Origin of the sequence: Ancylobacter lacus (assembly GCF_018390635.1) — a bacterium.
Lineage (GTDB): Bacteria > Pseudomonadota > Alphaproteobacteria > Rhizobiales > Xanthobacteraceae > Ancylobacter > Ancylobacter lacus.
The window spans coordinates 1-46,102 of the sequence record NZ_JAHBGE010000029.1 but is presented as its reverse complement, the minus strand read 5'-3'; the positions used below and the strand labels follow the sequence as shown (position 1 = coordinate 46,102).

General features: G+C 67.1%; 44 protein-coding genes, 1 tRNA gene and 1 pseudogene. 23 read left to right on the top strand and 23 right to left on the bottom strand.

All coding sequences use genetic code 11. The features are described 5' to 3' along the window. Positions 1–77: 77 nt before the first annotated feature. Together KHC27_RS05945 and KHC27_RS05940 are read right to left on the bottom strand one after the other, a co-directional pair. A pseudogene (locus KHC27_RS05945) lies at positions 78–332 on the bottom strand (transposase); the annotation flags it as partial. Positions 333–464: 132 nt separating this feature from the next. Beyond that, positions 465–938 (bottom strand): Lrp/AsnC family transcriptional regulator, encoded by a 474-nt coding sequence (locus tag KHC27_RS05940; RefSeq protein WP_213336209.1) that lies wholly within the window; start codon positions 936–938, stop codon positions 465–467. A 170-nt stretch (positions 939–1,108) separates the two neighbouring features. On the opposite strand from KHC27_RS05940, the gene KHC27_RS05935 reads away from it, so the two are divergent. From KHC27_RS05935 to KHC27_RS05905, 7 genes are all read left to right on the top strand, one after another. Then, positions 1,109–2,512 (top strand): aminotransferase, encoded by a 1,404-nt coding sequence (locus tag KHC27_RS05935; RefSeq protein WP_213336203.1) that lies wholly within the window; start codon positions 1,109–1,111, stop codon positions 2,510–2,512. A 64-nt stretch (positions 2,513–2,576) separates the two neighbouring features. Then, a complete protein-coding gene (locus KHC27_RS05930) occupies positions 2,577–3,392 on the top strand; it encodes a transporter substrate-binding domain-containing protein (protein ID WP_213336201.1) in 816 nt (271 codons plus the stop codon). An 88-nt stretch (positions 3,393–3,480) separates the two neighbouring features. Next, positions 3,481–4,191, top strand: a complete 711-nt coding sequence (locus KHC27_RS05925; protein ID WP_213336199.1) for an ABC transporter permease — start codon at positions 3,481–3,483, stop codon at positions 4,189–4,191. After that, positions 4,191–4,493 (top strand): ABC transporter permease subunit, encoded by a 303-nt coding sequence (locus KHC27_RS05920; protein ID WP_213336197.1) that lies wholly within the window; start codon positions 4,191–4,193, stop codon positions 4,491–4,493. Before KHC27_RS05925 ends, KHC27_RS05920 begins: the two co-directional genes overlap by 1 nt. A gap of 67 nt (positions 4,494–4,560) precedes the next feature. Next, a complete protein-coding gene (locus tag KHC27_RS05915; protein WP_213336195.1) occupies positions 4,561–4,914 on the top strand; it encodes a cupin domain-containing protein in 354 nt (117 codons plus the stop codon). A 16-nt stretch (positions 4,915–4,930) separates the two neighbouring features. Continuing rightward, positions 4,931–5,860: a 2-hydroxyacid dehydrogenase gene (locus KHC27_RS05910; protein WP_213336193.1), complete on the top strand. Its 930-nt coding sequence runs from the start codon at positions 4,931–4,933 to the stop codon at positions 5,858–5,860. Between the two features lie 33 nt (positions 5,861–5,893). Then, complete coding sequence (locus KHC27_RS05905) at positions 5,894–7,210, top strand: NAD(P)/FAD-dependent oxidoreductase (RefSeq protein WP_213336191.1); 1,317 nt, start codon at positions 5,894–5,896, stop codon at positions 7,208–7,210. Positions 7,211–7,486: 276 nt separating this feature from the next. Here KHC27_RS05905 and KHC27_RS05900 read toward each other — a convergent pair. Both KHC27_RS05900 and KHC27_RS05895 read right to left on the bottom strand, forming a co-directional pair. Continuing rightward, positions 7,487–7,576, bottom strand: a tRNA-Ser gene (locus tag KHC27_RS05900). Between the two features lie 381 nt (positions 7,577–7,957). Next, positions 7,958–8,281 carry a CsbD family protein gene (locus KHC27_RS05895; RefSeq protein WP_213336189.1) on the bottom strand — a complete coding sequence of 108 codons (324 nt, stop codon included), beginning with the start codon at positions 8,279–8,281 and terminating at the stop codon, positions 7,958–7,960. Between the two features lie 268 nt (positions 8,282–8,549). Here KHC27_RS05895 and rplU point away from each other — a divergent pair, with 268 nt between their 5' ends. From rplU to KHC27_RS05830, 13 genes are all read left to right on the top strand, one after another. After that, positions 8,550–8,858, top strand: coding sequence for a 50S ribosomal protein L21 (rplU, locus tag KHC27_RS05890; protein ID WP_213336187.1), 309 nt, complete (start codon positions 8,550–8,552; stop codon positions 8,856–8,858). A 29-nt stretch (positions 8,859–8,887) separates the two neighbouring features. After that, on the top strand, positions 8,888–9,157 hold the full coding sequence (gene rpmA / locus KHC27_RS05885) for a 50S ribosomal protein L27 (RefSeq protein WP_213336185.1): 270 nt from the start codon (positions 8,888–8,890) through the stop codon (positions 9,155–9,157). 148 nt (positions 9,158–9,305) lie between these two features. Then, the gene (locus KHC27_RS05880) at positions 9,306–9,956 is read left to right on the top strand and encodes a GNAT family N-acetyltransferase (protein ID WP_213336183.1); all 651 of its coding nucleotides are present in this window, start codon (positions 9,306–9,308) and stop codon (positions 9,954–9,956) included. A 63-nt stretch (positions 9,957–10,019) separates the two neighbouring features. Further along, positions 10,020–11,054 carry a GTPase ObgE gene (obgE, locus tag KHC27_RS05875; RefSeq protein WP_213336181.1) on the top strand — a complete coding sequence of 345 codons (1,035 nt, stop codon included), beginning with the start codon at positions 10,020–10,022 and terminating at the stop codon, positions 11,052–11,054. A 239-nt stretch (positions 11,055–11,293) separates the two neighbouring features. Next, entirely contained in the window at positions 11,294–12,466 is a 1,173-nt protein-coding gene (proB, locus tag KHC27_RS05870) for a glutamate 5-kinase (RefSeq protein ID WP_213336179.1), read from the top strand. Positions 12,467–12,590: 124 nt separating this feature from the next. Then, entirely contained in the window at positions 12,591–13,043 is a 453-nt protein-coding gene (locus KHC27_RS05865) for a hypothetical protein (RefSeq protein ID WP_213336177.1), read from the top strand. Further along, positions 13,040–13,882 carry a hypothetical protein gene (locus KHC27_RS05860; RefSeq protein WP_213336175.1) on the top strand — a complete coding sequence of 281 codons (843 nt, stop codon included), beginning with the start codon at positions 13,040–13,042 and terminating at the stop codon, positions 13,880–13,882. The genes KHC27_RS05865 and KHC27_RS05860 overlap by 4 nt, the downstream gene beginning before the upstream one ends. A gap of 295 nt (positions 13,883–14,177) precedes the next feature. Continuing rightward, positions 14,178–15,269: a serine hydrolase domain-containing protein gene (locus KHC27_RS05855; RefSeq protein WP_213336173.1), complete on the top strand. Its 1,092-nt coding sequence runs from the start codon at positions 14,178–14,180 to the stop codon at positions 15,267–15,269. A 275-nt stretch (positions 15,270–15,544) separates the two neighbouring features. Continuing rightward, complete coding sequence (locus KHC27_RS05850) at positions 15,545–16,714, top strand: extracellular solute-binding protein (protein ID WP_343210839.1); 1,170 nt, start codon at positions 15,545–15,547, stop codon at positions 16,712–16,714. A gap of 128 nt (positions 16,715–16,842) precedes the next feature. After that, complete coding sequence (locus tag KHC27_RS05845) at positions 16,843–17,919, top strand: ABC transporter ATP-binding protein (protein ID WP_213336169.1); 1,077 nt, start codon at positions 16,843–16,845, stop codon at positions 17,917–17,919. Continuing rightward, on the top strand, positions 17,916–18,926 hold the full coding sequence (locus KHC27_RS05840) for an ABC transporter permease (RefSeq protein WP_213336167.1): 1,011 nt from the start codon (positions 17,916–17,918) through the stop codon (positions 18,924–18,926). Before KHC27_RS05845 ends, KHC27_RS05840 begins: the two co-directional genes overlap by 4 nt. Next, positions 18,923–19,804: an ABC transporter permease gene (locus KHC27_RS05835; protein WP_213336165.1), complete on the top strand. Its 882-nt coding sequence runs from the start codon at positions 18,923–18,925 to the stop codon at positions 19,802–19,804. The genes KHC27_RS05840 and KHC27_RS05835 overlap by 4 nt, the downstream gene beginning before the upstream one ends. Positions 19,805–19,978: 174 nt before the next feature. Further along, positions 19,979–20,308, top strand: a complete 330-nt coding sequence (locus KHC27_RS05830; RefSeq protein ID WP_213336164.1) for a hypothetical protein — start codon at positions 19,979–19,981, stop codon at positions 20,306–20,308. A 42-nt stretch (positions 20,309–20,350) separates the two neighbouring features. Here KHC27_RS05830 and KHC27_RS05825 read toward each other — a convergent pair whose 3' ends face one another. The 3 genes from KHC27_RS05825 to dctA form a co-directional block, all read right to left on the bottom strand. Further along, the gene (locus KHC27_RS05825) at positions 20,351–23,497 is read right to left on the bottom strand and encodes an efflux RND transporter permease subunit (RefSeq protein WP_213336162.1); all 3,147 of its coding nucleotides are present in this window, start codon (positions 23,495–23,497) and stop codon (positions 20,351–20,353) included. 25 nt (positions 23,498–23,522) lie between these two features. After that, positions 23,523–24,764, bottom strand: coding sequence for an efflux RND transporter periplasmic adaptor subunit (locus tag KHC27_RS05820; protein ID WP_213336160.1), 1,242 nt, complete (start codon positions 24,762–24,764; stop codon positions 23,523–23,525). A 132-nt stretch (positions 24,765–24,896) separates the two neighbouring features. Beyond that, positions 24,897–26,180 carry a C4-dicarboxylate transporter DctA gene (dctA, locus tag KHC27_RS05815; protein WP_213336158.1) on the bottom strand — a complete coding sequence of 428 codons (1,284 nt, stop codon included), beginning with the start codon at positions 26,178–26,180 and terminating at the stop codon, positions 24,897–24,899. Between the two features lie 224 nt (positions 26,181–26,404). On the opposite strand from dctA, the gene KHC27_RS05810 reads away from it, so the two are divergent. After that, complete coding sequence (locus KHC27_RS05810; protein ID WP_213336156.1) at positions 26,405–27,688, top strand: NAD(P)/FAD-dependent oxidoreductase; 1,284 nt, start codon at positions 26,405–26,407, stop codon at positions 27,686–27,688. A 31-nt stretch (positions 27,689–27,719) separates the two neighbouring features. Here the strand turns inward: KHC27_RS05810 and KHC27_RS05805 are convergent, their stop codons facing one another. Genes KHC27_RS05805 through KHC27_RS05795 form a run of 3 tightly spaced genes read right to left on the bottom strand, consistent with a single transcriptional unit; the run spans position 27,720 to position 29,834 of the window. Beyond that, entirely contained in the window at positions 27,720–28,316 is a 597-nt protein-coding gene (locus KHC27_RS05805) for a dimethylsulfonioproprionate lyase family protein (protein WP_213336154.1), read from the bottom strand. 31 nt (positions 28,317–28,347) lie between these two features. After that, positions 28,348–29,025, bottom strand: a complete 678-nt coding sequence (locus tag KHC27_RS05800) for a TetR/AcrR family transcriptional regulator (RefSeq protein WP_213336152.1) — start codon at positions 29,023–29,025, stop codon at positions 28,348–28,350. Continuing rightward, a complete protein-coding gene (locus KHC27_RS05795) occupies positions 29,022–29,834 on the bottom strand; it encodes a pyrroline-5-carboxylate reductase family protein (RefSeq protein WP_246519683.1) in 813 nt (270 codons plus the stop codon). Before KHC27_RS05795 ends, KHC27_RS05800 begins: the two co-directional genes overlap by 4 nt. A gap of 134 nt (positions 29,835–29,968) precedes the next feature. On the opposite strand from KHC27_RS05795, the gene KHC27_RS05790 reads away from it, so the two are divergent. Further along, positions 29,969–32,008, top strand: a complete 2,040-nt coding sequence (locus tag KHC27_RS05790) for an NADH:flavin oxidoreductase (RefSeq protein ID WP_213336150.1) — start codon at positions 29,969–29,971, stop codon at positions 32,006–32,008. Positions 32,009–32,060: 52 nt separating this feature from the next. Here KHC27_RS05790 and KHC27_RS21995 read toward each other — a convergent pair whose 3' ends face one another. The 12 genes from KHC27_RS21995 to trbB form a co-directional block, all read right to left on the bottom strand. After that, complete coding sequence (locus tag KHC27_RS21995) at positions 32,061–33,356, bottom strand: GGDEF domain-containing protein (RefSeq protein ID WP_213336148.1); 1,296 nt, start codon at positions 33,354–33,356, stop codon at positions 32,061–32,063. A 486-nt stretch (positions 33,357–33,842) separates the two neighbouring features. Then, a complete protein-coding gene (locus KHC27_RS05780; protein WP_213336146.1) occupies positions 33,843–34,070 on the bottom strand; it encodes a DUF2274 domain-containing protein in 228 nt (75 codons plus the stop codon). Then, positions 34,067–35,302: a TraB/TrbI/VirB10 family type IV secretion system protein gene (locus KHC27_RS05775; protein ID WP_213336144.1), complete on the bottom strand. Its 1,236-nt coding sequence runs from the start codon at positions 35,300–35,302 to the stop codon at positions 34,067–34,069. Before KHC27_RS05775 ends, KHC27_RS05780 begins: the two co-directional genes overlap by 4 nt. Next, positions 35,299–36,378 (bottom strand): P-type conjugative transfer protein TrbG, encoded by a 1,080-nt coding sequence (gene trbG, locus KHC27_RS05770; RefSeq protein ID WP_213336142.1) that lies wholly within the window; start codon positions 36,376–36,378, stop codon positions 35,299–35,301. The genes KHC27_RS05775 and trbG overlap by 4 nt, the downstream gene beginning before the upstream one ends. Next, positions 36,375–37,058: a conjugal transfer protein TrbF gene (gene trbF, locus KHC27_RS05765; RefSeq protein ID WP_213336140.1), complete on the bottom strand. Its 684-nt coding sequence runs from the start codon at positions 37,056–37,058 to the stop codon at positions 36,375–36,377. Before trbF ends, trbG begins: the two co-directional genes overlap by 4 nt. Continuing rightward, complete coding sequence (trbL, locus tag KHC27_RS05760) at positions 37,058–38,362, bottom strand: P-type conjugative transfer protein TrbL (RefSeq protein ID WP_213336138.1); 1,305 nt, start codon at positions 38,360–38,362, stop codon at positions 37,058–37,060. The genes trbF and trbL overlap by 1 nt, the downstream gene beginning before the upstream one ends. 2 nt (positions 38,363–38,364) lie before the next feature. Beyond that, the gene (gene trbK-alt / locus KHC27_RS05755; protein WP_213336136.1) at positions 38,365–38,724 is read right to left on the bottom strand and encodes a putative entry exclusion protein TrbK-alt; all 360 of its coding nucleotides are present in this window, start codon (positions 38,722–38,724) and stop codon (positions 38,365–38,367) included. A gap of 17 nt (positions 38,725–38,741) precedes the next feature. Further along, positions 38,742–39,509 (bottom strand): P-type conjugative transfer protein TrbJ, encoded by a 768-nt coding sequence (trbJ, locus tag KHC27_RS05750; protein ID WP_213336134.1) that lies wholly within the window; start codon positions 39,507–39,509, stop codon positions 38,742–38,744. Then, positions 39,506–41,944 carry a conjugal transfer protein TrbE gene (trbE, locus tag KHC27_RS05745; RefSeq protein ID WP_213336132.1) on the bottom strand — a complete coding sequence of 813 codons (2,439 nt, stop codon included), beginning with the start codon at positions 41,942–41,944 and terminating at the stop codon, positions 39,506–39,508. The genes trbJ and trbE overlap by 4 nt, the downstream gene beginning before the upstream one ends. Before the next feature lie 13 nt (positions 41,945–41,957). Next, positions 41,958–42,200 carry a VirB3 family type IV secretion system protein gene (locus tag KHC27_RS05740; RefSeq protein WP_425514859.1) on the bottom strand — a complete coding sequence of 81 codons (243 nt, stop codon included), beginning with the start codon at positions 42,198–42,200 and terminating at the stop codon, positions 41,958–41,960. Positions 42,201–42,238: 38 nt separating this feature from the next. Then, positions 42,239–42,571: a TrbC/VirB2 family type IV secretion system protein gene (locus tag KHC27_RS05735; RefSeq protein WP_213336127.1), complete on the bottom strand. Its 333-nt coding sequence runs from the start codon at positions 42,569–42,571 to the stop codon at positions 42,239–42,241. Beyond that, complete coding sequence (gene trbB, locus KHC27_RS05730; protein WP_246519682.1) at positions 42,568–43,584, bottom strand: P-type conjugative transfer ATPase TrbB; 1,017 nt, start codon at positions 43,582–43,584, stop codon at positions 42,568–42,570. Before trbB ends, KHC27_RS05735 begins: the two co-directional genes overlap by 4 nt. 256 nt (positions 43,585–43,840) lie before the next feature. Between trbB and KHC27_RS05725 the strand changes: the two genes are divergently transcribed. Then, positions 43,841–45,574 carry a phospholipase D-like domain-containing protein gene (locus tag KHC27_RS05725; protein WP_213336125.1) on the top strand — a complete coding sequence of 578 codons (1,734 nt, stop codon included), beginning with the start codon at positions 43,841–43,843 and terminating at the stop codon, positions 45,572–45,574. A gap of 48 nt (positions 45,575–45,622) precedes the next feature. Here KHC27_RS05725 and KHC27_RS05720 read toward each other — a convergent pair whose 3' ends face one another. Further along, entirely contained in the window at positions 45,623–46,027 is a 405-nt protein-coding gene (locus KHC27_RS05720) for a CopG family transcriptional regulator (RefSeq protein ID WP_246519681.1), read from the bottom strand. Positions 46,028–46,102: the final 75 nt, after the last annotated feature.

The window sequence follows — 46,102 nt, the reverse complement described above, 5'->3', positions numbered from 1 at the left end:
GCACCTCCGAAGCAGTGCCTCAACCTAGCATAATCAGGGGTTTTCACACAGCCTCCGCCCGGCAGCGGGCGTCACCACTTCTTTCCCAGCAGGTTCTTCAGCGCCACGTTGTCCAGCATGGCGTCGGCCAGCATGCGCTTGAGCTTGGCGTTCTCATCCTCCAGCGCCCGCAGCCGCTTGGCCTCGGACACCTCCATGCCGCCGAACCTCGCCTTCCACTTGTAGATGCTGGCATCGCTCACACTGTGCCTCCGGCACAGTTCCGCCACCGGCACCCCGGCCTGATGCTCCTTCAGGATGCCGATGATCTGCTCTTCCGAAAACGGCTGCACTTCATGCTCTGGTCCTCTCGTCGGGCCAAAGCGAACTTCACACTGGATTAGGCCGGTGGGGCAACGTCACGGAGAAGCATACATCGGCGCGAGGAACAACCTATTGCCTGAGCAGTATGTGCCTCACTTACATTAAAGCTCGTCAAAATCGATGGGAACCGCGAAACCGGCCTTGACGCGGTCCATGATCACCATGGTTTTGAACCCTTTGATATCGGGGTTCTCGTAGAAGAACTTGCGCGTGAAGGCTTCGTAATCCTCCATGCTGCGGGCGGTGACGATCAGGATGAAGTCCGTTTCTCCCGTCACATAATAGCCGTTCATGACCTCCGGTGTCTGGCGGATCGACTGCTTGAAGCGGTCGACGATGTCGGCTCGCTCGCGCTCCAGCGAGACGGAGACGAACATCGCGATGGGGCGACCCACGGCGCGCGGGCGGACGATGGCGACATCGGCCTCGATCACGCCTTCCGCGCGCAGCCGCTTCAGCCGACGCTGCACCGCCGTCGCGGAGAGGCCGACGATGGCGCCGAGTTCCTCCGAGCCCATGCGGTTGTTGGTCTGGACGAGGGCGAGCAGCTTGGCATCGAACCGATCGAGCTTCATCCGAACCTGCATGATGAATTTCTGCGCATAGGCAGAAAATGAGCATGATTTCGTCGTCCAGGCCACCCTAAATGCCGGCATCCACATGCGCGCCGCCGCTAGGCTGACGGTATCGGGAGCATGTGGCGGGCCATCCGCCGCCTGTCCGAGCCCACGCAGGAACAGAGCGCATGGACCATTTCGACGCCGTCGCCGAGCTTGACCGCCAGTCGGTCCTCCACCCCTTCACCTATCTGAAAGGGCACGCCAGCGGCGAAGGGCCGGCTCCGGTCATCATCGAAGGAGCCAAGGGCGTGCGCATCCGCGACGCGCAGGGGCGGGAGTTCATCGACGGCTTTGCCGGTCTCTACTGCGTGAACATCGGCTATGGCCGCACGGAAGTCGCCGAGGCCATCGCCCGCCAAGCCTACAAGCTGGCCTATTACCACTCCTATGCCGGCCACACGACTGAACAACTCGCGCGCCTGTCGGATCGACTGGTGCGCATGGCGCCGGGCCGCATGTCAAAGGTCTTTTACGGACTGTCCGGCTCCGACGCCAACGAGACCCAGGCGAAGCTGGTCTGGTACTACAATAATCTGCGCGGCAAGCCGGCGAAGAAGAAGATCATCGCCCGCGAGCGCGGCTATCATGGCTGTTCGGTCATCGCCGGCTCGATGACGGGGATGAGCTTCTATCACGATCACATGGACCTTCCGGTCTCCGGCATCCTGCGCACGGGGGTTCCGCATCACTACTGGGGCGCGGTTCCGGGGGAGACCGAGCTCGAGTTCTCCCGGCGCCGTGCCGACGAACTTGAGGCGCTGATCCTCGCCGAGGGCCCTGACACCGTCGGCGCGTTCATTGCCGAACCCGTGCTCGGCACCGGCGGCATCATTCCGCCGCCAGCCGGCTACTGGGCGGCGATCCAGGCGGTGCTCGGCAAATACGACGTGCTGCTGATCGCCGATGAGGTGATCTGCGGATTCGGCCGCGTCGGCGCGCCGTTTGGCTCGCATCTCTACGGGATCGAACCCGATCTGATCTCCGTCGCCAAGGGGCTCACCTCCGCCTATGTGCCGCTGTCGGCCTGCCTCGTCGGCGAGAAGGTGTACGCGGTGATGGAGGAAGCGACCGACAGGGTTGGCTCTTTCTCCCACGGCTACACCTATTCCGGGCATCCGATCGGCGCGGCGGCGGCGAATGCGGCGCTCGACATCGTCGAGCGCGAGGATCTCGCCGGCAAGGCCGCGACGCGCGGCGCCTATCTTCTGCAGCGCCTCAGGCAGGAGTTCGAGCAGAGCCCCATTATCGGCGAGATTCGCGGGGTGGGCATGCTTGCCGCCATCGAATTCGTCGCCGACCGCGCGCACAAGACCCGCTTCGATCCGGCGCTCAAGGTCGGTCCGCGCATCTCGCAGGCCGCGCGCGAGCGGGGGCTGATCGCGCGCGCCATGCCGCACGGCGACATTCTCGGCTTCGCCCCGCCGCTGGTGATGAGCGAGGGAGAGATCGACGAGATGGTCGACATTACCCGCGCCGCCCTGCGCCAGGTCACCGATGAACTGGCGGCCGCAGGACATGCGCTGGCCTGATGCCAGGTCGCGCCAATCCGAAATAATGGGCAAAGCCCACTTTCCAGCAACTCAGGGGACCACGATGACACTGCGCCGAACCGTTTCGATCTTCGCCTGCGCGTTCTCTCTCGGCCTGTTCGCCACCGCCGCCGCCGCCAAGGACGGAGTCCTGCGCATCGGCACGGAAGGCGACGCACCGCAGTTCAGCATGGCGGACGCCTCGGGCAACGTGACCGGCTTCGACGCCGACATCGCCAATGGCATTTGCGCCGAGCTGAAGGTGAAATGCGAATTCGTCGTGCAGACCTTCTCGACCCTCGTGCCGTCCATGGACAGCGACCGGTTCGACGTCATCATCTCCGGTCTCGGCATCACCGACGAGCGCCGCAAGAAGATCGACTACTCGATCCCCTACGCCTCCACGCCGCTCTATTTCGTCGTCGGCAAATCCTCGCCGGTTGCCGGGCTCAAGGACCTGCCGTCCGTACTCAAGGCGCTGTCGGGCAAGAGCGTCGGCGTGGTCAACGGCACCACCTATGCCAAGTTCGTCGCCAAGAACGTGCCCAATGTCGACCTCAAGACCTACGACTCGACCACCGCCCAGCTCGCCGATCTCGGCGCCGGACGGCTCGACGCCGCGTTCGGCGATTCCCCGACCTGGGCCGAGTTTCTGGCGACGCCGGAAGGCGCCGGCTTCACCCGCGTCGACGTGCGGGTGAAGCCGGGCGACGATCACGCGAGCCTCGGCTACGGCATGGGCATCGGCCTGAAGAAGGGCAATGACGAGCTGAAGGCCAAGCTCGATAAGGCCCTGTGCAACATGCTGACCGACGGCAAGGTGAAGGCGTCCAGCCTGCAATGGTTCAAGGAGGACTATTCGCTCACCTGCAGCCAGTGACGCGCGGCCGGAGACGGAACGGCGTCGACCTCCTCCAGTGGCGGTGCCGCCGCGGTGATACCATCGGGGCGGCGCGGACGGACACGGAATGACGAGCGACCTCTGGACCATGCTTTTCCTGCAAGGCTGGGCGTCCGCGCTGCTGCGCGGAGGGATGACGACTGTGCTGGTCGGCGTGCTGGGAATGGCGTTCGGGCTGGTCGTCGCCTCGCCGCTGGCGGTGGCGCGATGGAGGGGGGTGCGGCTGCTCTCGCCGCTGATCGATGTCTACTCGATCCTGGTTCGGTCCATCCCGGGGCTGCTGGTCATCTACCTCCTGTTCTTCGGCTCGGTGCAGAGCTTCGAGCGTGTCGCCGGCGCCTTCGGGTTCCAGCCGGCCCGGGACGTCTATCCCTTCTTCATCGGGCTCGTCTCCATCGCCACGATCTCCTGCGCCTATTCCATCGAGGTGCTGCGCGGCGCACTGGAGACGATACCGAAGGGACTGTTCGAAGCCGCACAGGCTCTGGCGGTGCCCAGGCATGTCACCTTCTTCAAGATCATCGTCCCGCTCGCCCTGCGCGCGGCGGCCGGCGGACTGAACAACGTCTGGCAGATGACGATCAAGGATACATCGCTGGTGTCGGTGGTCGGGCTTCAGGAAGTGATGCGCGTCGCCGCCATCGCCTCCGGCATCACCCGCAGCCCGCTGGTGTTCTACGTGCTCGCCGCGCTGATGTACTTCGCGATCACCGGCGTCAGCCAATGGCTGTTCGCCCGGCTGGAGCGGCACCTCGAACGTGGCTTCGGAGTGCGGTGATGGATTTCGAACTGCTCAACGAAGCAATCCCCCTGCTCATGAAAGGCGCGCAGCTCACCGTACTCATCAGCGTGGTCGGCGTTCTCGTCGGCCTTCCGGCCGGCATCGCGCTCGCGCTGCTGCGCGCCTCGGCGAACCGCCGGCTGCGCTCCCTCGTCAGGCTGGCGGATGGCTACGCCGCGCTGTTCCGGGGCACGCCGATGCTGGTGCAGGTCTTCGTGCTCTATTACGGGCTACCTCGTCATCAACTTCACCGTTCTAGGGCTCGTGAGGCTCGTCGAAATGCGCCTGCGCATTCCTGATCACGCCACGGTGCGCCGGCGCTGAGCCTCTCCTCTCCCGCATGCTTCTTCGAACAGGAACAACGACATGTCGCTCCTCACCTTTTTCAACCTTGCCGATCTGCCCACGCCCCGTGAGGGCCGGCCGCTTCCCGAGCGCCTTATCGAAGGCGACCCGCGCTTTCGGAGCTGGGACATCGCGGCGACGCCCGACGGCGCCGTGCAGGCCGGCGTCTGGGAGGCGACGCCGGGCGCCTATCGCTCGATCAAGGGAAAGACCTGGGAATTCTGCACCATCCTCTCCGGCGTTTCCGAACTCGTCGAGGATGGAAAGCCGCCGCGCCGCATCGTTGCCGGCGACAGCTTTGTGATGCATCCCGGCTTCGAGGGCACGTGGCGGGTGATCGAGACCACCACCAAACTCTGGGTCTCGCGGGACTGAACCGGGAAGCCGTTGCATGGCCCTGCTCTATCTCTCCGATCCCGCGCGAGGCGCGACATGGGCGCGGCATTTTGCCGAGCATGCGCGCGATATCCCCTTCCACATGAATCCGCACGCCTGCGACCCGCGCGAGGTTCGCTATCTCGTCACCTGGGAAGCGCCGGCGGATCTGGCGGAACGCTATCCGGCTCTCGACGTCCTGTTCTCGATCGGCGCGGGAATTGACCAGTTCGATCTTTCGACGCTGCCGCCGGAGCTCGCCGTGGTGCGGATGATCGAACCGGGCATCGCCAGCGGCATGGTCGAGTATGTGACGATGGCGGTACTCGCCCTGCACCGTCACCTGCCTCGCTACATCGACCAGCAGCGCCGGTCGCTCTGGCAGCCGGAGGCGATGCTGACCGATGCCGCCGCGCGGCGCGTGGGGGTGCTGGGGCTCGGCGTGCTCGGCCAGGCGGCCCTGAAGGCCCTCGTCCCCTTCGGCTTCCCTCTGGCCGGCTGGAGCCGCTCGGCGCGGCCGCTCGACGGCGTCGCGACCTTCGCGGGGCACGGCGAACTCGATGCCTTCCTGTCGCGGACGGACATACTGGTCTGCCTGCTGCCGCTCACCGAGGAGACCAGGGGCCTGCTCGATGCGTCACTTTTCGCCCGACTGCCGAGCGGCGCCATGCTGGTGAATGTCGGGCGCGGCGGGCATCTCGTCGCCGACGACCTCCTCGCCGCGCTCGCGAGCGGACAGATCTCGGCGGCGGTACTGGATGTCGCCGATCCCGAACCGCTGCCGCCAGAACATCCGTTCTGGCACCATCCCAGCATCCTGCTGACGCCGCACATCGCCAGCATGACCCGACCGGACACCGCCGCCGCCGTCGTTCTCGACAACATCCGCCGGCGTCGGGCGGGCCGGCCCCTCGTCGGTCTCGTCGACCGGGCCAACGGCTACTGAACCCACGCATCCCCGATCTGGCAGGACACAGACATGCCGGCTTCCAACCGCTCAACCATCCGCCCCGCAGCCTATTGGTGGGAGGAGGCGCCGCTGCCGCGCGTGGAACCGACGCCGCTGCCCGCCCGCGTCGACGTCGCCATCATCGGGGGAGGCTATGCAGGCCTGGGAGCCGCGCTGACGCTCGCGCGTGCGGGACGCAGCGTGGCCGTGTTCGAACGCCAATTGATCGGCGAAGGCGCCTCGACGCGCAATGGCGGCATGACCAGCGCGTCGCTCCGTCCCAGCCTCGCGCAACTGCGCCGCAGCTTCGGACACGCGCGGGCCGTCGCCATGTTGAAGGAGGGCAAGGACGCCCGCGAGGAATTGTACCGCTTCCTCGCCGAAGAGAGGATCGACTGCGACTTCCAGCTTTCGGGACTGTTCGACGGCGCCGTCAATCCCGGCGACTATGACGACCTCGCCCGCGAGGCGGATGAGCGTCGCGCGTTGCTCGGCATCGACACCTTCGCCGTGCCGCGCGGCGAGCAACACGCCTATATCGGCACCGAATTCTATCATGGCGGCAGCGTGCGCCGCGACATTGGCGGCCTGCATCCGGGCAAGTTCCTCGCCGGGCTTCTCCAACGCACACGCGACGCGGGTGCCGGCGTTCACGAGAAGACGACGGTGGAAGGCGTGCGGCACGAAGTCGACGGTTTCGAACTTTCGACCTCCGCCGGCCAGCTGCGCAGCCGCGACCTGCTGGTCTGCACCAACGGCTACACCGACGGGGCCAATCCCTGGTTGCGACGCCGTCTGGTGCCGGTCCGCAGTCGTATCATCGCGACCGCGCCGCTGACGCTCGGACAGATGGCGAGCGCGATGCCGGCGCGCATGATGTATGTCGATACTCGCAAGCTGAGCTATTATTATCGCCCCTCGCCGGATGGGACGCGCATTCTCTTCGGCGGCCGGGACGGCACGACGGCGGGCGACCCGCAAGCCCCGACGGACCACTTACGCGCCGAGTTCGCGCGCATTTTTCCCGGGCTTGCCAACGTCGCGCTGACGCACAGCTGGTTCGGCCATGTGGCGATGAACCGCCACATGATTCCGCGTCTTTTCGTTCACGACGGCATCCACTACGCCACCGGCTTCTGCGGCTCGGGCGTCGTGTGGGCCCGCTGGCTAGCGCGCAAGGCCGCGCTGCGGCTTCTCGGCGACACGAGCGAGCCGCCCTCCGCCTTCGAGTTCGCGCCACCGCCGGCCATTCCGCTCTACCGGGGCAAGCCGTGGTTCATCCCGCTCGTCTATGCGCTCTATGAAGCGCAGGACAGGAAGGCCATGCGAAGAGGAATGAGCTTCTGACGATGCTCCCGACCCCCAAACGCCCAAAAGGGTGCCGAGCGCCTATCCCTGCGGCTCGGTCGATCGCGCCAGAGCCCATTGCTGCGTGGGTCCGGGATCGGACGGGTTGCGAACGTCCGTTCGTGGCGCGAGGTGGCCATTAGCACGGGGTGCAGATGGCCACGTCAGGTCGAGGAAGTCGGCATCGTCGGATCGAAAGGAAACCTGCTCCGAACGCTGGCCGCCGTCTCAGGAGGGGAAACGGCTACGCTCGACGTGCCCACTCAGGGACTGAAATGGCGGAGGGGGTGGGATTCGAACCCACGGTACGCTTGCACGCACAACGGTTTTCGAGACCGTCCCGATCGACCACTCCGGCACCCCTCCGCGGGCGAGGGCGTGGCTTGAGCACGCCTTGGAGTGGGCCGCTCAATAGCCGAGCCCGGCGCCGCGCACAAGGGCAGATTGCTGCCGGTACGCCATCTTCCCGAGGACGCCCACAGGCTGGATCGACGGCGACGCCACCACCCCAGGGGCGGCCCGAACCACGGGGTCGCGACAGAAGGGAGCCTCATCCGCCACACCGTGGCGACCTGCGCCCGGGAGCGCCCCGTCGTCGCAGCGGCCCGCACCGCGACGCGCCCTCCGCCGGCGGAAGGCCACCACAGATACCGGCCCCCCAGACAGATACGGGCGCCCCCTTGCGCAAGGGGGCGCCCGTCTCCTCCTGAGCGCGCCGCCGGGCGGCGCCTCGCTACCGGATGTTCGTCAGCGGCGCGGCTGGCTCAGCAGCCACGCGATCGCGGCCCCGGCCACGCCCGCGGCGACAACGAGCGCCACCGGGTGATCGTGCACGCCGCGCTGCAGCGAATGCAGGCTGCGGCCATAGAGGCGGCGGCCGGCTTCATAGGCGTCGTCGGCAAGATCGGCGGCGTGGTCGCGCGCCTGGCCGACCGCACGGGTGCCATAGCCCACGGCCTCGTCATAGAGGCCTTCGGCGCGCAGCGCGGTGTCCTGGCCGGCATAGCCGGCAATCTCCTTCAGCCGGCCGGCGGCCTGGCGCGCGGTGCCGGTGATGCGGTTCCTGTCCATGTCTCTCGCTCCTGTGCGTTGAGCCGTTCGCTGGCTAGAACGCGGAAGGCGGAAAATGGTTCGACCGGATGCGGTAAAGGGATCACGCGCCAACCGCGACCGCCCGAAGCGGCCGGCTTTTCGTTGACAGCCTTGCCATGCGGGCTGTATGGACCCCTCGTGCGCGGAAGGCCCGCGCACATCCCGCAACCGACCGAAAGAAGCCGGTCCTGCACCAGCGGTGTTCGCACCCTGGCGGAGAGTCCGGGCTCGAACGAAAGGACATAACATGTTCGCGGTCATCAAGTCCGGTGGCAAGCAGTACCGCGTTGCCGCCGACCAGGTCGTCACCCTCGGCAAGATCGACGCCGAGGCCGGCGAGAGCGTTACCTTCCCGGTGCTCATGCTCGGCGGCGAGTCGCCGAAGGTCGGAGCCCCGCTGGTCGAGGGCGCCGCCGTCACCGCCGAGATCGTCGACCACACCCGTGGCGGCAAGATCATTGCCTTCAAGAAGCGCCGCCGCCAGAATTCGCGTCGCAAGATCGGCCATCGCCAGGACTTCACCGTGGTCCGCATCACCTCGATCACCGGCGCCTGAGACAGCCCGCGAAGAAATAGGAGAGCAGAATGGCTCATAAGAAAGCAGGCGGTTCCTCCCGCAACGGTCGCGACTCCGCTGGCCGCCGCCTCGGCGTGAAGAAGTTCGGCGGCGAGACCGTCATTGCCGGCAACATCATCCTGCGTCAGCGCGGGACGCGCTGGCATGCCGGTACGAATGTGGGCATGGGCAAGGACCATACCCTGTTTGCCACGGCCGAGGGCCGCGTCGAGTTCCGCACCAAAGCCAACGAGCGAACCTACGTTTCCGTAATTCCGGCCGCCGAGGCCGCTGAGTAAGACGGTGAGATCCAAGGGTCCCACCGGTCTCGTCAAACCGGTGGAGCCCTGGTCCTGATTCCAGGTGTTCCGGAAGACCCCCGGGGAGGCGAGACGATCGCCTCCCCGTCGTCGTTCCAAGGCACATCCCAGGCACCAGGAGCCCGCCATGACCATCGTTGAAGCGACCCCCGGGTCGATCCTCGCCGAGAGCTGTACCCCCGTCCTCGAGACCTCCCGGCTCGTGCTGCGCGCGCCGCGGATCGAGGACATGGCCTGGATTGCCGAGCTTGCGGACAACCGCAAGGTCGCCGAGATGACGGCGAACATCCCCCATCCCTATGGCATGGCGGATGCGGCGGCCTTCATCGCCAATCTGCCGAAGGGCCGCGACTGCGTGACCTTCGCGATCTTCCTGAAGACCGACGGCTCCAACCCGATCGGCCCGCCCATCCCGGTCGGCATGTGCGGCTTCGTCCGGCGCGGCGACGAGGCCCCGGAGATCGGCTACTGGCTGGGCGAGTCCTACTGGGACCGGGGCATCGCCACCGAAGCGGTGCGGGCGCTGATCGACTATGCTTTCGGCGAGCTGGGGCTGGAGGCGCTGGTCGCGGCGGCGCGGGTCGTCAATCCCGCCTCCCGGCGGGTGATCGAGAAGTGCGGCTTCCAGTGGACCGGCGCCGGGCTGTGCCGCGTCCGCTCGATCGGCGCGTCCGTCCCGGTCGACCGGTTCCGGCTCGACCGGCGGATCTGGGCCTCGATCCGGGCCTGGAGCGCCAGCGCCCGGCCGGTTCGCCACGAATTCGACCGCCGCCACTGAGGGCGCGGTCGCCTGTATCATGACGAGGCCTCCCGCCCGCGGCGGGAGGCGGGGACAGAACCGATGAAATTTCTCGACCAGGCCAAGATCTATGTGCGCGCCGGCGACGGTGGTGCGGGGTGCCTGTCGTTCCGGCGGGAGAAGTTCATCGAGTTCGGCGGCCCCGACGGCGGCGATGGCGGGCGGGGCGGCGACGTCTGGGTGGAATGCGTCGACGGCCTGAACACGCTGATCGACTACCGCTTCCAGCAGCACTTCAAGGCCAAGAAGGGCGGCTTCGGCATGGGCAAGAACCGCGCCGGCGCCAAGGGTGACGACGTGGTGCTGAAGGTGCCGGCCGGCACCGAGGTGCTGGACGAGGACGGCGAGACCGTGCTGTTCGACCTCACCCATGTCGGCCAGAAGGTGCGCCTGCTGAAGGGCGGCAATGGCGGCTTCGGCAACGCGCATTTCCAGACCTCCACCAACCAGGCGCCGCGCCGGGCCAATCCCGGCCAGGAGGCCGAGGAAAAGTGGATCTGGCTGCGGCTCAAGCTGATCGCCGATGCCGGCCTTGTCGGCCTGCCCAATGCCGGCAAGTCGACCTTCCTGGCCGCCACCACAGCGGCGAAGCCGAAGATTGCGGACTATCCCTTCACCACCCTGCATCCCGGCCTCGGCGTGGTGCGGGTGGACGGGCGCGAATTCGTGCTGGCGGACATTCCCGGGCTGATCGAGGGCGCCCATGAGGGCGTCGGCCTCGGCGACCGCTTCCTCGCCCATGTCGAGCGCTGCCGCGTGCTGCTGCACCTCGTGGAGGGCACCAGCGAGCATGCCGGCAAGGCCTACAAGATGGTGCGCAAGGAGCTGGAGGCCTATGGCGGCGGGCTCGCGGAGAAGCCCGAGATCGTCGCGCTCTCCAAGGCCGACGCGCTCGACCCCGACACGCTGAAGGAGCAGGTGGCGCGGCTGAAGCGGGCGGCCAAGCGCACGCCGGTGGTGCTGTCCTCGCAGTCCGGCGAGGGTGTCGAGAAGGCGCTGCGGCAGGTGCTGGCGGTCATCGACGAGGGCAAGGCGGTGGAGCAGGAGCGCGAGGTGCGCGAGCCCTGGCGTCCGTGACCGGGGCCGTGACGGTGCGGTAACGGCGCCCACCCTGCCGCGCCCGCGCCGCCGAGATGGCGCCCGCGCCTTGCTTCAGGGTATTCCCGGTGAACCGCTGGTCACCGGGAATACCCAAAACGCTGAGTTTACGCAGTTCCTGCCGCAAAACCGCTCCGCACTTTTGCGGGAATTGCTCTATAAGCCGCCGGCTCCCGGTGTTCGCCGGGGCGCTCCCGCAGTCCAGCCCCGCACGACCGATGAACAGCGCGCTCCCCTCCTCCGCCCCCGCCTCTTCCGCCACGGCGTCCCCCGTGCCGGCCCTCTCCTCCTTCCGCCGGGTGGTGGTGAAGGTCGGCTCGGCGCTGCTGGTCGATTCCACCCGCGGACGGCTGCGCCACGCCTGGCTGGCGGCGCTGGCCGAGGACATCGGCGCGCTGCACCGCGAGGGCAAGGAGGTGCTGGTCGTCTCCTCCGGGGCCATCGCGCTCGGGCGCAACGTGCTGGGGCTGCCGCGCCGGCCGCTGAAGCTGGAGGAGAGCCAGGCCGCCGCCGGGGTGGGCCAGATCGCGCTGGCGCGGGCGTGGTCGGAGGCGCTGGCGCATGAGGGCGTCACCGCCGGGCAGATCCTCGTCACGCTGGGCGACACCGAGGAGCGGCGGCGCTACCTCAACGCCCGCTCCACCATCGCCAAGCTGCTGGAGCTGAAGGCGGTGCCGGTCATCAACGAGAACGACACGGTGGCGACGGCGGAAATCCGCTATGGCGACAATGACCGCCTCGCCGCCCGCGTTGCCGGCATGGCGAGCGCCGACCTCTTGGTGCTGCTGTCCGACATTGACGGGCTCTACACCGCCCCGCCCAACGAGGACCCCAACGCCGCCTTCCTGCCGGTGGTGCCGCGCATCACCGCCGAGATCGAGGCCATGGCCGGCGGCGCCGGCACGGAGCTGTCGCGCGGCGGCATGAAGACCAAGATCGAGGCCGGCAAGATCGCCACCACCGCCGGCGCCCACATGGTCATCGCCTCCGGCAAGGTGAAGAACCCGCTGCGGGCGATCGAGCAGGGCGCGCGCTGCACCTGGTTCCTCGCCCCGGCCAATCCGGTGGCCTCGCGCAAGCGCTGGATCGCCGGCGCGCTGGAGCCGCGCGGGGTGCTGCACCTCGACGCCGGCGCGGTGGCGGCGCTGCGGCGCGGCAATTCGCTGCTGCCGGCGGGGGTGACGCGGGTGGACGGCAGCTTCCAGCGCGGCGACGCCGTGCTGCTGCGCGGCCCCGACGGCGCCGAGATCGGCCGCGGGCTGGTGGCCTATGACCACGACTACGCCGAACGCCTGCGCGGGAGATCGTCGGATGAGATCGCGACGATCACCGGGTTCGAGGGTCGCGCGGCGATGGTGCACCGGGATGATCTGGTGCTGGGTGGGGGGTGAGGGAGATGGTGGCTTGAGTAATTGGAGACAAGTGCTTAGCCTTAAAAGTAACGCAAAATGTCGGCGTCACAAATCAATGACGCGGATTGATTTGAACGTAAGCTTTATCGCGGGGTGATCAGCTATGGACTTTGATGAAGAGTGGTTGAAGGATTTTATTTCAAAACGCGCGAAGGAAACTTGGGATCAGACGCAGAGCCCATACCACATTAGCGCTATAGCGAAGGAAGTTCACAAGGAGGGTGTCGATTATAGAAAACTAATATCTCCACTTAAACTTAGACAATGGTTAATTAAATCGGACCTTCCGGACGCAAAAATAATCACCGACCCAACTCATATTGCAAGAGTAGGGATCATACCAAAAAATGAAGATTATAATTTTGAAGCAAAGGAAAAACATCCAGAGAATTCAAGTTCGAAGAAGGCGAATGATAAAAATCAAACAGATAATAAAAATCGAAAATCAGAAGAGGTTATATTAGATCTACTTCGCGCCCTAAGCAAACTAGACGATAGCGATCTGAATAACATCAGCATACCTATCAATGCTTTGGTGAAGATAATACGGTCATGAGTCACTTGATATTAGTTATAGTTACGCTAGACGTGCAACTTCAGAAAGAAATTGAACAGCGTCGCGCAGAGTTGATTCCCGACTCATTCAGGAAAAATGGCCACACGTCACTTAAAGGAGAGCGACCTATAATAAAATGCTTTAAACCCGACGACCAAGTCCTGCACGCAGAATCACTAATGAGTTTTGTTAACGACGCAATATCCGACACAACAATCGGAATTATTGTAATTCTTGATAATAAAATACGTATAATAAACCAAAATTTATTCTCTATATTCTTTATATTCCAATATGAAGCGACATACCCGATAAAATCTCCAAAGAATTTTATGGGAGAAATTCTATCTAGAAGTCTTAAAATTTATCGGGTGTTTTCTAATTATTTTGACGATCTGAAATACAAAAAGATATTCACCCTTCCGTTGCGTAATTTCGAAGCTGAAGAGATATTTAAAATAAAATTAAGTTTCGTTAAAACAAATGACAATTTAATAAAAAATATCGAAACCCAACTGCACAAATTTCGGAGTCGACAAAGTCCAAAAAGATATAGTGATTCGCAAGATGTCTACATAGTCGATGACGATGGAAAGTACTTTAGACTTGGGCATGAACGACACGCAATGGCGGAAACGAAAATTCCGCCCCACAACATTTATTGCGTTCTTGCCAATCGGTTTAGATTTGGTCGCCTATTCGACGGCGCCTTACATTACAATGTAAGCTGGGGAAGCAAAAATACCGCCATGAACGGAAGCTATAAGAACTGCCACAATGAAGACACCCCTTGCGGGGGGCGTTCTCACCTTAATATGTTCGCTAACGATTTCTTCTGAGGTAGCTCACCGAGAAGTACGCATTGTAACTTCCCAGTGGCTTAGCCTAGTCGCATCCTTACACCGAAAGCGGTCTGAACAGATCAAGGGCGTACCCTGTCTTTCCGTTCATCCGGTACAATCGCGCGGGCTGCCGGAGGCGTTAGCTCTCGGGCAACATGAAGAGCGTCAGTAGGCTTCCTAGACATTGCTGCAGATAGGCTCTTTCGTCAAGGAGGCATCCGGCTTGATGGGCGTGCGCGGTCATCCCCCATCGTGACCACCCCTCCCCCGCATCGGCCCTATCTTCCCCCGGATGCACCGTCGTTCGCTGATTGCCGCTCCGCTGCTGCTTCTCGCCTCCCGCGCGCTCGGGCAGGGTGAGGGCGCCGCTCCCGCCGCCCCGGGCGCTGCCGCCGCCTCGCCCTCCCGCGCCGCAGTCCCTTCGCCCGCCGCGACGGCCTCCCCACCCCCTGACCGGGCAGCCGCGCTCACGCCCATCCTCGACCGCGCCGCGGCGCTGGAGCCCCTGCGCACCGTGCTCGTCTCCCGCAACGGCGCGCCTCTCGTCGCGCGCGGCTATTCCGGCGGGCGGGTCGACCGGCCGGCCAATATCAAGAGCGCGTCGAAGAGCATCGTCTCCGCCCTCGTCGGTATCGCCATAGACAAGGGCGTGCTGCAGGGCACCGGGCAGAAAATCGCCCCGCTGCTGCGCGCCGACCTGCCAGAGAATCCCGACCCGCGCCTCGATGACATCACCATCGGCCACCTGCTCTCCATGCAGGCGGGGCTGGAGCGCACCTCCGGGCCCTTTTACGGGCGGTGGATCGCCAGCCCGAACTGGGTGCGCGCGGCGCTCAATCGGCCCTTCGCCGACACGCCGGGCGGGGCGATGCTCTATTCCACCGGATCGACGCACCTGCTCTCGGCCATCCTCACCCGCGCCACCGGCCGCCCGACCCTCGCTCTGGCGCGGGACTGGCTGGGCGCTGTCGAGGGCTTTTCCATCGCGAACTGGGAGCGCGACCCGCAGGGCATCCATTTCGGCGGCAACCAGATGGCGATGCGCCCGACCTCGCTGCTCGCCTTCGCCGAGCTGTACCGCCGCGGCGGGCGCAACGCGGCGGGGGCGCGGATCGTCCCCGAAGCGTGGATCGCCGAGAGCTGGCGGGCGCGCACCGCCTCGCGCTTCACTGGCGACGTCTATGGCTATGGCTGGTTCACCCGCGAGATGGCGGGCAGCCCGGCGCATTATGGCTGGGGCTATGGCGGGCAGATGCTCTATGTCGCCCCGGCGCAGGGCGTCTCGATGGTGATGACCTCGACGGTGGACGCGCCCTCCGGCCGCACCGGCCACCGCGACGACCTGCACGCGCTGGCCGCCGACCTCCTCGCCGCGCTCGGTTGAGGCGCGAAACCGGGCCGAGGCGAAACCCCCAGCGTTTCGCTTGCGCGTCCCGTTCGCCTGTTTTGTGTGCAATCTTGGAGGTAAATTGCATATGAATCCGGCAACCGCTACCTTCCCGCACCACCCCCGCGCGGCACCGCCTTCGCCTTGGGCGAGCCATGTCCGCACCTCACAACCGGCTGCGGGCGCGGGCTCCGCCGGCGCGCCCGCTGGCACGCTTCGTGCTGATGCACGGCCGGAACATTCCGCCGGGGCGGACATCAGGGAGCCGTGACGTGTCGAAGAAGCCCACCTCCAATTCCTCCACCGAGACGCTGCTCGCGGCGCGCAGCTTCACCCGCCGCGTGCTCTTCAAGGGCGCGCTGGCCGCCGGCACCATGGCCGCCACCGGCCCGTGGATCGTGAAGGACGCCTTCTCCTCCTCCGGCGAGCTGAGCCTGCTGAACTGGGACGACGAGCTGCCCAACCCGGTGATCCCGAACTTCGAGAAGAAGACCGGCATCAAGGTGAAGACCACCCCGTTCTCGCAGAACGAGGAACAGATCAACAAGCTGCAGGCCACCGCCGGCGAGGGCTTCGACCTGTGCGAGCCCACCCGCGACCGCGCCCCGCAGTTCAAGGAGCTGGACGTCCTGCAGCCCTTCGACACCTCGAAGCTGCACCTCGACAACCTGCTGCCCTCGATGCTGGAAGCCTCCACCAGCGTGTGGACCTGGGACGGCAAGCTCTACCACGTGCCGCACTGCTGGGGCTCGGAGGCCATTTCCTGGCGCACCGACCTCACCACGCTGGAATACAAGGACCTCAGCTACGGCACGCTGTGGCTGCCGGAATACAAGGGCAAGATGCAGGGCCGTCCGCACTCGCTGCTGCTCGGCATCGGCCTGTGGATGGACCACACCGGCAAGCTGCCCTCCAACCGCATGCTCGACGCCTTCAAGGACGAGGAGTCGATGAAGAAGATCTACGACGTCATCCTCGCCTATGCCATCGCCAACAAGGCGCAGGTCAAGCAGTTCTGGGATTCCGCCGACAACACCAAGTCCGGCTTCATGGAGAATGGCTGCGTCATCGGCCAGACCTGGGACGGCCCGCCGCTCTCGCTGAAGAAGCAGGGCAAGCCCGTCACCTACATGGCCCCGCAGGAAGGCGCCATCACCTGGGTCGACGGCTGGGCCATGACCAAGGGCGCCAAGAACATCGCGCAGGCCTATGAGTGGCTGAACTACATCCACTCGCCGGAGGCTTCCGCCCTCGTCGCCGACGGCTCGGGCTACAACCCGGTGGTCAAGGGCGCCGAGGCCTTCCTCTCCGAGACCGCGAAGAAGAACTTCGCCGAGGCCTATCCGGGCGACGCGCTCTCCAAGCTGTGGAGCCGCCCGCCGGAGCCGTCGTGGTTCGCCGAGCTGCGCACCCAGTACGCCGAGAAGTTCAAGGCGGCCTGAGCGGGGTCCCCACCCCGGCCGGCGCGGGCGTGCCGGCCGCTCCACGGTGCCGGCACCTGCCGGCCGTTCCGCCCCGCCGCGACGCGGCGGGGCTCGTCTTTCCTTCCTGCTGATACCCCGGAGACCCCATGGCGGCGGCCGTTGAGCTCGATGGCGTGAACGTGACCTTCGGCGATTTCGTCGCGGTCCGGGACGCCAACCTCGTGATCGAGCCCGGAGAGTTCTTCAGCTTCCTCGGGCCCTCCGGCTGCGGCAAGACCACCCTGCTGCGCACCATCTCCGGCTTCATCGAGCCCACACGCGGCAGCGTGCGGATCGGCGGCAAGGACATGAAGGGCATCGGCCCCAACCGGCGGCCGACCGCGCTGATCTTCCAGAACCTGGCCCTGTTCCCGATGATGAGCGTCGCCGAGAACATCGGCTATGGCCTCAGGGTGCGCGGCGTGCCGCGCCACGAGCGCGACGAGAAGGTGAAGAACCTGCTCATCCAGGTGGCGCTGGCCGAGCACGGCCACAAGCAGGTGAGCGAACTGTCCGGCGGCCAGAAGCAGCGCGTCGCCATCGCCCGGGCGCTGGCGGTGGAACCCTCGGTGCTGCTGCTCGACGAGCCGCTCTCCGCGCTCGACCTGAAGCTGCGCCAGCACATGCGGGCGGAGCTGCGGGCCATCCAGAAGCGGGTCGGCATCACTTTCATCTACATCACCCACGACCAGGGCGAGGCCCTGACTATGTCCGACCGGATCGCGGTGATGAATGCCGGGGTCATCGAGCAGGTCGGCAACGGCCGCGCGGTCTATGCCGAGCCGCGCACCCCCTTCGTCGCCTCCTTCGTCGGCGAGAACAACGGCATACGCGGCCGCATCACCTCCGTGGCCAATGGCGAGGCGGTGCTGGACACGCCGATCGGCACGCTGCGCGGGCGCAATCCGGTGGGCCTCGCCGCCGGGCAGGACGCGCTGCTCTTCGTCCGCCCGGAGGCGCTGCGGATCGGCGCCGGCGCGGGCGCGCTGTTCGAGGGCGAGGCGCTCGACGTCGCCTATGAAGGCAGCGTCACCCACATCTCCATGCGGGTGCGCACGGGGCAGAAGCTCACCGTCACGCTGGGCGGCGGCGCGGCCGACGCGCTGCCGCAGCCGGGCGACACGCTGCAGGTCGGCTTCGAGCCGCGGGACGGGCTGGTGCTGGCGAAGGCGGCAGACGCATGAGCGGCGGGCTTCCCCTCATCATCGGGCTGCCGCTGGTCGCGGCGGTGCTGCTCGTCGTGCTCGGGGCGCTGGAACGCCGGCACAGCCCGGCCGCCGGCCCCGGCTTCTTCCAGCGCAACGGCGTCGCCGTCGGGCTTTATCTCGCGCTGGCGGTAGGGTTCTGGGCGTTCTTCATCATCGTGCTGCCGCAGCTCGCCATGGTGGACATGTCGTTCCGCCCGAAGCTGCCGCCCTCGCAGATGGGCGGGCCGAAGGACGTCTTCACGCTGGAGAACTACCGCTATTTCCTGTTCGGCTCGACCACCTCGACCGCGAGCTGGAACATCCTGCACATCAAGGCCTTCTTCCTGACCATCGGGGTCAGCATCCTCGTCACGCTGCTGAACTTCGCCATTTCCTACCCGCTGGCCTTCCACATGGCGCAGTCCGCGCCGGTGGCCCGGCTGCGGGTGCTGCTGCTGCTGCTCATCATTCCCTACTGGGTGAACGAGATCCTGCGGGCCTTCGCCTTCCGGGTCCTGCTGTCCTCGGGCGGGGTGGTGAACAAGCTGCTGCTGGGCAGCGGCCTGACCTCGGAGCCGATCGACTTCCTCGCCGCCGATGTCGGGCTCTATATGGGCCTCAGCTACGCCTATCTGCTGATGATGATCTTCCCGCTCTACAACGCGATCGAAAGCCTCGACAAGAACCAGATCGAGGCGGCGCGGGACCTCGGCGCGCCCTGGTGGCACATCCACGCCTTCGTGGTGATGCCGCACGCCAAGCCCGGCATCGCCTCGGGCTGCACGCTGGTGTTCATGCTGTGCGCCGGCGCGCTGGCGGCGCCGCTGGTGTTGGGCGGGCCGCGCACGCTGTGGTTCACCCCCATCGTGTATGACCGGTTCTATCAGGCGTTCAACTGGCCGCAGGGCGCCGCCTATGCGCTGATCCTGCTGCTCACCTGCATCGTCTTCGTGCTGGCGGTGCTCCGGCTGTTCCGCCTCAGCCTCGGGGAGATCACCCGATGAAGGCGGGGTGGGTGCAGCGGCTGGCCCTCGCGGTCTATCTCGCGCTGTTCTTCGTCTATCTGCTGGGCCCGCTGGCGGTGATGGGCGTCTCCGCCTTCAACACGCCGTCATACCCGCAGGTCTGGCCGTTCGAGGGCTTCACGCTGGAATGGTTCGGCAAGCTGCTGGCCGACCAGGACATGATGTACGGCCTGCAGATGAGCCTGTGGATCGGCGTGCTGGTGGTGCTGATCTCGGTGCCGATCGGGCTGGCCGGCGCCATCGTGATGACGCAGATTCCGGCGCGGGCGCGGGCGACCTATTATCTCGTCGTGGTCTCCCCGGTGCTGACGCCCGGCGTCATCATCGGCATCTCGACCGTGGTGTTCTGGCGCGAATTCACCACCATGAGCGGGCTGCGCTTCATGTATGACGGCGTGGTGATGACGGTGCTGGGCCAGTCCAGCTTCATCTCCGCCTATTGCATGCTCATCATCCTCGCCCGGCTGCAGCGCTTCGACCGGGCGCAGCAGGAGGCCGCGCTGGATCTCGGCGCCTCCTATCCCCAGGTGTTCCGCCACATCCTGCTGCCCTTCCTGAAGCCGGCGCTGTTCTCGGCGGGGGTGCTGGCCTTCCTCTCCTCCTTCGAGAACTACAACACCACCACCTTCTCCATCCTGGCCGACAAGACATTGACCACCGTCCTCGCCGGGCGGGTGCGGCAGGGCACCACCCCGGCGATCAGCGCGCTGGCGGTGATCATCGTGGCGGTCACGGTGCTGGGTGCGATCGTCTACGAGGTGCTGAAGCGGCGCGACGACGCCCGCCAGCGCGCCCGGCAGCGCGCCGCCTCCCAGGCGGAGGAGGCCGAACTCGGCGGTGAGCCCGCCGCCGCCTGAGCCGCAGACCACATTGCCTCCATAATGGAACAGGCTGCCCCGCCACGGGTTCAAGCCGAGGTTCCGCCGGTCGGGAAAGAGAGCTAGGGTTGCCCTAGGGGTGGCCGGCAACTTCCGGCCGGCTTCCCCGGACCACCGGAGGCGACGATGCGCCGTTTCATGACGTCCAGACCCGTGACGCACAGGCTCCCCGCTCGTAGCCGGTCCCTGCCCCGGCTCGCGACCTTCCTGCTCGGCCATGCTGCGATCGGCTTCGCCCTGGGCATCGGCTTCGTCGCGGCGCTTCTCGTGCTGGATGTGGCGCGGCTCGGCACGCTGGTCCGCGAGACCTCGCTCGGCTATGTCGGCGGGGGAGCGCTCACCTTCGCGCTCGGCCTCACCTTCGCCAGCGCGCAGATGGGTTTCGCGGTGATGCTGCTCGGCCAGGAGGAAGCGACCTCCGGCGGCGGGCTTCGGCGGGGAGTGGGGCGTCTCGCCCTCGCCCGCATCCGCACCCGCCGCTGACCACCGCCCGGCGGGGGCGCGGGCTTCGCCCCGAACCGGCCGTCAGCGCGCGTCGGCCGCCGGCGCGTGGTGGGCGCGGGGCTGCGGGCGCAGCCGTTCCAGGACGGTGAAGAAGGCCGGCACGAACAGCACCGCCAGCCCGGTGGAGGCCAGCATGCCGCTGACCACCGCGACGCCGAGCGACACCCGCGCGCCGGCCCCGGCGCCGCTCGCGAACACCAGCGGCAGCATGCCGAAGATGAAGGCGAAGGACGTCATCAGGATCGGGCGGAAGCGCAGCCGCGCCGCCTCCACCGCGGCTTCCGCCGGGCTCATGCCCTCCGCCCGCTTCTCCCGGGCATATTCCACGATGAGGATGGCGTTCTTGGCCGCCAGCGCGATCAGCAGCACGATGCCGATCTGGGTGTAGAGGTCGTTGGAGAGGCCGGAGAACTCCAGCGCCGCGACCGTGCCGAGCAGCGTCAGCGGCACCGCGAGAATGACCGCGAGCGGCTGCACCCAGCTCTCATACTGGCCGGACAGTACGAAATAGACCAGCACCAGCGCGATGGCGAAGACGTAGTAGATCTGGTTGCCCACCACCTGCTGCTGGTAGGACATGCCGGTCCAGGCCGTGCCCATCGTCGCCGGCAGCGATTTGGCGGCGACCTCCTGCATCAGCGTCATCGCATCGCCGGAGCTGAAGCCGGTGGCGGGGCTGCCGACCACCGAGGCCGCGGGATAGAGGTTGTAGAGCGTGATGAGCGGCGGGCCTACCTCGTCGGTGATGCGCGCCACCGAGCCGAGCGGCACCATCTGGCCATCGGTGCCCTTCACCTTGAGCTGGAGCACGTCGGCCGGCTGCAGCCGGAAGCCGGCATCGGCCTGCACATAGACCTGGAACACGTTGTTGAAGCGGGTGAACTGGTTCACGTAGCTGGAGCCGACATAGGCCTCCAGCGCGGTGAACACCTGGCCGACGGTGACGCCGAGGCTCTCCGCCTTCACCCGGTCCACCACCAGCCTGAGCTGCTTAGCGTTGCCGTCGAAGGTGGAGGCGACATGGGAAAGGCTGGTCTGGCGGGCGGCATTGAGCGCGAGCTGGTCGGTGGCGCCCTGCAGGGCGGAGAAGTCCGAGCTGCCGTCCTGCATCTCCACCATCATGGTGAAGCCGCTGCTGGTGCCCACGCCCTGGATCGCCGGCGGCAGCAGGATCTGCGCCACCGCGGTGTCGAGGGTCTCGAGCTGCGCCCGGACCTCGGCGGTGATGCTGCCGATCGACAGCGCCGCCGTCTTGCGGGCGTCCCAGTCCTTCAGCACGACATAGAGCATGCCGGCATTGTAGAGCGTGGCGTTGTTGTCGAGCGGCGAAATGCCGGACACGCCGATGACGCTCTCGACACCGTCGACCTTCTCGACCAGTTCCACCGCCCGCGCGACGGCGGCGGTGGAGCGCTGGGCGGAGGCGCCGTCGGGCAGCTTCAGGCTGACCACGAAGTAGCCCTGATCCTCGTCCGGCAGGAAGCCGCTCGGCACCCGCGACAGGCCGTAGAAGGCGACGCCGATCAAGGCGAGCCCGACCAGCGAGGTCAGCACCGCATGTGCCACCAGCCGGCGCACCAGCGCGGCATAGCCCGCCTCGCAGACGCCATACACCGCGTTGAAGCCGCGATAGACGAGGTTGCGCTTTTCCGGCGGGGTCTGCGGGCGCAGCCAGAGCGCGCATTGGGTCGGCTTCAGCGTCACCGCGTTGATGGCCGAAAGGATCGCCGTGGCGGCGATGACGAGGGCGAACTGCTGATACATCTTGCCGGTGAGCCCGGCCAGCGTGGCCGCCGGCAGGAACACCGCCATCAGCACCAGCGTGATGCCGATGACCGGGCCGAACAGCTCCGACATCGCCTTCACCGCCGCCTCGCGGCTCGACATGCCCGCCTCCATGTGGCGGGAGACGCCCTCGACGATGACGATGGCGTCGTCGACCACGATGCCGATCGCCAGAACCAGGGCGAACAGGCTGGTCGTGTTCACGCTGTAGCCGAGCAGCGCCATCGCGGCGAAGGCGCCGATGATGGTGACCGGCACGGTGGTTGCGGGCACCAGCATGGCCCGCCAGTCCTGCAGGAACAGCAGGATGACCACCAGCACCAGCCCCGCGGCGATGGCGAGCGTCTCGTACACCTCGTCGATCGAGGCGGTGATGAACTTGGTGCTGTCGAACGAGACCTTGTAGTCCAGCCCCTTCGGGAAGGTCCTGGCGAGTTGCGCCATCTTGGCGTTGACCGACTCGGCCACGGAGAGGGCGTTGGCTCCCGTCAGCAGCGAGATGGCGATGGCGGCGGACGGCTTGCCGTCCAGCGTCGCGGTGTGGCCATAGGTGGCGGCGCCCAGCTCCACCCGGCCGATATCGGCGATGCGCACCAGCTTGCCGCCGCCGCCCTGGGCCGACTTCACCACGATGTTCTCGAATTCGGCGGTCTTGGAGAAGCGGCCGGTGACGTTCAGCACATACTGGAAGTTCACCCAGTCCGGCGTCGGCGGCGCGCCGACGAGGCCGGCGGTGACCTCGGTGCTCTGCTGCTGGATGGCGGTGCTGACGTCGCTCGGGGTGAGGCCGTAGCTCTGCAGCCGGTCGGGATCCAGCCAGATCCGCATGGCATAGGAACCGGCGCCGAGCACGGTGACGTCGCCGACGCCGTCGAGCCGGGCCAGTTCGTTCTCGATGTTGATCTTGGCGTAATTGGCGAGGAACAGGTTGTCGTAGCGGCCGTCCGAGGAATACAGGTTCACGAACTGCAGGATCGAGGTCGATTTCTTCTTGACCGTCAGTCCCTGGGTCGAGACCGCGGCGGGAAGCTGCGCCTCCGCCAGCGACACCCGGTTCTGCACCAGAACCTGCGCCATGTCGGGATCGGTGCCGATCTGGAAGGTGACGACGAGGCTGTAGGTGCCGTCGCTGGCGCTGGTCGACTGCATGTAGATCATGCCCTCGACGCCGTTCACCTCCTGCTCGATCGGCAGCGCGACGGTGTCCATCACGGTGCGGGCGCTGGCGCCGGGGTAGGTCGCCGTCACCGAGACGGTGGGCGGCACCACATCGGGATATTGCGCGATCGGAAGGCTCGTCAGCGAGAGCGCGCCGATGAGGACGATGAGGAAGGCCAGCGTGTTGGACAGCACCGGCCGTTCGATGAAGAAGCGCGAGAACATGGCACGCCTTCGCTTTGCCGGAGGGTCAGGGAGCGCTCGTCGTGCTGCCGCTCGCCGGAGCGGCGGCGGCGGGGGCCGGCTTGGGCGTGGTCGGCATCGCCTCCATCGCCCCGTCGACCGGCGCCACCGTGCTGCCGGCCACCGCGCGCTGGATCGAGCCGATCGCCACCTTGTCGGTCGCCTTCAGGCCGCTGCTGATGACCCGCAGCGGCCCCACCACCGCGCCGGTCGTGACCTGCCGCTGCTCGACCACATTGTCGGCGCCGACCACCATCGCATAGCTGCCGGTCTGGTTGGACAGAATCGCGGTGTCGTTCACCAGAAGCGCCCCGTCGATCTTGCCGATCGCCACCCGGACCCGGACGAACTGGCCGGGCACCAGCCGCACATCGGTGTTCGGCAGTTCCGCCCGCATCTGCAGCGTGCCGGTGGCGGCGTCGAGCTGGGGGGCGATGTAGTCGATGCGGCCGGAATAGGTGAACGTCTTGTCCTGGGCGAGCGCGGCCTCGACCGGGATGTCCGCCGGGTTCTCGCGCATGTCGCGCAGCGTCTTGCCGGCGGCCGCCAGCGCGTCGCGCATGTCGATCTGCTGCTGCTCCGACATGTTGAAATAGACCAGGATCGGGTCGACCTGGAGAATGGTGGCGAGCTTGGTCGGGCCGGAGGAGCCGACCAGCGCGCCGACATCGACGAGATGGCGGGTCACCACGCCAGCGAAGGGCGCCTTGACGGTGGTGTAGCCATAGGAGGTCTGCGCCAGCATCAGGCCGGCCTCGGCCGAGGCGACCTCGCCATTGGCGGTGTCGAGCGCGGTCTGGGCGTCGTCGACGGTGCGCTGGCTGGCGACCTGCCGGGTGCCGAGCTCGGCCTGCCGGTCATATTCGCGCTTGGCATTGGCCTGTGTGGCGCGGGCGATCTGGAGCTGGGCCTTCTTCTGCTCCACCTGCCCCTCATACTGCGCCTTCTCGATCTCGAAGAGGACGCTGTCCTTCTTCACCACCGCGCCGTCGCGATAGCCGATGGCGGTGAGATAGCCCTGCACCCGGGCTTCGAGGTCGACCACCGAGAAGGGCGCGGTATTGCCGGTGAATTCGGCATAGAGCGTGACCGCCGCGACGGTGGGCGGAGCCACCGTGATCTTGGCCGGCGGGGGCTCGGCATAGCTGTTCTTGTCGTTGCACCCGGCGAGGGCGAAGGCCACCACCCCGCCCATGAACAGCCGCACAAGGTCATCCCGCCGCAGAGTCCGGCACCCCAAGCACATCATCGACTTCCCCCACGGCCAGCAGCGCGGTCCCGCAACGCGAGCTGCTACCATGGTGCCACTGGTAGAGCATATCCCTACCGTACGCCAGCGTCCGGGCGGCGCGTGATCGTCGCGGGAGGGGGCGGGGAGCCGTCAGCCGTGCCCCGCCGGCGCCGGCACGGCATCGGGATGGTCGAGCACATGGCGCAGCCGCTCCAGATCGAGCTGGCCTTCCCACCGCGCGATCACCAGCGTCGCCACCGCGTTGCCGACGAAATTGGTGAGGGAGCGGCACTCGGCCATGAAGCGGTCGATGCCCAGCAGCAGCGCGATGCCGGCGAGCGGAATCTCCGGCACGATCTGGAGCGTGGCCGCCAGCGTGATGAAGCCGCCGCCCGCCACCGCGCCGGCCCCCTTCGAGGTGAGCATCGCCACGCCGAGGATCATCAGCTCATGGCCGAGCGTCAGCGGGGTGTTGGTGGCCTGGGCGATGAAGAGGGTCGCCAGCGTCATGTAGATGTTGGTGCCGTCGAGATTGAACGAATAGCCGGTCGGCACCACCAGCCCCACCACCGTGCGCGGCGCCCCCGCCGCCTCCAGCTTGCGCATCAGCGCCGGCAGCGCGCTCTCCGAGCTGGCGGTGCCGAGCACGATCACCAGCTCCTCGCGCAGATAGCGCAGCAGCTTGAAGATGTTGAAGCCCACCAGCCGGGCGATGACGCCGAGCACCAGGCACACGAAAAGCACGGCGGTGAGGTAGAAGGCGGCGATCAGCTCCGCCAGATTGCCGATCGACTTCAGCCCGTAGGCGCCGATGGTGAAGGCCATCGCGCCGAACGCGCCCACCGGCGCCGCCCGCATCACGATGGCGACGATGCCGAACACCAGCCGCTCGGCCTGCCGCAGCGCCCGCAGGATCGGCTCCCCCTCCTCGCCGAGATGGCTGAGGGCGAAGCCCGCCAGCACCGCCACCAGCAACACCTGCAGCACCTCGCCGCTGGTCAGGGCGCTGACCAGCGTCTCGGGAATGGCGTGCAGCGCGATGTCGACGAGCGAGGTATGCGATGTCTGGCTGGCGAAGCCGCTCACCGCCTTCGCGTCCAGCGTGGCAGGGTCGATGTTGAAGCCCTCGCCCGGCCGCAGCGTGCGCCCCACCAGCAGACCCAGCGCCAGCGCCAGGGTGGAGACCGCCTCGAAATAGAGCAGCGCCTTGCCGCCGACCCGGCCGACCCGCTTGAGGTCGCCCATCGCCGCGACCCCGATCACGACGGTGCAGAACACCACCGGCGCGATGATCATCTTCACCAGCTTGACGAAGCCGTCGCCGAGCGGCTTCATCGCTTCGCCGGCATGGGGGAACAGCGCGCCCAGCGCGAGCCCCGCCACCACCGCCACCAGCACCTGCACGTACAGCACCCTGTAGATCGGCTGTCGCATGGTGTTCCGCCCCCGCCCTTACCCCGCCCGACCTTGATACCGCCCGGAGGTGACGCGCGCCATCCGTTCCGGGCCGGAACAGGGCGCCGCATCCACGTGCCGCCAGTCGCCGGCGGAGGTCGCGGGAAGGTCGGCGGCGGGGCTGGCCGAATTGCCCATGTTCGAGACCGAGCGAGGGGGCTATTGCTGGTGGCGACCGCCCTTGTCAGACCGGACGACCCCTCATGCGCAACGATCCCCGCAGCCACGGACTCTGGGAGGCCTCGGCGCCGGAAGCCCCGGCGACCTCCACCCTCGACCGCCCGATTCATGCCGATGTCGTGGTGGTGGGCGGCGGCTTCACCGGCTTCTCCACCGCGCTCCACCTCGCCGAACGCGGCATCCGGGTGGCGCTGCTGGAGGCGGAGGAGATCGGCTTCGGCGGCGCCGGCCGCAATGTCGGCCTCATCAATGGCGGCATGTGGGTGATGCCGGACGACATTCCCGGCGTGCTCGGCGCGGTTCATGGCGAGCGGGCGCTCCAGCTTCTGGGTGATGCGCCGACGCTGGTGCGCGCGCTCATCGACCGCCACGGCATCCCCTGCGAGCTTGAACGCAACGGCACGCTGCATCTGGCCGTGGGCGAGGAGGGGCTCGCCGAACTGCGGGAGCGGCACCGGCAGTGGCGCGCGCGCGGCGCCCCGGTGGAGCTGCTGACGGATGAGGAGACCGCCCGGCGGGTCGGCAGCACGGCCTATGCGGGGTCGCTGTTCGATCCCCGGGCCGGCACGCTGCAGCCGCTCGCCTATGTCCGCGGGCTGGCGCGGGCGGCGATTGGCGCCGGCGCATCGGTGTTCACCCGCAGCCCCGCGCTGGCCACCGCGCGGGAGGGAACGGGGTGGAAGGTCTCGACCGCCGGCGGCTCGGTGAGCGCCGACTGGATCGCGGTGGCGACCGACGCCTATTCCACCGGCCCGTGGGAGATCGTGCGGGACGAGCAGGTGTTCCTGCCCTATTTCAACCTCGCGACCCCGCCGCTGCCGGCGGAGCTGCTGCGCGGCATCCTGCCCGGCCGCGAGGGCTGCTGGGACACCCGGGAAATCCTGTCCTCGTTCCGGCTGGACCGCGCCGGGCGGCTGGTGTTCGGCAGCGTCGGCGCCCTGCGCAACACCGGCCACACCGTCCACGAGGCGTGGGCGCGGCGCTCGCTCCGCCGCATCTTCCCCCAGCTCGGCCGGGTCGCCTTCGAGCACGCCTGGTTCGGGCGGATCGGCATGACCACCGACGCGGTGCCCCGCTTCCACCGCTTCGCCGAGAAGGTGGTGGGCTTCTCCGGCTATAATGGCCGCGGCATCGCCCCCGGCACCGCCTTCGGGCGCACGCTCGCCGCCCATATCGCCGGCGACCTCGCCGCCGAGGACCTGCCGCTGCCGGTCACCGAGCCGAGGGCGCAGGCCCTGCGCACGGTGAAGGCGGCCTATTACGAGGCCGGCGCGCAGGCCGCCCATCTGGTCGGCGAGCGGTTCTGAGGCCGGCGGTCCGCCCCCCGCCGGCCGCCCCTCAGCTCGCCGCCTTCAGCGCCCAGAACGCCAGCAGCGGCGTTGCCCCCGCCCGCATGGCGTGGCGGATGGAGGGGACATTGTAGAACGAACCGCCGATGCCGGGGGTGAACCACGCACCCCCGCCCTGGCTGAACTCCCCTTCCGACAGCACGAGATAGACCTCTTCCGGGGCGTGGTCGTGGTCGGGATAGCGCACCTGCGGCGCCAGCAGCGAGGCGCCGAGCCAGACATCGGCGCGGTCCTCCAGCCCGCCGGGCCCGACGATCAGCGCATTGGCGTGGCCGTCGACGAAATTGGCGCTGGCGGTGCCGTCATGGGAGGCGCGGCGGCGCCAGTCGAGCGCGGGCTCCAGCGCGCGGAAGCGCGCGACCAGGGGGGCAAAGCGCGGATCGGCCTCGGCCACGGCGAGCGCGGGCTCCAGATGCGCACAGACCGGCAGCCGGCCGCCGCCGGCCCCGCCCCGCGAACCGGGGGTCGCGAGCGCGGCCTCGATGCCGGCAAGACAGCGCCGGGACTCCGCCACGGTGGCATGGCCGGCGAAGGCCGCCAGCGCGATGTCGAGAAAGGCCTGCAAGGTATCGCTGCGGGGGCTCATCGGACGCTCCTGAGGAAGATGTGGCGGTGGCTCACCCGGCACCGGGGCCGGGGACGAAGCCATGGCGGGCGAAGAACCGGTCGAGCTCGCGCGGCTCCGGCGAGCGACCGGTGAAGATCGTGACGTAATCGGGGATGCGGCGCATGCGGGTCGCGAGGTCCTCCCGCGATTTCATCGAGATATAGCCGATCTGCACGAGATAGGCGGCGCGCGCCCGCACATCCGCCGTCAGCGGATCGTAGCCGAAGCGCACATACAGCGCGGTGAGCGCGGCAAGGCGCGCTTCGTCCGCCCGCGTCACCTCTTCGGCGATCTCGGCCGATTGCAGCGCCCAGCTTCGGATCGCGAATTCGAACTGGGAATCGAACAGGGCCTCGTCCAGCCAGCAGTCGAACACGTTCAGCGTCGCCTCGACGATGGTCTCGGCATAGGCCTGCGTGCGGGCGACGAGATTGCCGGTGTTCTTGGCCCGCCAGCGGTCCACCAGCGCCGCGAGCAGTTCCTCGCGGTCGCGGAAGAACCAGTAGAAGCTGGTGCGGGCGAGCTTCAGCCGCGCGGCCAGCGTCTGGATGCGCACCGCCCCGACGCCGCCCTCGACAAGGCTGGCATAGGCCGCCTCCAGCCAAAGCTCCGGCGAACCGCGCCAGCCGGTGGCGGCGGGTCCCTCCGCCGGCACGGCGGGGGAAGCGGGGTCGGAAACGCCGGTCATGGCTGGCCCGGCCCGGCGCTGGCCGCGGCCATGGCGAGGGCGCGGGCCTCCGCCGCCTCCAGCCCGGCCGCCACGGCACGGTCGAAGCCGGCGGCGCGCATCGTCTCCAGCGCCGCCGCCGTGGTGCCGCGATAGCCGATCAGCGCGTCGAGGATCGCGCCGGGCTCGGCCCCCTCGGCCGCCAGCAGCCGGCTCGCCCCGGCCACGACACCGAGCGCCGCCCGCCGCGCCGTCGCCGCCGGCAGGCCGCGCGCCACGGCATGGGCGATCAGCGCCTGCGCGAGAAGCGCGGGAAAGGCCGGGCCGGAGCCGGTGAGGCCGCTGAAATAGTCGATCTCCGCCTCGGAGCCGACGGCGTCGGCGGTGCCGCAGCTCTCCAGAAGGCGCTGCACCAGCGCCCGTTCACCGGCGCCGACCTCGGCGGTGGCGAACCACGGCGTGTAGGAGGCGCGAATCGTCGCCGCCGCATTCGGCATGGTGCGCACGATGCGCCGGGCGCCGGTGCGGCGGCGGATGGTCTCGATCCCCACCCCCGCCATCAGCGAGACGACCAGCGCCTCGGGCGCGGCGATCTCCACCTCGGCGAACTGCTCGGGCCGCACCGAGAGCAGCACCACCTCGCTGCGCGCGACCAGCTCCCGGTTGTCGCGGGTCCACACCGCCTCCGCCACCGCGCCCGTCCCCGCCCGGCTCGACAGCACCAGCGCGGACGGTGCCACGAGGCCGGTGTCGAGAAAGGCGCGGGCGAAGGCCGAGCCGAGCCAGCCGCTGCCACCGATGATGCCGATACGCGGCGATTGCGCTGCCATGCACCCGTCTCCCCATTCCCGGCAGACGGAGCACGCCCCGCCCTTGGGAAGAAATGTACGACAATGTCGCCGTCGTTGACAGTGGTGTACGGAGGTTTAAGCTTTTCCAGACTGCACCCGCGCACAGGGCTCCCATGACCACCGATCCGCTGCTCCAGCCGTTCCAGCTCAAGCACCTGACGCTCCGCAACCGGATCATGATCACCTCGCATGAGCCGGCCTATGCCGAGGACGGCCTGCCCAAGGAGCGCTACCGCGCCTATCACCTCGAGCGGGCGAAGGGCGGCATCGCCCTCACCATGACGGCGGGCTCCGCCTCGGTATCGAAGGACAGCCCGCCCGCCTTCGGCAACCTGCTGGTCTACAAGGACGAGGTGGTGCCGTGGATGCGCGATCTCGCCGACGCCTGCCACGAGCAGGGCACCGCGGTGATGATCCAGATCACCCATCTCGGCCGCCGCACCCGCTGGGACAAGGGCGACTGGCTGCCGGTCATCGCCCCCTCCCACGCCCGCGAGGCGGCCCACCGCGCCTTTCCCAAGCGGATCGAGGACTGGGACATCGCCCGGGTCATTAAAGATTTCGCCGACGCCGCCGAGCGGATGAAGGCGGCCGGGCTCGACGGCATCGAAATCGAGGCCTATGGCCACCTCGCCCAGCAGTTCTGGTCGCCCTCCACCAATGACCTCGACGCCCCCTATGGCGGCTCGCTGGACAACCGGCTGCGCTTCACCCTGGAGACGCTGCAGGCCATTCGCGACCGGGTCGGGCCGGATTTCATCGTCGGCGTGCGCTACACCGCCGATGAGGGCGACATGAAGGACGGCATGGGTCGCGAGGAGGGGATGGAGGTGTCCCGCCGGCTCAAGGCCAGCGGCCTCGTCGACTTCCTCAATATCATCCGCGGCCACATCGACACCGACCCCGCGCTGACCGACGTCATCCCGATCCAGGGCATGGCGAGCGCGCCCCATCTCGATTTCGCCGGCGAAATCCGCGCGGAAACCCGCTGGCCGACCTTCCACGCCGCCCGCGTGCCCGACGTCGCCACTGCCCGCCACGCCATCGCCGCCGGCAAGGTCGACATGATCGGCATGACCCGCGCCCACCTCACCGACCCGCACATCGTGCGCAAGATCAGGGCCGGACGGGAAGAGGACATCCGCCCCTGCGTCGGCGCCAATTACTGCCTCGACCGCATCTATCAGGGCGGCGCGGCCTACTGCATCCACAACGGCGCCAGCGGGCGCGAGACCACCATGCCGCACGACATCGCCCCCGCCCCGGTACGGCGCAAGCTGGTGGTGGTCGGCGCCGGCCCCGGCGGGCTGGAAGCGGCACGGGTCGGCGCCGCCCGCGGCCATGAGGTGGTGGTGTTCGAGGCCGCCGCGCAGGCCGGCGGGCAGGTGCGGCTCACCGCCCAGAGCCCGCGGCGGCGCGAGATGCTGGGGCTCATCGACTGGCGTCTCGCCCAGTGCGAGGCGGCCGGCGTCACCCTGCACTTCAACCACTGGGCCGAGGCGGACACCGTTCTGGCCGAGAATCCGGAAGTCGTCATCATCGCCACCGGCGGCCTGCCCCACACCGAGGTGCTGGCGGCGGGCAACGAGCTGGTGGTGTCGGCCTGGGACATCCTCTCCGGCGACGTGAAGCCCGGCCGCAACGTGCTGGTGTTCGACGATGCCGGCGACCACGCCGGCCTGCAGGCGGCGGAGATCATCGCCCGCAGCGGCGCCAGGGTGGAGATCATGACCCCCGACCGCAGCTTCGCGCCGGAGGTGATGGGCATGAACCTGGTGCCCTATATGCGCACGCTGCAGGCGCTCGACGCCACCTTCACCGTGACCTGGCGGCTCGAAGCGGCGGAGCGCGCCGGCAACGCGCTGCGCGCCATCGTCGGCTCGGACTATGGCGGGGTGAGCCGGGAGCGGATCGTCGACCAGATCGTGGTCAATCACGGCACGCGGCCGCTGGACGACCTGTATTTCGAGCTGAAGCCGCTCTCCCGCAACCGTGGCGCGGTGGACTATGACGCGCTCATCGACGGGCGGCCGCAGGCCCGTGAGGACAACCCGGAAGGGGCGTTCCAGCTTTTCCGCATCGGCGACGCGGTGGCGGCCCGCAACACCCACGCCGCCATCTACGACGCGCTGCGGCTGGTGAAGGACCTGTAGGGCGGGCCATCGGCCCCTCACCGCGCGCCGGCCGCACGGCCGCGTGGCGGGCTCACGCCTCGGGGTGGAACCGCACGCGGTTCCGCCCTGCGCGCTTGGCGGCGTAAAGCGCGTGGTCGGCCAGCGGCAGGACGTCGTCGATCGAGGCGCCGGCGGTGCTCACGCAGGCCCCGCCGATGCTGACCGTGACAGGCCGGTCGGGACCCGTCTCGCCCATCGGCGTCCCCGCCATCGCATGGCGCAGCCGCTCCGCCACGACCCGCGCCCGCGCCGCATCCTGCCGCGGCAGCAGCACCGCGAACTCCTCCCCGCCCAGCCGCGCCAGCACATCCCCCGGCCCGAGCACCGCGCGGCAGCGCGCCGCGATCTCCACCAGCACCTGGTCGCCGACGACGTGGCCCAGCTCGTCGTTCACCGCCTTGAAGTGGTCGACATCCAGCAGCAGCAGGCTGAACGGCGGCGCCGTCTGCATCAGTACGGCGGCATGGCGCAGGAAGGCGCGCCGGTTCGGCACCCCGGTCAGCGGATCGGTGTCGGCGAGCACCTTCAGATCGACCAGCATCTGGTGCCGCCGGGACACGTCGACATAGGAATGCACGCGATAGCCGCCGATGCGGAAGCTGTGCGACTGCAGCATCTTGTCGGTGCCGTCGCCGCAGCGGATCTGGAATTCGGAGGTGGAGATGGTGCCGTCGCCGGGCGGCGCCGCCGCCATCAGGCCGGACCACCGCTGCCGCGCCGCCTCGCGGGCCACGGGATCGGGGTAAAGGCGGAACCACCAGTCCTCGAGGCTGGCGATCTCCTCCAGTGCGTAGCGGAAGATGTTGACGAAGCCCCGATTGACGAAGACGGCGACATCCTCGGCATTCTCGATCAGCAGGGCCACCGGCAGCTGGTCGAGAATGGCGGGCATGAGCCGGCCGAGATCGTCGGTCGGCGCGGCCGCGCTCGCGGCCGGCGGGCCGGCGACCACCTCCACCCCGCGCTCACCCTGCGGGTCCGGGGCCAACGGCGTCACCGTCAGCAGCCACAGCGGTGCCGCCCCGCCTTGAACGGCGCGACGCGCGCCGATGGCAAGGCGGCAGGGCTTGCCGTCGACGGTTGACGCCACCTCGATGGCGGCCGGCGCCGGCGGCGCGGCCGGCCCGAGCAGCGCGGCCACGGCCCCGGCGGCGGCGCCGAACAGCGCGGAAAGCTCCATCGGCAGCGGATGGCGGCCGCAGCCGAACAGGGCCACGGCGGGCGCGTTCATGGCGACCACATGCTCCCCCAGCACCGCCAGCATCGGCACGGCGACCAGGGTCATCCAGTCAAGCCCGGCAGGTTCCTGCGCGAAAAGCGAAGCCACCATCTCCAAACCATGCGCGACCGACCGCCGGCCCCTTCGCCGGCCGGCAAGCGCCTGTCCGGCGACAGGGCGCGCGAACAGGCTAGCCCAGCTACGGCGCCGGTACACTTGCCTTGATCAAACGTCGGGTAACGGCCTTGATCCCGGCGCCAGGGCAGGGGCGCGGCGACCGGCGGGCCGGAGCGGGATGGGCATAAGCGGCCGGCGGCCCGAACAGACGCCAAAACGCCATCGCCGCCCCCGGTTCGGCGGGGACGGCGATGGCATCATGGATAGTTTGGTTGCGGGGACCGGCGTCGGCCAGAACTTGGCCGGTTCGCAAGTTGAGGTGGTTGCGGGAGGGCGCAACCATCAGGACTTGCGAACGCAAAAAAGCCGCCCGGTTGGGGCGGCTGATGTGCGCGATCTGGTATCGCAATTTGAGATGGTTGCGGGGGCTCGCAGCTACCGATACCGACATTCGCTACAGGTCGCTGTTTAGGGGCGCTATTTTCCATCACGAAGCCCCCGACTCGCCTTTGTGAAGCCCCGATCCGTTCCAATGAAACGCTCCAACATGGGCACGATCAGTCTCGCCGGCTCGATGGGTGAATGGCCGGATTCGGCAAGCAGCCGCCCATATTCGACCAGATCCCGGTGCAGGCTTGCCGGGAGATCCACCGTGACCTTCACCGGCTTGTCGTCGGCGATGGGTCCGAGTTTCAGCTTGGTCATGGCGTGGCTCCGTAGGGTTCGAGGACCAAGTCCCTTGTCACAATGACCCTGACCGGGAAACCCGGCCGGATGGTGAGCGTCGGGGCGATGTTGAGCTGGCGCTGGACGATCTGCCGGCCGGTCTGGCCGATGCTGTCGGAGGCGCCGTCGCGGATGGCGCTGACGAGACCGCTCTCATTGCTCGACGATCCGGTGTTGGCACCTATGCTGAGCAAGGTGGACAGCGCCGCCGCCTTGAACAGTTCGCCCCAGTGATAATCGACACCATCCTCAAGGCCCGCATAACCTTCGGCATCGGCGCCCGGCTGGCGCTCCAGCACGATGGAGCGGCCGTTCGGCATGATGAGGCGGTTCCAGACCAGCAGCACGCGGCGCTGACCGAAGCCGACGCCATTGTCGTACTGGCCGATCAGCCGCGTGCCCTGCGGGATCAGCAGGATCTTTCCCGTCGGGCTGTCGTAGATGTTTTCGGTGACCTGGGCGGTGATCTGGCCGGGCAGATCGGAGCGGATGCCGGTGATCAGCGCGGCCGCGATGACCGCGCCGGCCTGGACCACATTCACCGACGCTGGTGCGGCAACGCGATCAGGCGCGACGGTGCGTTTATCCGGCGTCTGGTTGAGGAAGGAGAGTTGGCGATCCTGGGCGGTGGGTGTCGCCGGTTGGGGACTAAGACCGAGGCTGGCGAGATCGGGCTGGGTCTGCGGTTTCGCGGTCGTGGTGGGTGCCGGTGCCTGCGCGGAGACATTGCGGGTCTCGGTCGCGGCGAACAGCCGGGCGGTACGGGCGGCTTCGGTTTCCTGAAGGCGGCGCTGCTCCTCCTGGGTCAGTCCGGAATTGGGCGTGGCGATCGTGGGCGTCGGCACCGGCTGGCCGCGGTTCTGGGCGCTGACGATGGGACGGCCGAGATCGCCGGGCAACGGGGCTCCGAGCTTCGGCACGCCCGCATAATCCTTCGGCAGGTTGTTGAGGCCGTCCGGCGTCGTGCGGTTGTCGGTCGAATAAAGCTCCTGCCCCTTGCCACCGTCCCGGGTCTGGAGCGCATAGATCAGCGCCCCGCCGATCCCGAGGCCGGCGACCACGCCGAGACCGGCGAGCACTTTGCGCGACAGGCGGGTGACGCGCGGCGGTTCAGCTCGAAGGCGCATCGGCGTGGCCGGCTCTCCGGTGAGCGGCCGGTCGCTGTCGTCCGGCTCCCGACCGGCTCTTGTTCCCGGATCGATCGCGCTCATGACGCCGGCCTTCCGTCGGTGCGAGTGACGCGCACGCGCTTCTGGTTCTTGTCCGACCCGAAGCGCAGTTCGGCGGCGGCGAACAGCCGATCGACGATCATGTAGTTGCCGCGCACCCGGTAGTTCACCAGTTCGGAGGTGTCGCCCTCGGGGCCGACGACGAACAGCGGCGGCATCTCGCCCTGGGAAATCCCCTTCGGGAATTCGATGAACACCTGTTTGCCGTCGTCGAAGGCGCGCAAGGGACGCCATGGTGCCGGATCGCCGGTGACCTCGTAGCGGAAGTTGACACTGGCGAGGTTGACGCCGGTCGCCACCGGTTGAACGGCTTCCGCCTGGCTGTTCTGCCGGCGCAGCGCGATGAGCTGATCCTGCGGATATTGCCAGGAGACCGAGGCCATGTAGGTCTTCTCGGTCGAGCGCAGCTCCATGTGATAGGTACGGGCATTGGTGTTGATCACAAGATTGGACATCAACTCCGGCCGGGTCGGCTTGACGAGGATATGCACCTGCTTCGTTGCGCCCGTGCCGCTTTCGGTGTCGCCGATGATCCAGCGCACGGTGTCGCCGGCGGCAACGGGACCGGAACCCACCAGCGTTTCGCCGGGCTGCAGGGCGATGTCGGTGATCTGCCCGGGCGCGGTATAGACTTGATAGAGCGCACCATCGACGAAGGGATAGATCTGGATGGCGTTGATGAAGCCGTTCCTGACCGGCTGCATCCGGGCACTGGCATTGGCCTCGTTGACACGCGCCGCCGGGTCCGCCAGTTCCGGCATCGGCTTTCCGTCCTTGCCCACAGGTTTCAACTGACCGGGCAGAGGCAGCACCTTGGGCAGTTCCACCACCCGGACAGGCGCGGGCGGATCGACCGTCTGCACAGCGGGCGCGACATCGTCATAGGAGATCTCGGGCGGCTTCTGCGCGGTGGCGCAGCCGGCGAGCGCCGACGTGCAAAGCAGCAAAGCTGCGAACGCGGCTTTACGACGAGCCGCCTTTCCGGTTCCGCACATTGGCGGCATGGCGTGAATACGGTTCGCCGGATGTCCGGCGGTCAGACGAGACGGCCGGATCATTGTCCAAGCTCCTTCGACCAGTTGATGGCGTTGACGTAGATGCCGAGCGGATTGGCGCGGAGCTTTTCCGGCTCGCGCGGCGGCTGCACGGCGATGGTGAGGATAGCGGTCCAGCGGGCGGTATCGGCGAGCGAACCGTCCTGATAGCGGCGCTCGGTCCATGCGACGCGAAAGCTCGACGGCGAGGCGCGGATGACGCTGGAGACGTCGACCGCGATCTGGATCTTGCCGACCTTGGCGAAGGGATCGTTGGCGCGGGCATAGTCGCCGAGCGCCAGGGCTCCGCTGGTCGTCGTGAAGTCATAGGCGCGCAGCCAGTTCTGCCGGACGATGATCGGATCGGCGGGGATCGAGCGGACCTGCTCGATGAAACGGGCGAGCTGCCAGGCGGTCTGGGGATCGGTCGGCTGGTAGTCGGCGGTGGCGGGCGCGACCGCCTGTGTCGCCCCGAGCTTGTCGACCTGCACCACCCAGGGCACGATCGAGCCGGAGGCGGATTGCCAGACGAGTGCGGCGGCCAATCCGGCCGACAGGGCAAGCGATCCGAAGGCCATCAGGCGCCAGTTCTTCGCCTGCACACGGGCCGAACCGATGCGCTCGTCCCAGGCTTGGGCGGCGCGTTGATAGGGTGTCTCGGGCTCGGGCGTCTTGCCGTAGTGGGTGGCGGGTCGTTTGAACATCAGCGGTCGCTTTCGGAGAGGTTGACGGAAGAGCCGCCGCCGTGGCTGTCGCCGGATTTGACGGCATGGGCGGCGGCCTGGATGCCGTGGGAGGCTTGTTGGCCGCGCTTCATGCGCTTGGCCCATGCGGGCGGACCGCTGCTGTCGGCAGAAGATGCGGAGGCCGACGAAGCGTCGGCGGCATTGTCCGGTGCGGCTTCGCCGGTGACGGCCCGCTCCCCGGCCTGAAAACCATCCTTCATCGACGCGGCGGCGCGCTTGAACGGGCTGGCGATGGCGGCACCCACTTTGGATGCGCCGGTGCTGGCGATACCCGAAGCGCCGCCGGCGCGATAGGCGGCGGTGGCCCCGCCCGCGAGCGTCGCACCACCTCGGGCGGCAGCGGCGACCCCTCCGGCGAGAGCGGCACCACCGGAAGCGACCGCGCCGATCGCAGCCCCTCCGGCCGCGACCATCCCGCCGGCGGCAAGACCTGTGCCGATGGCGGCACCGGCACCCAGTTGCGGACCACCGGAGACGAGGCCGCTGGCGATGCCGGGACCGAAGATGCCGAGGCCGAGCAGCGACAGGGCCGCCAGCACGATCGCCATGGCCTGGTCGATGGTCGGGGTCTCGCCGCCAAAGCCTGCGGTGAATTCGGAAAACAGCGTCGAGCCGATGCCGATGATGACGGCGAGCACCAGCACCTTGATGCCCGACGAGATGATGTTGCCGAGCACCCGTTCGGCCATGAAGGCGGATTTGCCGAACAGGCCGAAGGGGATCAGCACGAAGCCGGCGAGCGTCGTCAGCTTGAACTCGATGAGCGTCACGAAGAGCTGGATGGCGAGGATGAAGAAGGCGAGCATCACCAGGGCCCAGGCGAACAGCAGGCAGGCGATCTGAATGAAATTCTCGAAGAAGGCGACGAAGCCCATCAGGTCGGAGATCGATTCGATCAGCGGCCGCGCCGCATCGAAGCCGGTCTGCGCCACCTTGCCGGGACGCAACAGATCGGTGGTGGTGAAGCCGGTCCCCGACGCCTTCAGCCCGAGGCCGGCGAAACTTTCGAAGACGATGCGGGCGAGCGTGTTCCAGTTGCCGATGATGTAGGCGAAGACACCGACGAACAGGGTCTTCTTGACGAGGCGGGCGATGATGTCGTCGTCCGCGCCCCACGACCAGAAGAGTGCCGCCAGCGTCACGTCGATGACGATCAGCGTCGTGGCGATGAAGGCGACCTCGCCCGACAGCAGCCCGAAACCGCTGTCGATGTAGCGAGTGAAGACCTCCAGGAAATGATCGATGACCCCGGTGTCCCCCATGATCAGCGCGCCTCAACGGTGTTTGGCCCATCCGAGGGCTCGGTGGTGGGCTCTTTGGTCGCCCCCACGTTCGGTGCCGACGGCGCGCCGGGCGCCGGCGTCTCATTGGCGGCTTGGCCGAGGAAGCGAAGACGGCTTTCGGCCCAGGCGTTGAGGCAGGCCGGATCGCTACGCCCGGCTTCCCCGATGCGTTGGCAGCGCCTGAGTTCAGTGCGCAGTGGATCGGACGGGGTCGTGGCCGCAAGGCCCGGGCCGTGATAGGCCGGTGGCGCATCCTTGCGGGTCAGCTCGATCACCGTCGCGGTGACGGCGGTGCCGACGAAGACGACGGCGGCGATCCGGGCGAGCATCTTGCCGTCCATGGCGCGTGTCCCCTCGCTCAATTGCCGTAGAACATCTTGGCCGAACCGGCCTGATAGCCGGTGCCCGGCGTGAGAAACCGGCGGCGCTGCTCGCGGCCCTGATCGGCGGCGGCGGCGTGTTCGGCGTCGGTGAGTGCCTGCGCGCGGCCATTGGCGGCGAGGACGGCGGTGAGGTCGGCGAGTTGCTGGGCCTGAAGGGCGAGAAGTTGGTTGCCTGCCTGCGTCGCCTGAAGCGCGCCGGTCGCCGCCTGGCTCTCCCCCACCAGCGCCGACATCTGACTGCGGTTGGTGTCGAGATTGCCGACGACGGTGGCCTGCACGCGCATGGCGTCCTGCAAGCCGGCGATCGAGTTCTGCCACCGGGTTTTGGCATTGGCGATCAGCGTGGCGCTGCTCGTCGAGGTCGAGGCCGTGCCGTAGGTCGTGTTGAACGCCTGATCGATCTTCTGGACGTCATAGGCGATGTTCTGCGCCTGGGCGAGGAGCGCCTGCGTCCTGGCGATCGACTGCTGGAGCTGTTGAAGCGAGGAGTACGGCAGGTTCGCGAGATTGCGGGCCTGGTTGATCAGCATCTGCGCTTCGTTCTGGAGCGAGGTGATCTGGTTGGTGATCTGCTCCAGCGCACGCGCCGCCTGGAGGACATTCTGCACATAGTTGGTCGGGTCGAAGACGATGATGGCGTGCGCCGGTGCGACGATCAGGGGCGATGTCGCAAGGGGAACGGACAGGATGGATGCGGCAAACAAGCCGCCGAACGAACGGCGACGGCAACGACGAAGCGTCATGGCAAGGTCTCCACTGTGGTGAGGTTGGGAATGAGGTCGGTGGCCCAGGCGAGACCGCGATGGCGCAACCACGGACCCAGAAAGCCGGCCCGGCCGTGCTCGGCGACGACCGCCGCAATGGCGGTCTGATCGGTCTTCGACGAGGCGGCGCAGAGCGCCAGCGCCACGTCGCTGAGGCCCAGCTCGAACAGCCGGTTGCCACGCCGCGACTGGCAGTAGTAGTCGCGTTTCGGGACGGCACGGGCGAGGATCTCGATCTGGCGATCGTTGAGACCGAAACGGCGATAGATGGCGGTGATCTGCGGCTCGATCGCCCGTTCGTTGGGGAGCAACAACCGGGTCGGGCAGCTCTCGATGATGGCCGGCGCGATTGCGCTGCCATCGATGTCGCTGAGCGACTGGGTGGCGAAGATGACGGAGGCGTTCTTCTTCCTGAGCGTCTTCAGCCATTCGCGAAGCTGGCCGGCAAACCCCTCGTCGTCGAGCGCCAGCCAGCCTTCGTCGATGATGATGAGGGTCGGCGATCCGTCGAGCCGATCCTCGATGCGGTGGAACAGATAGGCGAGAACGGCGGGAGCCGCTTCGGTGCCGATCAGCCCCTCGGTCTCGAACGCCTGGACCGATGCGGAGCCGAGATGTTCTGCTTCCGCGTCAAGGAGTCGACCGTGCGCGCCGCCGACGCAGTAAGGCCGCAGCGCCTGCTTGAGGTCGTTGGACTGCAAGAGGACGCAGAGGCCGGTGATGGTGCGTTCGACCAAGGGTGCGGACGCCAACGAGGTGAGCGCTGTCCAGATGTATTCCTTGACCTCCGGGGTGATGGCAACGCCTTCGCGGGTCAGAATCGCGACAATCCAGTCGGCCGACCAGGCGCGCTCGGGCACGTCATGGATACGGGCGAGCGGCTGGAGACTAACGCTATCTTCCGCTCCATCCGACAGACCGCCGCCGAGATCGTGCCAGTCGCCGCCCATGGCGAGCGCCGCGGCGCGGATCGAGCCGCCAAAATCGAAGGCAAAGACCTGGGCGCAGGCATAACGTCGGAACTGAAGCGCCATCAGCGCCAGCAGAACCGACTTGCCGGCACCGGTTGGGCCGACGACGAGCGTATGGCCGACATCGCCGACGTGCAGGGAAAACCGGAACGGTGTCGAGCCCTCGGTCTTGCCATAGAGCAGTGGCGGCGCTGCAAAATGGGTGTCGCGCACCTCGCCGGCCCAGACCGCCGACAACGGGATCATATGGGCGAGATTGAGCGTGGAAATCGGCGGTTGGCGGACATTGGCGTAGACATGGCCGGGCAGCGAGCCGAGCCAGGCGTCTACCGCGTTGATCGTCTCTGGCATCGCGGTGAAATCGCGACCCTGGATGACCTTCTCGACGAGACGCAGCTTTTCTGCTGCGATGCGTGGGTCATCGTCCCACACCGTCACCGTCGCGGTGACATAGGCCATGCCGGCATAGTCGGCGCCGAGTTCCTGCAAGGCCAGATCGGCATCGGCCGCCTTGTTGGCGGCATCGGTATCGACCAGAACCGAGGCCTCGTTGGTCATCACCTCTTTGAGGATGGCGGCGATCGATTTGCGCTTGGCGAACCATTGCCGACGGATCTTCGTCAGCAGCTTCGTTGCATCTGTCTTGTCAAGCAGGATGGCGCGGGTGGACCACCGATAGGGAAAGGCCAGCCGGTTCAGCTCGTCCAGGATCCCCGGCGTCGTCATGGTCGGAAACCCGGTAATGGTCAGCACACGCAGATGCTGATCACCGAGACGGGGTTCGAGGCCACCGGTCAGCGGCTGATCGGCGACGAGCGCGTCGAGATACATCGGCGTCTCGGGCACACGGATGCGGTGGCGTTTGGTCGAGGCGCAGGCATGGAGATAGGTCAGCGTCTCCCCGTCATCGAGCCAGAGACATTCGGGCATGAAACCGTCGAGCAGCGCCAGGATACGGTCGGTGCGATCGACGAAGCCGCGCAGAGCCTCGTGGACATCGACGCCGGATCGATCGCGCCCCTCATAGAGCCAGCCTTCGGCGCGCGCGGCATCCTCTGCGGGTGGCAGAAAGGCGAAGGTCATGAAGTAGCTGGATTCGTAGTGTGCACCCGCTTCCTCGAAATCCGCTTTGCGTTCGGCATCGACCAGCGCCGAGGCGGCATCGGGAAACAGGCTTTCGGGATAACGCTGCGCCGACAGACGCATGGCTTCGACGAAGATCGCCCAACCCGATCCCAGGCGGCGCAACGCATTGTTGAGGCGACCTGCGACGGCGACCAGCTCGGCCGGCACTGCCGAATCGAGATCGGGACCACGAAACCGCGCGGTGCGCTGGAAGCTGCCATCCTTGTTGAGGACGACGCCGGAGCCGACCAGCGCGGCCCAGGGCAGGAAATCGGCGAGACGCGTGTTGCGGTTGCGATACTCGGTGAGGTTCATCATGAGATCGGCCCCCTCAGACGCCAAGAAAAGCCGGGATGCGCAGATGTCGGCGCACCACATCGACGAACATCGGATCGCGTTTGGCCGCCCACACCGCAGCAAGATGACCGACCGCCCAGATCGCGAGACCGACCAGCCAAAGGCGCAAGCCCAGGCCGAGCGCCGCCGCGAGTGTGCCGTTGAGGATGGCGAGGCCACGCGGTGCGCCGCCGAGCAGGATGTGCTCGGTCAGCGCCCGGTGAACCGGCACCGACATTCCCGGCACCTCGCGGGACGGATCAACCCGGCCAGACATCAGACCAGCGCTCCGCCGCTGAACGAGAAGAACGACAGGAAGAACGAGCTGGCCGCGAAGGCGATGGAGAGGCCGAAGACAATCTGGATCAGCCGGCGAAAGCCGCCGGAGGAGTCACCGAAGGCCAGCGCCAGGCCCGTCGAAATGATGACGATCACCGCGATGATCTTGGCGACGGGGCCTTCGATCGATTCCAGAATCGATTGCAGCGGAGTCTCCCAGGGCATGGACGAGCCGGAGGCACGAGCGGCGGGCACCATGATCACGCTGATGACGGCGATGGATGCCGCCAGGGTCAGATGGCGGCGGACCTGATGAAGGGAACGGATCATGGGTGATCTCCTGTGGGGATGGGATTGAGACGGGTGGGTAAATCGGCGACGCCATTCGCGGCCGGCATGACGCGGTAGTCGCCATCCGGGCCAAGGCCCTCGACGCGGGCGAGTTCGACGAGGCGACGCTGCAATCCGCGCCCGGCGAGCACGGCGACGAGATCGATGGTCTCGGCGATCAGGGCGCGCGGTACGGTGACGACGGCTTCCTGGATGAGCTGCTCCAGACGGCGCAGGCTCCCGATGGCGCTGCCGGCATGGATGGTGCCGACGCCGCCGGGGTGTCCCGTGCCCCACGCCTTGAGGAGATCGAGCGCTTCCGGGCCGCGCACCTCGCCAACCGGGATGCGATCGGGGCGCAGGCGCAAGCTGGAGCGAACGAGATCGGACAACGAAGCGACGCCATCCTTTGTGCGCATGGCGACAAGATTGGGCGCGGCGCATTGCAGTTCGCGCGTATCCTCGATGATGACGACGCGGTCAGTGGTCTTTGCCACTTCGGCCAGCAGCGCGTTTGTCAGCGTCGTCTTGCCGGTCGAGGTGCCGCCGGCGACGAGAATGTTGGCGCGCGATGCCACGGCCAAACGCAGTGCCTCGGCCTGTCCCGCCGTCATGATGCCGGCTGCGACGTAATCGTCGAGCGTGAACACTGCGACGGCGGGTTTGCGGATGGCGAAGGCAGGTGCTGCGACCACCGGCGGCAGCAATCCCTCGAACCGCTCGCCAGTCTCCGGCAGTTCGGCGGAAACGCGAGGGCATCCGGAATGGACCTCGGCACCGACATGATGAGCGACCAAGCGCACGATGCGCTCGCCATCGGCGGGTGCCATTCGCTCACCTGTATCGGACAATCCTTCCGACAGCCGGTCGATCCAGATGCGACCATCCGGGTTCAGCATCACCTCGACGATCGCCGGGTCTTCCAGAAACCGGGCAATGGCGGGACCGAGCGCGGTCCGCAGCATCCGCGCGCCGCGCGCCGTGCTCTCCGAATTCTGGTACGATACCGCCATCTGATCCCCGATCTTGCCGGGGACGACACAGACGCTCCCTGGACGGGGATGATTAAAAGAGCCGTAAGTTGGGCCGATTCAACAAGTATCTATCTGCGTACGGCCATAGCGAAGAAAAGGCGGCAATCGGCGGAGTGTGTTGTATTCCGCGTGCTGTGCCGAGATTACGATGCAGCTTCCGATTCGACCGTCGATGATTTAATTCTGAAGCACTCGCAAGATATACTGGAGACTCTTTTTAAAAAGGGGGCGGACAGTGGCTATCGAACTGATCGTGCATCCGGGCGTTGACAGCGCCTTCCTGGCTTGGCGCGTGCCCTTCATCAACGATTGCCGGGGGTTCGCGCTGCGACGCAAGGTCAGACGCGCCGCAGGCAGCGCGCCCAGCCCGAATGCGACCGGCGTCGCAGATGCCGACGGGTTCGTCGAGGAAATCGTTGCAAGCTGGGTGGGCTTTGCAGACGGCCCGGACGTGCCGGAAGGCACGCGCAAGCCGACGACGGAATGGCCAATCCAAAAGTATCTCTGGTCGGACTTCGCAGTCAGTCCGGGTGATGAGGTCGCCTATCGCGTCGTGCCGATGCTCGGCCCCGAAGCGGCGATGCAGGAAGCCGTCGATCAAGGCTCGGACTGGAGCAAGCCTGTGGCGATCGGTGCTGAAACCGATGGGCGGGCGAGTTGCTTCTTCAATCGCGGCATCGTGGCCAGCCAGTGGCTGACACGACTGCTGCCTAACGAGAACCCATCGACGGCATTGAGAAAGGAGATCGCCGATCCTAAGAGCCGTATTCGCGGCTTTCTCGCCGGTCCGATCCGCGACAAGCTCATCGCGCTGCTGACAGACGCGGCCGCAGCCAAGGCACACGTCTATGCCGCTCTGTTCGAGCTGGACGATCCCGAACTGATCCCATTGCTCAAAGCGCTCAAGAAGCGCGCCCATATCGTGCTCGGCAATGGCGCGGTGAAAAAGAAGGGCGAGGACGAGAATGACGACGCACGCACCGCACTCAGCGGCTGCGACGTGCGCAACCGCATGACCGCGCCCCGCGCGCTCGCGCACAACAAGTTTCTGGTGATCTGCGACGCCGACAAGAAGCCGCAAGCCGTATGGACTGGCAGCACCAACTGGACCAAGACAGGTCTATGCACCCAGGCGAACAACGCGGTGTTGATCGAAAATTCCTCGCTGGCGCAGTTCTACCTCGATCAGTGGAAAGCGTTGGCGGACGCCGGCGACGCCACACCGGACACGCTATACGAAAGCAACGGTACACCACGAAAGAGCGCCAAGCCCAAAGGCACGACACTCTGGTTCACGCCCATGCGCGGCGGCGCCGATCTCGACCAGGCCGGTGCGCTGATCGCGGCGGCCCAGCACGGCATCCTGTTCCTGATGTTCAATCCTGGGCCGCGCGGCACGCTGCTCAACGACATCATCGAGCTGGCATCGCCGGGAAGCCCGAACTTCAAACCCGACCTCTACATCCAGGGCGTGGTCAACCAGAACCCCGGCACGGAGAAGAACCCGGTCGTGCTGTTCAATCGCGGCGATCGTATCGATGCAAACGCCGATGTGCTCCTGCCTGCGGCGATTCCCGGCCCGCTCAAATACTGGAAGAAAGAGATGGTTCGGCTTCCCCAGACCTTCGCCATGGTCCATAGCAAGGTCATCGTGATCGACCCCTATGGCGACAAACCGGTAGTGATGACCGGCTCGCACAACATGGGGCCGAAGGCGAGCGGCGTTAATGACGAAAATCTTCTTGTCATCGAAGGTAACGGTGGGTTGGCCAGCCAATATGCCGGCAAGATCATGGAAATCCATGCGCAGTATCGCTGGCGGCAATCCGTTCAGAAAGAGGACGGCAAGCCTCGTTGGACCGGCCTCGCCGATGACGACAAATGGCAGATCGTCGATGCCACGAAATCCTACGACAAGCGTCGCCTGCGCGAACTGGATTTCTGGTTCGGAGCGGACACGGCTGGCTGACCTATAGAGAAAATGCCTTCTGTCGCTCCCCTTGGATCGCAATCATTGTCATGGATTGTCGGCAGTTGGTTCCGCCCTCCCATCGCGCCGCACATCCACGTCCCGCGACAGTTCCTTCAGAAACCGATCGCCTGTCGCAAGCCTTCGCCCGAGCGATTGCAGGAATCCGTCGAACCGCTCCGCGCCCTTGGCGCGCGCCGACGCCTGGGCACTGTCGGGCAGCGGCGGGGTCACGGTCAGCCAGAAGCGGATGAACAGCGAGAGCGTTTCGCCGAGGATGGCAAGATCCTCGTCCATCCCATCGACCTTTCGGCCGAGCTTGTCCATGCGCCGCGCGAACACCGCCTCCAACCGCTCCGAGGCATCGGCCGACAGAAAGGACGCGACGGCCGCCTCGATCACAGCCGATTTGGAGACGTTGCGGCGCAGCGCTAGCGCCTCGACCTTCTTCAACAGCTCCGGCTCGAAATAGAGTAAGCGTCGTCCTCAGGCCACGTTACTGAGGGTGGGCTTGGTGGGATAGGCCCA

What these genes read in the sequence shown, in the direction of transcription:
- rpmA (WP_213336185.1), top strand. Translation starts at nt 8,888, where the DNA reads ATGGCTCATAAGAAAGCAGGCGGTTCCTCCCGCAACGGTCGCGACTCC.
- trbE (WP_213336132.1), bottom strand. Translation starts at nt 41,944, where the DNA reads ATGATGAACCTCACCGAGTATCGCAACCGCAACACGCGTCTCGCCGAT.
- KHC27_RS05835 (WP_213336165.1), top strand. Translation starts at nt 18,923, where the DNA reads ATGAAGGCGGGGTGGGTGCAGCGGCTGGCCCTCGCGGTCTATCTCGCG.
- KHC27_RS05865 (WP_213336177.1), top strand. Translation starts at nt 12,591, where the DNA reads ATGGACTTTGATGAAGAGTGGTTGAAGGATTTTATTTCAAAACGCGCG.
- KHC27_RS05905 (WP_213336191.1), top strand. Translation starts at nt 5,894, where the DNA reads ATGCCGGCTTCCAACCGCTCAACCATCCGCCCCGCAGCCTATTGGTGG.
- KHC27_RS05860 (WP_213336175.1), top strand. Translation starts at nt 13,040, where the DNA reads ATGAGTCACTTGATATTAGTTATAGTTACGCTAGACGTGCAACTTCAG.
- KHC27_RS05940 (WP_213336209.1), bottom strand. Translation starts at nt 938, where the DNA reads ATGAAGCTCGATCGGTTCGATGCCAAGCTGCTCGCCCTCGTCCAGACC.
- trbB (WP_246519682.1), bottom strand. Translation starts at nt 43,584, where the DNA reads ATGGCGGTATCGTACCAGAATTCGGAGAGCACGGCGCGCGGCGCGCGG.
- dctA (WP_213336158.1), bottom strand. Translation starts at nt 26,180, where the DNA reads ATGCGACAGCCGATCTACAGGGTGCTGTACGTGCAGGTGCTGGTGGCG.
- KHC27_RS05880 (WP_213336183.1), top strand. Translation starts at nt 9,306, where the DNA reads ATGACCATCGTTGAAGCGACCCCCGGGTCGATCCTCGCCGAGAGCTGT.
- KHC27_RS05930 (WP_213336201.1), top strand. Translation starts at nt 2,577, where the DNA reads ATGACACTGCGCCGAACCGTTTCGATCTTCGCCTGCGCGTTCTCTCTC.
- KHC27_RS05845 (WP_213336169.1), top strand. Translation starts at nt 16,843, where the DNA reads ATGGCGGCGGCCGTTGAGCTCGATGGCGTGAACGTGACCTTCGGCGAT.
- KHC27_RS05795 (WP_246519683.1), bottom strand. Translation starts at nt 29,834, where the DNA reads ATGGCAGCGCAATCGCCGCGTATCGGCATCATCGGTGGCAGCGGCTGG.
- KHC27_RS05735 (WP_213336127.1), bottom strand. Translation starts at nt 42,571, where the DNA reads ATGATCCGTTCCCTTCATCAGGTCCGCCGCCATCTGACCCTGGCGGCA.
- trbF (WP_213336140.1), bottom strand. Translation starts at nt 37,058, where the DNA reads ATGTTCAAACGACCCGCCACCCACTACGGCAAGACGCCCGAGCCCGAG.
- proB (WP_213336179.1), top strand. Translation starts at nt 11,294, where the DNA reads ATGAACAGCGCGCTCCCCTCCTCCGCCCCCGCCTCTTCCGCCACGGCG.
- trbJ (WP_213336134.1), bottom strand. Translation starts at nt 39,509, where the DNA reads ATGACGCTTCGTCGTTGCCGTCGCCGTTCGTTCGGCGGCTTGTTTGCC.
- KHC27_RS05925 (WP_213336199.1), top strand. Translation starts at nt 3,481, where the DNA reads ATGACGAGCGACCTCTGGACCATGCTTTTCCTGCAAGGCTGGGCGTCC.
- trbL (WP_213336138.1), bottom strand. Translation starts at nt 38,362, where the DNA reads ATGGGGGACACCGGGGTCATCGATCATTTCCTGGAGGTCTTCACTCGC.
- KHC27_RS05790 (WP_213336150.1), top strand. Translation starts at nt 29,969, where the DNA reads ATGACCACCGATCCGCTGCTCCAGCCGTTCCAGCTCAAGCACCTGACG.
- KHC27_RS05935 (WP_213336203.1), top strand. Translation starts at nt 1,109, where the DNA reads ATGGACCATTTCGACGCCGTCGCCGAGCTTGACCGCCAGTCGGTCCTC.
- KHC27_RS05740 (WP_425514859.1), bottom strand. Translation starts at nt 42,200, where the DNA reads ATGTCGGTGCCGGTTCACCGGGCGCTGACCGAGCACATCCTGCTCGGC.
- KHC27_RS05780 (WP_213336146.1), bottom strand. Translation starts at nt 34,070, where the DNA reads ATGACCAAGCTGAAACTCGGACCCATCGCCGACGACAAGCCGGTGAAG.
- KHC27_RS05855 (WP_213336173.1), top strand. Translation starts at nt 14,178, where the DNA reads ATGCACCGTCGTTCGCTGATTGCCGCTCCGCTGCTGCTTCTCGCCTCC.
- KHC27_RS05820 (WP_213336160.1), bottom strand. Translation starts at nt 24,764, where the DNA reads ATGATGTGCTTGGGGTGCCGGACTCTGCGGCGGGATGACCTTGTGCGG.
- KHC27_RS05810 (WP_213336156.1), top strand. Translation starts at nt 26,405, where the DNA reads ATGCGCAACGATCCCCGCAGCCACGGACTCTGGGAGGCCTCGGCGCCG.
- KHC27_RS05840 (WP_213336167.1), top strand. Translation starts at nt 17,916, where the DNA reads ATGAGCGGCGGGCTTCCCCTCATCATCGGGCTGCCGCTGGTCGCGGCG.
- KHC27_RS05800 (WP_213336152.1), bottom strand. Translation starts at nt 29,025, where the DNA reads ATGACCGGCGTTTCCGACCCCGCTTCCCCCGCCGTGCCGGCGGAGGGA.
- KHC27_RS05895 (WP_213336189.1), bottom strand. Translation starts at nt 8,281, where the DNA reads ATGGACAGGAACCGCATCACCGGCACCGCGCGCCAGGCCGCCGGCCGG.
- KHC27_RS05920 (WP_213336197.1), top strand. Translation starts at nt 4,191, where the DNA reads ATGGATTTCGAACTGCTCAACGAAGCAATCCCCCTGCTCATGAAAGGC.
- KHC27_RS05825 (WP_213336162.1), bottom strand. Translation starts at nt 23,497, where the DNA reads ATGTTCTCGCGCTTCTTCATCGAACGGCCGGTGCTGTCCAACACGCTG.
- KHC27_RS05805 (WP_213336154.1), bottom strand. Translation starts at nt 28,316, where the DNA reads ATGAGCCCCCGCAGCGATACCTTGCAGGCCTTTCTCGACATCGCGCTG.
- KHC27_RS05915 (WP_213336195.1), top strand. Translation starts at nt 4,561, where the DNA reads ATGTCGCTCCTCACCTTTTTCAACCTTGCCGATCTGCCCACGCCCCGT.
- KHC27_RS05910 (WP_213336193.1), top strand. Translation starts at nt 4,931, where the DNA reads ATGGCCCTGCTCTATCTCTCCGATCCCGCGCGAGGCGCGACATGGGCG.
- KHC27_RS05775 (WP_213336144.1), bottom strand. Translation starts at nt 35,302, where the DNA reads ATGAGCGCGATCGATCCGGGAACAAGAGCCGGTCGGGAGCCGGACGAC.
- trbG (WP_213336142.1), bottom strand. Translation starts at nt 36,378, where the DNA reads ATGATCCGGCCGTCTCGTCTGACCGCCGGACATCCGGCGAACCGTATT.
- trbK-alt (WP_213336136.1), bottom strand. Translation starts at nt 38,724, where the DNA reads ATGGACGGCAAGATGCTCGCCCGGATCGCCGCCGTCGTCTTCGTCGGC.
- obgE (WP_213336181.1), top strand. Translation starts at nt 10,020, where the DNA reads ATGAAATTTCTCGACCAGGCCAAGATCTATGTGCGCGCCGGCGACGGT.
- rplU (WP_213336187.1), top strand. Translation starts at nt 8,550, where the DNA reads ATGTTCGCGGTCATCAAGTCCGGTGGCAAGCAGTACCGCGTTGCCGCC.